Annotated in this window: 43 protein-coding genes, 1 tRNA gene, 1 rRNA gene and 1 riboswitch; of the genes, 36 read left to right on the top strand and 9 right to left on the bottom strand. The window is 71.7% G+C overall.

The genetic code is table 11. The features are described 5' to 3' along the window. The first annotated feature begins 8 nt into the window (after positions 1–8). Positions 9–125, top strand: a 5S ribosomal RNA gene (rrf, locus tag QM638_RS16735). Between the two features lie 114 nt (positions 126–239). On the opposite strand, the gene QM638_RS16740 is transcribed toward rrf, so the two are convergent. Further along, positions 240–1,373 carry a DUF1015 family protein gene (locus QM638_RS16740; protein WP_415143691.1) on the bottom strand — a complete coding sequence of 378 codons (1,134 nt, stop codon included), beginning with the start codon at positions 1,371–1,373 and terminating at the stop codon, positions 240–242. Positions 1,374–1,504: 131 nt separating this feature from the next. Between QM638_RS16740 and QM638_RS16745 the strand changes: the two genes are divergently transcribed. From QM638_RS16745 to QM638_RS16785, 9 genes are all read left to right on the top strand, one after another. Continuing rightward, positions 1,505–2,542 carry an HAD-IIA family hydrolase gene (locus QM638_RS16745; RefSeq protein WP_415143693.1) on the top strand — a complete coding sequence of 346 codons (1,038 nt, stop codon included), beginning with the start codon at positions 1,505–1,507 and terminating at the stop codon, positions 2,540–2,542. A 10-nt stretch (positions 2,543–2,552) separates the two neighbouring features. Further along, positions 2,553–2,744, top strand: a complete 192-nt coding sequence (locus tag QM638_RS16750) for a hypothetical protein (protein ID WP_415143695.1) — start codon at positions 2,553–2,555, stop codon at positions 2,742–2,744. 3 nt (positions 2,745–2,747) lie between these two features. After that, positions 2,748–3,599, top strand: a complete 852-nt coding sequence (locus QM638_RS16755) for a TlyA family RNA methyltransferase (RefSeq protein ID WP_415143697.1) — start codon at positions 2,748–2,750, stop codon at positions 3,597–3,599. Next, positions 3,596–4,558, top strand: a complete 963-nt coding sequence (locus QM638_RS16760; RefSeq protein WP_415143699.1) for an NAD kinase — start codon at positions 3,596–3,598, stop codon at positions 4,556–4,558. Before QM638_RS16755 ends, QM638_RS16760 begins: the two co-directional genes overlap by 4 nt. Next, positions 4,551–6,347: a DNA repair protein RecN gene (gene recN, locus QM638_RS16765; protein WP_415143701.1), complete on the top strand. Its 1,797-nt coding sequence runs from the start codon at positions 4,551–4,553 to the stop codon at positions 6,345–6,347. Before QM638_RS16760 ends, recN begins: the two co-directional genes overlap by 8 nt. 60 nt (positions 6,348–6,407) lie before the next feature. Continuing rightward, entirely contained in the window at positions 6,408–7,577 is a 1,170-nt protein-coding gene (gene steA, locus QM638_RS16770; protein WP_415143703.1) for a putative cytokinetic ring protein SteA, read from the top strand. Beyond that, positions 7,574–8,434, top strand: coding sequence for a copper transporter (locus tag QM638_RS16775; protein ID WP_415143705.1), 861 nt, complete (start codon positions 7,574–7,576; stop codon positions 8,432–8,434). Before steA ends, QM638_RS16775 begins: the two co-directional genes overlap by 4 nt. A gap of 6 nt (positions 8,435–8,440) precedes the next feature. Then, positions 8,441–10,168, top strand: a complete 1,728-nt coding sequence (locus QM638_RS16780; RefSeq protein ID WP_415143706.1) for a CTP synthase — start codon at positions 8,441–8,443, stop codon at positions 10,166–10,168. Between the two features lie 61 nt (positions 10,169–10,229). Then, positions 10,230–10,847, top strand: coding sequence for an NUDIX domain-containing protein (locus QM638_RS16785; RefSeq protein ID WP_415143708.1), 618 nt, complete (start codon positions 10,230–10,232; stop codon positions 10,845–10,847). A gap of 33 nt (positions 10,848–10,880) precedes the next feature. Here QM638_RS16785 and QM638_RS16790 read toward each other — a convergent pair whose 3' ends face one another. Further along, the gene (locus QM638_RS16790; protein ID WP_415143710.1) at positions 10,881–12,713 is read right to left on the bottom strand and encodes an alpha/beta fold hydrolase; all 1,833 of its coding nucleotides are present in this window, start codon (positions 12,711–12,713) and stop codon (positions 10,881–10,883) included. Positions 12,714–12,907: 194 nt separating this feature from the next. Here QM638_RS16790 and xerD point away from each other — a divergent pair, with 194 nt between their 5' ends. From xerD to der, 11 genes are all read left to right on the top strand, one after another. Next, the gene (gene xerD / locus QM638_RS16795; protein ID WP_415143712.1) at positions 12,908–13,849 is read left to right on the top strand and encodes a site-specific tyrosine recombinase XerD; all 942 of its coding nucleotides are present in this window, start codon (positions 12,908–12,910) and stop codon (positions 13,847–13,849) included. Beyond that, positions 13,846–16,512 carry a DEAD/DEAH box helicase gene (locus tag QM638_RS16800; protein WP_415143714.1) on the top strand — a complete coding sequence of 889 codons (2,667 nt, stop codon included), beginning with the start codon at positions 13,846–13,848 and terminating at the stop codon, positions 16,510–16,512. The genes xerD and QM638_RS16800 overlap by 4 nt, the downstream gene beginning before the upstream one ends. 345 nt (positions 16,513–16,857) lie before the next feature. Further along, positions 16,858–17,676, top strand: a complete 819-nt coding sequence (locus tag QM638_RS16805; RefSeq protein WP_415143765.1) for a ParA family protein — start codon at positions 16,858–16,860, stop codon at positions 17,674–17,676. Beyond that, positions 17,658–18,014, top strand: a complete 357-nt coding sequence (locus QM638_RS16810) for a hypothetical protein (RefSeq protein WP_415143716.1) — start codon at positions 17,658–17,660, stop codon at positions 18,012–18,014. The genes QM638_RS16805 and QM638_RS16810 overlap by 19 nt, the downstream gene beginning before the upstream one ends. 15 nt (positions 18,015–18,029) lie before the next feature. After that, positions 18,030–18,932 (top strand): segregation and condensation protein A, encoded by a 903-nt coding sequence (locus QM638_RS16815; protein WP_415143717.1) that lies wholly within the window; start codon positions 18,030–18,032, stop codon positions 18,930–18,932. Then, positions 18,913–19,626 carry an SMC-Scp complex subunit ScpB gene (gene scpB / locus QM638_RS16820; RefSeq protein ID WP_415143719.1) on the top strand — a complete coding sequence of 238 codons (714 nt, stop codon included), beginning with the start codon at positions 18,913–18,915 and terminating at the stop codon, positions 19,624–19,626. Before QM638_RS16815 ends, scpB begins: the two co-directional genes overlap by 20 nt. A 79-nt stretch (positions 19,627–19,705) precedes the next feature. Beyond that, positions 19,706–20,440: a pseudouridine synthase gene (locus tag QM638_RS16825; RefSeq protein WP_415143767.1), complete on the top strand. Its 735-nt coding sequence runs from the start codon at positions 19,706–19,708 to the stop codon at positions 20,438–20,440. Between the two features lie 27 nt (positions 20,441–20,467). Further along, positions 20,468–21,562, top strand: a complete 1,095-nt coding sequence (locus QM638_RS16830; RefSeq protein WP_415143721.1) for a prephenate dehydrogenase — start codon at positions 20,468–20,470, stop codon at positions 21,560–21,562. Between the two features lie 11 nt (positions 21,563–21,573). Then, complete coding sequence (gene cmk, locus QM638_RS16835; RefSeq protein WP_415143723.1) at positions 21,574–22,302, top strand: (d)CMP kinase; 729 nt, start codon at positions 21,574–21,576, stop codon at positions 22,300–22,302. After that, on the top strand, positions 22,299–23,039 hold the full coding sequence (locus QM638_RS16840) for a lysophospholipid acyltransferase family protein (RefSeq protein WP_415143725.1): 741 nt from the start codon (positions 22,299–22,301) through the stop codon (positions 23,037–23,039). Before cmk ends, QM638_RS16840 begins: the two co-directional genes overlap by 4 nt. Further along, the gene (gene der / locus QM638_RS16845) at positions 23,032–24,414 is read left to right on the top strand and encodes a ribosome biogenesis GTPase Der (protein WP_415143727.1); all 1,383 of its coding nucleotides are present in this window, start codon (positions 23,032–23,034) and stop codon (positions 24,412–24,414) included. The genes QM638_RS16840 and der overlap by 8 nt, the downstream gene beginning before the upstream one ends. Here the strand turns inward: der and QM638_RS16850 are convergent. The 3 genes from QM638_RS16850 to QM638_RS16860 all read right to left on the bottom strand — a co-directional run bounded on the left by QM638_RS16850 (position 24,315) and on the right by QM638_RS16860 (position 27,780). Then, positions 24,315–25,640 carry an MFS transporter gene (locus tag QM638_RS16850; RefSeq protein WP_415143728.1) on the bottom strand — a complete coding sequence of 442 codons (1,326 nt, stop codon included), beginning with the start codon at positions 25,638–25,640 and terminating at the stop codon, positions 24,315–24,317. The genes der and QM638_RS16850 overlap by 100 nt on opposite strands. Positions 25,641–25,792: 152 nt before the next feature. Continuing rightward, the gene (locus QM638_RS16855) at positions 25,793–27,193 is read right to left on the bottom strand and encodes a nitrilase-related carbon-nitrogen hydrolase (RefSeq protein WP_415143730.1); all 1,401 of its coding nucleotides are present in this window, start codon (positions 27,191–27,193) and stop codon (positions 25,793–25,795) included. Positions 27,194–27,519: 326 nt separating this feature from the next. Next, positions 27,520–27,780: a hypothetical protein gene (locus tag QM638_RS16860; RefSeq protein WP_415143732.1), complete on the bottom strand. Its 261-nt coding sequence runs from the start codon at positions 27,778–27,780 to the stop codon at positions 27,520–27,522. 312 nt (positions 27,781–28,092) lie between these two features. On the opposite strand from QM638_RS16860, the gene QM638_RS16865 reads away from it, so the two are divergent. Beyond that, positions 28,093–28,166, top strand: a tRNA-Pro gene (locus tag QM638_RS16865). Positions 28,167–28,359: 193 nt separating this feature from the next. On the opposite strand, the gene QM638_RS16870 is transcribed toward QM638_RS16865, so the two are convergent. From QM638_RS16870 to QM638_RS16880, 3 genes are all read right to left on the bottom strand, one after another. Beyond that, positions 28,360–28,767, bottom strand: a complete 408-nt coding sequence (locus QM638_RS16870) for a DUF6157 family protein (protein WP_415143734.1) — start codon at positions 28,765–28,767, stop codon at positions 28,360–28,362. A 200-nt stretch (positions 28,768–28,967) separates the two neighbouring features. Beyond that, entirely contained in the window at positions 28,968–30,005 is a 1,038-nt protein-coding gene (locus QM638_RS16875) for an NAD(P)H-dependent flavin oxidoreductase (protein WP_415143736.1), read from the bottom strand. Between the two features lie 50 nt (positions 30,006–30,055). Continuing rightward, positions 30,056–31,474: an FAD-binding oxidoreductase gene (locus QM638_RS16880; RefSeq protein ID WP_415143738.1), complete on the bottom strand. Its 1,419-nt coding sequence runs from the start codon at positions 31,472–31,474 to the stop codon at positions 30,056–30,058. 101 nt (positions 31,475–31,575) lie between these two features. Here QM638_RS16880 and QM638_RS16885 point away from each other — a divergent pair, with 101 nt between their 5' ends. The 14 genes from QM638_RS16885 (at position 31,576) to gcvP (ending at position 44,770) form a co-directional block, all read left to right on the top strand. Beyond that, positions 31,576–32,307 carry a hypothetical protein gene (locus QM638_RS16885; RefSeq protein ID WP_415143740.1) on the top strand — a complete coding sequence of 244 codons (732 nt, stop codon included), beginning with the start codon at positions 31,576–31,578 and terminating at the stop codon, positions 32,305–32,307. 3 nt (positions 32,308–32,310) lie between these two features. Continuing rightward, positions 32,311–33,144, top strand: coding sequence for a spermidine synthase (locus tag QM638_RS16890; protein WP_415143742.1), 834 nt, complete (start codon positions 32,311–32,313; stop codon positions 33,142–33,144). 102 nt (positions 33,145–33,246) lie between these two features. Further along, entirely contained in the window at positions 33,247–34,644 is a 1,398-nt protein-coding gene (locus QM638_RS16895; protein ID WP_415143744.1) for a hemolysin family protein, read from the top strand. A gap of 73 nt (positions 34,645–34,717) precedes the next feature. Then, positions 34,718–35,779, top strand: a complete 1,062-nt coding sequence (locus tag QM638_RS16900; RefSeq protein WP_415143746.1) for a hemolysin family protein — start codon at positions 34,718–34,720, stop codon at positions 35,777–35,779. Next, complete coding sequence (locus QM638_RS16905; protein ID WP_415143748.1) at positions 35,776–36,345, top strand: CDP-alcohol phosphatidyltransferase family protein; 570 nt, start codon at positions 35,776–35,778, stop codon at positions 36,343–36,345. The genes QM638_RS16900 and QM638_RS16905 overlap by 4 nt, the downstream gene beginning before the upstream one ends. Continuing rightward, positions 36,338–37,309, top strand: coding sequence for a DUF881 domain-containing protein (locus QM638_RS16910; RefSeq protein ID WP_415143750.1), 972 nt, complete (start codon positions 36,338–36,340; stop codon positions 37,307–37,309). The genes QM638_RS16905 and QM638_RS16910 overlap by 8 nt, the downstream gene beginning before the upstream one ends. Beyond that, the gene (locus QM638_RS16915; protein WP_415143752.1) at positions 37,306–37,638 is read left to right on the top strand and encodes a small basic family protein; all 333 of its coding nucleotides are present in this window, start codon (positions 37,306–37,308) and stop codon (positions 37,636–37,638) included. The genes QM638_RS16910 and QM638_RS16915 overlap by 4 nt, the downstream gene beginning before the upstream one ends. After that, positions 37,631–38,407, top strand: a complete 777-nt coding sequence (locus QM638_RS16920) for a DUF881 domain-containing protein (protein WP_415143754.1) — start codon at positions 37,631–37,633, stop codon at positions 38,405–38,407. The genes QM638_RS16915 and QM638_RS16920 overlap by 8 nt, the downstream gene beginning before the upstream one ends. A gap of 54 nt (positions 38,408–38,461) precedes the next feature. Continuing rightward, positions 38,462–38,848, top strand: coding sequence for a glycine cleavage system protein GcvH (gcvH, locus tag QM638_RS16925; protein WP_415143756.1), 387 nt, complete (start codon positions 38,462–38,464; stop codon positions 38,846–38,848). Between the two features lie 125 nt (positions 38,849–38,973). Then, positions 38,974–39,459: an FHA domain-containing protein gene (locus tag QM638_RS16930; RefSeq protein WP_415143758.1), complete on the top strand. Its 486-nt coding sequence runs from the start codon at positions 38,974–38,976 to the stop codon at positions 39,457–39,459. A gap of 11 nt (positions 39,460–39,470) precedes the next feature. After that, positions 39,471–40,208: a MerR family transcriptional regulator gene (locus QM638_RS16935; protein WP_415143760.1), complete on the top strand. Its 738-nt coding sequence runs from the start codon at positions 39,471–39,473 to the stop codon at positions 40,206–40,208. 70 nt (positions 40,209–40,278) lie between these two features. Next, positions 40,279–40,743: a bifunctional nuclease family protein gene (locus QM638_RS16940; RefSeq protein WP_415143762.1), complete on the top strand. Its 465-nt coding sequence runs from the start codon at positions 40,279–40,281 to the stop codon at positions 40,741–40,743. Positions 40,744–41,014: 271 nt separating this feature from the next. Then, positions 41,015–41,581: a MerR family transcriptional regulator gene (locus QM638_RS16945; RefSeq protein ID WP_415143769.1), complete on the top strand. Its 567-nt coding sequence runs from the start codon at positions 41,015–41,017 to the stop codon at positions 41,579–41,581. Positions 41,582–41,695: 114 nt separating this feature from the next. Continuing rightward, positions 41,696–41,802, top strand: a riboswitch (glycine riboswitch). A gap of 79 nt (positions 41,803–41,881) precedes the next feature. Then, on the top strand, positions 41,882–44,770 hold the full coding sequence (gcvP, locus tag QM638_RS16950) for an aminomethyl-transferring glycine dehydrogenase (RefSeq protein ID WP_415143763.1): 2,889 nt from the start codon (positions 41,882–41,884) through the stop codon (positions 44,768–44,770). A 23-nt stretch (positions 44,771–44,793) separates the two neighbouring features. Here the strand turns inward: gcvP and QM638_RS16955 are convergent, their stop codons facing one another. Continuing rightward, on the bottom strand, positions 44,794–45,126 hold the full coding sequence (locus tag QM638_RS16955; RefSeq protein ID WP_415143771.1) for an SbcC/MukB-like Walker B domain-containing protein: 333 nt from the start codon (positions 45,124–45,126) through the stop codon (positions 44,794–44,796). Positions 45,127–46,605: the final 1,479 nt, after the last annotated feature.

The raw sequence follows: 46,605 nt of genomic DNA on the forward strand, positions 1-46,605 counted from the left end.
ACCAGAGTTACGGCGGCCATAGCGAAAGGGAAACACCCGGTCCCATCCCGAACCCGGAAGTTAAGCCTTTCAGCGCCGATGGTACTGCACCCGCAAGAGTGTGGGAGAGTAGGACGCCGCCGGACCTACTATTGGATGAGGGCAGATCCGTCATGGATCTGCCCTCATCTGCATTTGACCCGAGATCGAGGTCGAGCCCACGACGGTCGAGAATCGCAGGGCCTTGGGTGGCAGGTCTCTCAGCCGACCTGTTGGCTCGAGCGCAGCGACCGGATGATGCCGCCCGGATGTGGCTTGGGCTGAAAGGACGTGGCCTTCTCCGGTAGGAGCCGGCCGTCCGCGGCGGCCCGCCAGACCTCGCTGATCGACGGCGCCGGCAGCAGTACGGCCACGTCGCCGCCGCGCACCTTCCCCAGCGCCTCGTCGACCGAGTGGGCGTAGCCGGTCGACCGCGGCGCGCGGGGGAGACGAGGCAGCAGTGCGGAGTGCAGATACTCCACGGCGCTCTGCTGGCGCTGTCCTGGCAGATCGAGGGTCGCCCAGCGTCGCTGACCGGTGAGCACGAGGGTCCCGGGGGAGAGTCGGCCGAGCGCGTCACGGCGATGAGAGAAGCGCCAGTCGAGCTTCAGTTCACGAGCCGCCCGCTCGAGATGGCCCATCTTGAGGCCGCCGAAGATCCGGTGGATCGCACCGAGGTGCATCGGCGTCGCGTCGTGGTCGATGAGCATCGCGAGGCCATGGTCGGTGGGGCCACCCGGCTCATCGGACTGGATCCGCAGATAGGCGGCGTAACGATGATGTCCGTCGGCGATCATGGCCTGCGTGGGCGCCCACTCGCGGTTGAGGCGTTCGATGAGCTCGGTGTCACGGATCGCCCAGATCCGATGATGCTGGCCGCCGCGATCGTCGAAGTTCTGCAGTGCCGGCTGTCTCATGACGCCCTCGAGGAGGTCGCGGGTCGCCGGCGGCGAGCTCTGGGTGAGCAGAATGGGCGCGGGATTGACCTGCATCTGGCCCATCCGCCGACCGAGCTCCCCGGCCTGGGCCAGTTTGACACCCTCATGCGGCAACACACAGCTCTCGGCAACGCTCGGTGCGCGGCGGGAGATGTCCAGGGAGCCGACGACACCTCGCACGGTCATCCCGCCCGAGGTGTACTCGTGCAGATAGAGCGCCGGGCCGACGTCCTCGACGATGTCGCCACGCTCGGTCCACTGCCGCATCCGCGCCGCGACGCCGCGATACGGACGGGCATAGAGCCGAGCCGACGCGGGATCGCCCAACCGGCGGGGATTGAGGAAGAGCGCGGAGAACGGGGCCAGATGCAACGGGCCGGCGACGTAGGGGGGTGTGACCACGTCGCCGGTGTCCATCAGACCATCGTAGGGTGCAGCCCGAACGTGGTGCCGAGATGGTCGCGCAACCGCCGGTGCCCTCGGCGCGAGCACCGGCGGGATCGACACCGGACGTGATCGCACCGGGGATCGGACGAGATGAGGGAGACGTGCTTCGTTCCTGTGACAAGTCGTTGACGGTGAGCTACGACCTGGCGATGCTCGACCTGGACGGGGTCGTCTACGTCGGCGGCTCCGCGGTTCCGCATGCACCCGACGCGCTGGCTTCGGCCCGGCGCGCCGGTATGCACGTCGCGTTCATCACCAACAACGCATCCCGGCCCCCGGCCGTGGTCGCCGATCAGCTCAACAGCCTCGGCATCGAGGCCGACGTGGGCGATGTGGTCACCTCGGCGCAGGCCGCGGCACACCTCGTGCTCGACCGGTCCGGTCCCGGGACCCGGGTGGCGGCGCTCGGCGCAGAGGGACTCCGGGACGCTCTCACGGAGGCCGGCCTGACCCCGGTCGGGGTGGAGGACGAGGCCGAGGCGATCGTCACCGGGTACGGCCCGGACGTGCCCTGGCGCCACATCATGCGTGCCGCCGTACGGATCCGGGACGGGCTGTGGTGGGTGGCCACCAACACCGACCGGACCATCCCGACGCCGTACGGGACGGCACCCGGCAACGGTGTCCTGGTCGAGACGATCGCCAGGTTCACCGGGGTCGATCCGGAGGTGGCCGGCAAACCCGAGCGACCCCTGCTCGAGGAGACCATCCGCCGCATCGGTGGCACCCGGCCGCTGATGATCGGGGATCGGCTCGACACCGACATCGCGGGTGCCACCGGGCTCGGGATCGACTCCATGCTCGTGCTCACCGGCGTCAGCGGGCTCGGCGACCTACTCGCGGCCCCACCGGATCAGCGGCCCACCTACCTCGCCGCCGACCTTCGTGGTCTGCACGAGCCGCATCCGGCGGTGGAGGTGACGACCGGGTCGGCCGAGGCCGACCGGACGGCCCGGGTCGGTGGCTGGACCGCCTCCGTGCGCGCGGGGGAGCTGGTGCTCACCGGCGCTGGCAGCCGGATCGACTGGTGGCGAGCAGCCGCATCCGCCGGCTGGCTGCAGTTGGATGCCGCCGGAGTTCCCGCCGGAGCCCCGTCCCCACCGGGCGAGGCGAACGGCGCCAGCCGGCTCGGCGGGTAGGCTCCCACCCATGACCGAGCAGCCGGTGGAGCAGGTGAACCAGAGCGTCGCCGAGGTCGAGCCGACGGGTGTGGCCGAGGTCGATGAGGTGCTCGACTCCGTCGACGTGCTCGCCGACCGACCGCTCGGCGAGCACGTCGCGGTGTTCGAGGAGGCGCACGATCGGCTGCGGCGAGCGCTCGACGCCACCGCCGAGGCGTAGCCCGTGCCGCCTCGTCGTCTGCGCCTCGACGCCGAGCTGGTCCGGCGCAAGCTGGCGCGATCTCGGGAGCACGCCAGTCAGTTGATCGCCGACGGTCGGGTCAAGGTGGCGGGCGTCGTCGCCGAGAAGCCGGCCACCGGTGTCACCACCGATGTCGCGATCGTGGTCGTCGACGACCCCGACCAGCCCGACTACGTCTCCCGAGGAGGGCACAAGCTCGCCGGTGCGCTGGCCGCCTTCGCTCCGCTCGGACTCAGCGTGACGGGACGCCGGTGCCTGGATGCGGGCGCGTCCACCGGCGGATTCACCGACGTGCTGCTGCGGGCGGGCGCGCGGGAGGTGGTCGCCGTGGACGTGGGCTACGGGCAGCTCGCCTGGCGACTGCGGTCCGATGACCGGGTCGTCGTGCACGACCGCACCAACGTCCGGGACCTGTCGCTCGAGGTGGTGGGCACCCCGGTCGACGTGGTGGTCGGCGACCTCTCCTTCATCTCCCTCGAGCTCGTGCTCGACGCGCTGCTCTCGGTGACCTCCGTCGACGGTGACCTGGCACTGATGGTCAAGCCGCAGTTCGAGGTCGGCCGGGACCGGGTCGGCAAGGGCGGAGTCGTCCGCGACCCCGGACTGCGCGCCGAGGCGGTGAACGCGGTCGCGGCCGCCGCCGCACGCCGCGGCTGGGGCACTCGCGCGGTGACCACCTCGCCGCTGCCCGGGCCGTCAGGCAACGTGGAGTTCTTCCTCTGGCTGCACCGGGGTCCCGCCAGCGTGGACGAGGCCGCCATCACCGCGGTCGTCCATGCACAGACCGGGCTGCCTCCGGAATCGTCGGCGAGGTCTGAGAAGGTGACGCAATGACCCAGGGCACCCCGCAGGCGGCACCGGGGTCCCGGCGCGTGCTGATGCTGGTCCACACCGGGCGGGAGGCCGCCCGGGAGGTGGCGCTGGCCTGCGCTCGGACGCTCGGCGGCTACGGGATCATCGTGCGGGTGCTCGCCGTCGAGGCCCGCGACCTGGGCATCGAGGACGGGGTCGCCGCCGGGCTGTACCCCCAGATGGAGCTGTGGCCCGACGAGCGGGACGCGAGCCTCGACTGCGAGCTCGCCCTGGTGATCGGCGGCGACGGCACCATCCTGCGCGCGGCCGAGATCGTCCGGGCGCACGCGACGCCGGTCCTGGGCGTCAACCTCGGCCACGTCGGCTTCCTCGCCGAGGCGGAGTACGACGACGTGGGATCGACCATCGACGCCATCGTGCATCGGCGCTACACCGCCGAGGACCGGCTGGCCCTCGACGTCCGGGTCTTCCAGGACGGACACGAGATGTTCCGCACCTTCGCGGTCAACGAGGCCAGCGTGGAGAAGGCCGCCCGCGAGCGGATGCTCGAGGTGGTCGTGGCGATCGACGACCGCCCGCTGTCCCGATGGGGCTGCGACGGGGTCGTCTGCGCGACCCCGACCGGCTCCACGGCGTACAACTTCTCCGCCGGCGGCCCGGTGGTCTGGCCCGAGGTGGAGGCGCTGCTGATGGTGCCGATCAGCGCACACGCGCTCTTCGCCCGGCCGTTGGTGGCGGCGCCGACCTCCGTGCTGGCCGTCGAGGTGATCGCGCGCCAGGACGGCGTCGGAGTGCTGTGGTGCGACGGTCGACGCTCCTTCGAGCTGCCACCCGGCGCCCGGATCGAGGTGACCCGAGGACGGGAGCCGTTCCGGCTGGTGCGTCTGCATCAGGCACCGTTCACCGACCGGCTGGTGCGCAAGTTCGATCTTCCGGTCGAGGGCTGGCGCGGCGCTGCGTCACGGAGTCGCGATGCTTGAGGAACTCCGGATCGACGGCTTGGGCGTCATCGACTCCTCCACCCTGGAGCTCGGCGCCGGGTTCACCGCCATCACCGGCGAGACGGGTGCCGGCAAGACCATGTTGGTCACCGCCCTCGGCCTGCTGCTGGGCGGTCGTGGTGACCCGGGGGTGGTGCGGACCGGAGCACGCGCGGCCCGGGTCGAGGGTGTGGTCGCGACCGCTGGTCTCCCCGAGTTCGCCGGTGCGGTCGACGAGGCGGGTGGCGCCGTCGAGGACGACCAGGTGCTGCTGGCCCGGACCGTGGCGAGTGAGGGCAGGTCTCGGGCCTACGTCGGCGGGGCGAGCGTCCCGATCGCCACCCTGAGCGTCCTGGCCGCGCCGTTGGTGGCGGTCCACGGCCAGTCCGACCAACACCGGCTGCTGCAGCCGCAGGCCCAACGAGAGGCGCTGGACCGGTTCGGTGGACCCGACCTGGAGCGGCTGCTGGCGGAGTACCGCGAGGTGTATCTGGCCCTGGGTGCGACCGAGCGCGAACTGGTGGAGGTCAGCTCGCACGCCCGCGAGCGGGCCCGCGAGGCGGATCTGCTCCGCTTCGGGCTCGGCGAGATCGAGGCGCTCGCCCCCGAACCGGGCGAGGAGGACGCGCTGGCCGCGGAGGAGTCCCGGTTGGGCTACTCCGACACGTTGCGCGCCGCCGCCGAGCAGGCGCGCGAGGCGCTCTCGGCCGACGACGATCGCCCGGACGCGCTCGGTGCCGTCAGCGCCGCCCGACGGCTGCTCGACGGTGTGCGGGAGCACGATCCGACGGCGGCCGACCTCGCCGACCGGCTCGCCGAGGTGAGCTATCTGCTCTCCGATCTGGCCGCCGACGTGGCCTCCTACGCGGCTGGGATCGAGACCGACCCGGCCCGACTCGCCGCGGTCTCCGAGCGCCGGGCCGCCTTGACCGCGCTCACCCGGAAGTACGGCGAGACCCTCGCCGACGTCATCGACTGGTCGGCGCAGTCCGCCCGGCGGCTGGTGGACCTCGACGGCACCGACGAGCGCATCGACGAGCTCGCCGACCGGCGTACGGAGCTGCGCATCCGACTGGCGGACGTCGCCGGCGCGCTCTCCACCGCGCGCCGGGACGCGGCCGCCCGTCTCGCGGAAGCGGTGACCGCCGAGCTCGCCGGCCTGGCGATGCCGCATGCTCGGCTGGTCATCACCGTCACCCGTCGCGGCGAGACGGCCACCTCGGCCACCTCAGTCGACCTGAGCGACTCGGGCGATACCGACGACCGGACGAGCACGCTGGTCGGCGCGCCGCTCGAGGTCGACGGCGAACCGGTCAGGTACGGCGCGCACGGCATCGACGAGATCGAGATCCTGCTCGCCGCCAACGCCGGCGCCGAGCCGCGACCGTTGGCCAAGAGCGCCTCGGGCGGAGAGCTGTCCCGGGTGATGCTGGCGATCGAGGTGGTGCTCGCCGCGACCAGCCCGGTGCCGACGTTCGTCTTCGACGAGGTCGACGCCGGGGTCGGCGGATCGGCGGCGGTCGAGATCGGGCGCCGCCTGGCCCGGCTGGCGCGCAACGCTCAGGTGCTGGTGGTCACCCATCTGCCGCAGGTGGCTGCCTTCGCCGACACCCACGTGGCGGTCCGCAAGAGCAGTGACGGCTCGGTGACCAGCTCCGGACTCGAGATCCTGGACGAGTCCGGCCGGGAGCGCGAGCTCTCCCGGATGCTCGCGGGCCTGACCGACTCCGACACCGCGCTGGCACATGCCCGCGAACTGCTCGACGTCGCCCGCGGCGAGACTCGCTGATCGCGACACACCGGCGGGCTGAGCGTCCTGACGGACGGCCGGTGTGAGTATGGACCCGTCATGAGACTCACCACCCGTGCCAGTGTGGCCGCCGAGCCCGGGACGCGCGGCGTCCTGCGTCTGGTCGCGACCGACCCGCGGTCGCTGCGCCGGCTCCGGAACGGTGACGTCGCCGTCATCGACACCCCGGACCTGGACGGCCGAGCTGCCGAGGCGATGGTCTCGGCGGGCGTCGTGGCGGTCCTCAACGGCCGGTCGATGGTCGACCCCCGATTCTGCAACCGCGGTCCCGAGGTCCTCCTCGGTGCCGGGCTCACCCTCGTCGACCGGCTCGGCGACGCCGGCCTCGGCAACCTCCGGGAGGGTGCGGCCGTTCGCATCCATCAGGGCGCCGTCTTCGACGGCGAGCAACGGTTGACCGCGGGACGAGCACTCAGCGGCGACCAGATCCGGCGTGAGCTGGAGGAATCGCGCTCCGGATTCGCCGCCCAGCTGGTCGCCTTCGCCCACCACAGCGCGCAGCTGGTCCAGCGGGAGGAGGACGCGCTGCTGCACAACGCCGGCGTGCCACGTCTGGACACCGCGATGGCCGGCCGGCCGGTCCTGGTGGCCACGGCCGCCACCACCGTCGCGGAGATCAAGGGACTGCGGGTCTTCCTCGCCGAGCAGCGTCCGGTGGTGGTCGCCGTGGGGGAGGCGGTGCGCACGGTGCGCGCCTGCCGGGTCGGCGCCGACGTGGTCGTGGTCGGACCGGAGCCCGACCGGCTACCCCCGACCGAGGCGCTGCGTGCGGCCTGCGACGTCGTGCTCGCTCCCGGCGCCGCGGCCCCCGGTCCGGCGGAGACCGCGCTGGAAGGCCGCGGCGTGGTGCCGATGCGGGTCTGCTCCGCGTTGGGACCGGACGAGGCGGCCCTGCTGCTCACCAAGGCGAACCACGCCGCTCTGGTGGTGGTCGCCGGCGCGGGGATCGACCTCGGCAGCCTGTTGGAGCAGCGACGCCCGGAGATGGCCGGCACCTACCTGACCTGGCTCAGCCTGGGGCCGCGTCTGATCGACGCGGGAGCCGTCCACACCCTGTACGCCGGCCGGCTCGCAGCCCGGCACGTGCTGCTCTGCCTGGTGGTGTGCGTGCTGGTGGTGGCGGCCGCGATCGCCACCACCGAGGCCGGGCAGGGCTGGGCGAGCGACGTGACCGGCTGGGTCGGCGGCCTGTTCGGCAGCGGCGGATGAGTCGGCGCCACCTGCTCTCCGCGGTGATCGCCGTCGCCGCCCTGGCCGCGGGGATCGCGCTGGGCGCGGGTCCGTTCGACGAGCACGACGACAGCCCGGCGCGCGGTCGGCTGACCGCCACGACGCAGAGCTCCGCCACGAGTCTCGATCGCCGGTTCGTGGCGGATGCCGGCGCCAACCTGACCCGGCGGACGCTTCGCGGCCAACGAATCGCGATCCTGCGCTTCCCCGGCGCGGACGAGTCCACCGCGAGCGCACTGGCCCGGCGGCTGCGGGCCGCCGGCGGCGAGCTGACCGGCACGGTGACGGTCTCCGCGAGCGCGCTGGATCCGGCCCGGTCGGCGTACGTGGACGCGTTGACCGACCGGCTGCAGGGGTCGCTGCGCGGCACGGTCAACCCCGAGCTCGACACCTATCCACGGTTCGGCCAGCTGCTCGGCGCGGCGTACGCCACCACCGGCGCGACCGGGTTCACCGACGGTCAGCGCACCGCCGCGAAGACGCTGCTGGCAGGCGGGCTGGTCACCGTGACCGGCGGCCGAAGGCCCGCGACACTCGTGGTGGCTCTGCTCGGTGGCCGGACCGACGGGACCGACGGGAACGCGTCGCTGGTCGGCGTGGTGCACGGGCTCGGCGGGGTCTCGCATGGGGTGGTGGCCGCGGCGCCCTCCGGATCGGTGTCTCTCGCCGCGGTGCGGGCCGAGCACTGGGGTGACTGGTTCGCCTCGGTCGACGGGGTGGAGACCTCGGTCGGACGGTTGGCGACCGTGCTCGCCACGGCGCGCCAGGTGGATCGTCAGGGTGGGAATTTCGGCGCGTCGGGATTCGGGCGGCTGCTCGGCCCTGAGATAGGCTAGAGGTCCATGAAGGCGGCCGCATACGGAACCACTCCCACCAAGCACATCTTCGTCACCGGGGGCGTCGCCTCCTCGCTCGGCAAGGGCCTGACCGCCTCGAGCCTCGGTCGTCTGCTGCGCTCTCGCGGCCTGCGGGTGACCATGCAGAAGCTGGATCCGTACCTCAATGTCGACCCCGGCACGATGAATCCGTTCCAGCACGGCGAGGTGTTCGTCACCAACGACGGCGCCGAAACCGATCTCGACATCGGGCACTACGAGCGGTTTCTGGACACCGACCTCTCCGGCCAGGCCAATGTCACCACCGGCCAGGTCTACTCCCATGTGATCGCCAAGGAGCGGCGCGGCGACTACCTGGGCGAGACCGTGCAGGTCATCCCGCACATCACCAACGAGATCCGGGACCGGATCCTGGCGATGGGCGGAACCGATGCGGACGGACGGGGCATCGACGTGGTGATCACCGAGATCGGTGGCACCGTGGGCGACATCGAGTCGCTGCCGTTCCTCGAGGCCGCCCGTCAGACCCGCCAGGTGATCGGCCGGGCGAACGTGTTCTTCGTCCACGTCTCGCTGGTGCCCTACATCGGCCCGTCCAAGGAGCTCAAGACCAAGCCGACCCAGCATTCCGTCGCCGCGCTGCGTCAGGTCGGCATCCAACCCGACGCGATCGTCTGCCGCGCGGACCGCGACCTGCCGGCCGGGATCAAGTCCAAGATCGCGCTGATGTGCGACGTCGACGACGAGGCGGTGGTGACCTGCGCGGACGCCCCCTCGATCTACGACATCCCCAAGGTCCTGCACCGAGAGGGCCTCGACGCCTACGTCGTACGCCGCCTCGACCTGCCGTTCCGCGACGTCGACTGGACGCTCTGGGACGACCTGCTGCGCCGGGTGCACCATCCCAAGGAGAGCGTCACCATCGGGCTGGTCGGCAAGTACGTCGATCTCCCCGACGCCTACCTGTCGGTGGCGGAGGCGCTGCGCGCGGGCGGGTTCGCCAACGAGGGAGCGGTCGAGATCCGCTGGATCGCCTCCGACGAGTGCCAGACCCCCGAGGGCGCCGCCCGGAACCTGCATGACCTCGATGCGGTCTGTGTGCCCGGCGGGTTCGGCATCCGCGGCCTCGAGGGCAAGCTCGGCGCGCTGACCTACACCCGCACGCACGGCATCCCGACCCTCGGGCTGTGCCTGGGCCTGCAGTGCATGGTCATCGAGTACGCCCGCAACGTGGTCGGTCTGGACAAGGCCGACTCCACCGAGTTCGACCCCGACACCCCCGAGCCGGTGATCGCCACCATGGCCGAGCAGCTCGCGTTCGTGGAGGGAGCCGGTGATCTGGGCGGCACCATGCGGCTGGGCCTCTACCCCGCCCAGCTGACCAAGGGCACGATCGCCGCCGAGGCGTACGGCGAGACGAGCATCTCCGAACGTCACCGGCACCGTTACGAGGTGAACAACTCCTATCGCGATCGGCTGGAGTCGGCCGGGATGGTCTTCTCCGGTCTCTCGCCGGACAACGAGCTGGTCGAGTTCGTCGAGCTTCCCCGCGAGACCCACCCCTACTACATCGCCACCCAGGCGCATCCGGAGCTGCGCTCCCGGCCGACCCGGCCGCACCCACTGTTCGTCGGTCTGGTCGCCGCGGCGATCCAGCGGCAGCGTGAGCAGCGCTTCCCGATCGACGAGTCCAGCCTGCATCGGGCGGTGGAGGAGCCGGCCGGCGCCGAATGAGGCGCCCGGCGCGGTCGACGGTGCTGCCGGTGGAGGCCGCCGGCCTGGCTACCCTCGCCTCATGGACATCAGCGTGTCGTCGGACTTCCCCGGCGGGTGGGAGCGGCCGGAGCGATGGCCGGTGGTCGAGTCCACCGACCTGCACCGTGACGACTGGGTGATGGCGCTCCGTCGCGACCGGATCCAGCAACCGGGCGCGCCGACGGAGACCCCGTTCGGTCGACTGGTGCTGGAGCATCCGGGCGCCGTGGTGGTGCTGGCGGTGGACGCGGAGGACCGGGTGCTGGTGCTCAGTCAGTACCGCCACCCGGCCGGCCGACGCTTCCTGGAGCTGCCGGCCGGCCTGATCGACGAGGCCGGCGAGGAACCACTGGACGTCGCCCGACGCGAGCTGCGCGAGGAGGCGGCCTACGCGGCGGCGCGGTGGAGGCCGCTGCTGACGGCGTACTCCTCACCGGGCATCTCCGCGGAGCGGATCCACTACTTCCTGGCCCGCGACCTCACCTCGGTGGATCGCGGCGACTTCGTGCTGGCGCACGAGGAGGCCGACATGAGCTCGGGATGGGTCCCGGTCGAGGACCTCATCGACGCCGCCCTGGACGGCCGCGCGCAGGACGCGCCGATGGCGGTCGCGGTACTGGCCTACGACGCGTTGCGGCGCCGGGGTCGGCTCGACTGACCCGACCGACCCTGTTACCCGACCGACCCGGGGTCAGCCGACCACCGGCAGGCCGAGCGTCTGTCCGGTCCCGGCTGCGATGGTCACGTCGCTCGGGGTCACGTTCCCGCGGTAGTTCGGCGAGCCGGTGGAGACCACCAGGCCGATCCTGTGACCCTTGGCGAAGCGATGCACGATCGCCGGAAGCCGGACCGTGAACCGCTTGCTCGCGTCCGGGATCCGGACCGGGGCGATGGTGCCGTCGATGGCGGATCGGGTGCCGTCGGGCGCGACGTCGACCACCTTGAGGTAGAGCACCAGGTCCCCGGCCGGGCCGAGGCCCTGGGTCAGATCGGCACCGTTCGCGGTCACCTTCAGCCGTGCCGTCGGAACGCCGACGACGTCGAGCCGCCTCGGCAACGTCCCGGAGGTCCACGCCGCCGAGGTGCCGGGCACGGACTGCCCGGTCAGCCCGTTCGCGCCGGAGAAGAACGAGCCGAGCACGTCGGTCTCATCGAAGGTGGTGGGCAGGCCCAACGGCGGCGTGAGGATCGTGGTGCTGCCGGAGGCCGGAGCACCGGTGGTGAGCCCATCCGTGCCCGAGAGCCGCCAGGTCCGCACCGTGCCCACCGGGAACCGGTTCGAGGTGCCGTACGCCGGGGTGGCGATGCCCCGGTAGGAGACCCAGTCGCGGAAGTAGGCGAACCGCGGCCCGGTGCTCACCGTCGCGCCACGCAGGTAGTGGTCGAGCCAGTTGAGCACGCGCCTCGATTCGTACTGCGACGCCGGGTCGGGGTCGCCCAGGTCCAGCTCGCCCGGCTGCGGCGTGCTGTCGGAGTGCCCCCAGGAGTGCCAGATCATCCTGGTCGGGGTGCCCTGAGCACGCAGAGCCCGGTAGGTGGCGATCGCCTCGTTGAGGTTGAACAGGGTGTCCTTCTCGCCCTGCATGAGGAGCACCGGGACCTTGATCCTGTGCAGGTAGGAGGCGACCGAGGCGTGCCGCAGGCTGGCGATCGAGGAGTCGTCGAAGTAGCCGGTGGTCGCGCCGGTGAGCAACGCGGCGCAGACGAAGGTCGCGAAGTTCGGACAGCCGAGCATGCGGGTCTGGTCGGCGTCGAGGTGCTCGATCCCGGTGGCCAGCCCGAGCGCGGTGAAGCTCAGTCCCCAGACCAGCTTGGTCGATCCCGGCGTGCTGGAGGTGACGCCGCTGCTGATCGCGGTGTTGTTCGGATCGAGGGAGTACGACAGGTCGTTCCAGGTGATCATCGGGATCAGGGTGTCCACCCGCTTGTCGACGGCGGCCGCGGCGAACTGGATGCCGCCGCCGTACGAACCGCCGATCATGGCGACCCGCGGGTCGTGCGCCTGGTGCTGTCCGACGTGGTTGCGGTGGTCCCGGGCCACCACCCGGAGGAGCGGCGCAGCCGTGGTGTGGGCGGCATCGGTGTAGGCGATCCCGCCGGCACCGCCCAGATAGCTGACCAGTTGGCTGGCGGCCACGCCGTCGTAGTCGGGGTCGTCGAGGGTCACCTTGCAGCCCGATCCGCCGAACCCGAGCCCGGAGTAGGAGAGGACCAGATAGCCGCGCTTGGCGAGGGCCTTGCCCAGCCCGGCCTGGTCGTCCTTGCTGCCGCCGAAGCCGTTGGTGGTGATGACGGCGGGTACCCGGTGACGGGTGGTCGCCGCGCGAGGCCGGTACACGTCGCCGACGATGTCGCATGTCTGGCCCCGATCCGGACCGACCTCGACCTTGAAGTGCAGGGTCGTCACGGTGTACGCCGCCGCAGCGGCCTCGGCGGGGGAGACCGCGAGCGGGACCACCGAGACCGCCGCAGCGACGGCGGTGAGAGCGCCGGCGAGGGCGAACCGTCCGGCCGCCGAGGTCACCAGAGGCAGGCGAGTCCGAATCTGTGCGCGCATGCCTCACTCAACGACGTGACGAGCGTCACGTTACGCGCCGGTAAGGTTACGGAGGAGTAATGGCTTTCACCGGACTCGCGGGGAGGCCGCATCGAGTGCCGCGAGGACGCGACCTCGTGGCACTCTCGTCGCCGCCGGTGAGTGACTAGACTGCGGGCACCATGAACGGGACCGCCAGCGACGAGATCGGGGCAGCGGTCCGTACCTACCTCGACCATCTCTCGGTGGAGCGCGGGCTGGCCAGCAACACCCTGGCCTCCTACCGCCGGGATCTGCGCCGCTACCGGGAGTTCCTCGCCCGCCGGGGCCTCACCGGCCTGGCGGAGATCGGCGAGCAGACGGTGGCGGACTTCCTGGTCCAGCTTCGCGAGGGAGAGCCGGACGGCGCACATCCGCCGTTGAGCGCCACCTCGGCGGCGCGCACGCTGGCCGCGGTGCGTGGATTCCACAAGTTCGCCGTCGCGGACGGGCTCACTCCGCTCGACCCGGCCGGTGGGGTCAAGCCCCCACGTCCAGCGAAGCGGCTGCCCAAGGCGCTGTCGCTCGGGGACGTGGAGGCGATCCTGAACGCGGCGGGAGCCGCCGGGACCGTGCTCGCGATGCGGGACCGGGCCCTGCTGGAGGTGCTCTACGGCACCGGGGCGCGGATCTCGGAGGCGGTCGGCTTGGACCTGGACGACCTCGACCCGGTGGAGGGCACCGTGCTGTTGCGCGGCAAGGGCGGCAAGCAGCGACTGGTGCCGTTCGGCTCCTATGCCCGGGCCGCCGTGGAGAGCTATCTGACCCGGGCTCGTCCCGGCCTGGTCGCCGCCGGCACCGGCGTACCGGCGCTCTTCCTCAACGCCCGCGGCGGGCGGCTGTCGCGGCAGTCGGCGTGGACGGTGCTGGTGCGGGCCACCGAGCGTGCGGGCGTGCAGCGTGACGTCTCGCCGCACACGCTGCGGCACTCGTTCGCCACCCATCTGCTCGACGGGGGTGCCGATGTCCGGGTGGTGCAGGAGCTGCTCGGGCACGCCTCGGTCACCACCACCCAGATCTATACCCTGGTCACGGTCGACAATCTGCGCGAGGTCTTCGCCACCGCGCACCCGAGGGCACGATGACCGCGGGCGTCACCGCCTCAGCGGCCGGTGAGGTGGCGTGGGTGCCCCCGGTCGGGGCCAGCGCGGACGAGGTCTATCAGGCGATCATCGACTGGGCCGCTGGGCGCGGGCTGGAGCTCTATCCGCATCAGGACGAGTCGCTGATCGCCCTGCTGGAGGACGCCAACGTCATCCTGGCGACTCCGACCGGATCCGGGAAGTCGCTGGTCGCCACCGGCGCGCACGCCCTCGCCCTGGCCGGCGACCGGGTCAGCTTCTACACCGCGCCGATCAAGGCGCTGGTCAGCGAGAAGTTCTTCGACCTGTGTCAGACGTTCGGCGCCGACAACGTCGGCATGCTCACCGGTGACGCCTCGGTCAATCCCGAGGCGCCGATCATCTGCTGCACCGCGGAGGTGCTCGCCAACATCGCGCTGCGGGAGGGCTCCGCCGCCGACGTCGGCCTGGTGATCATGGACGAGTTCCACTACTACGGCGAGCCGGAACGTGGCTGGGCCTGGCAGGTGCCGTTGCTGGCGTTGCCGCAGGCGCAGTTCCTCTTGATGTCGGCCACCCTGGGTGACACCGAGGCGATCGCGAAGGACCTGACGCGCCGCAACGGTCGCGAGACCGTCCTGGTCGATCAGGCCGAGCGACCGGTGCCGCTCTCGTTCAGCTGGGCGATGACGCCGCTCGCCGAGACGCTCGAGGAGCTGCTCACGACCGGCCAGGCACCGGTCTACGTGGTGCACTTCACCCAGAAGGAGGCCGTCGAGCACGCCACCGCGCTCGGCAGGATCGCGCGCGGACCGGCAGGCGGCCAGACGGCCGAGACGAAGGCGAGGATCGCCGAGCGGCTGGTCCACGTGCGGTTCGCCGCCGGCTTCGGCAAGACGCTCTCGGGTCTCCTGCGCAAGGGGATCGGCGTCCATCACGCCGGCATGCTGCCGCGCTACCGGCGCCTGGTGGAGCAGCTGGCGCAGGCCGGCCTGCTGACGGTGATCTGCGGCACCGACACCCTGGGTGTGGGCATTAACGTGCCGATCCGCACCGTGCTGTTCACCGGGCTGGCCAAGTTCGACGGCCGCAAGCAGCGGGTGCTGCGCAGCCGGGAGTTCCTGCAGATCGCCGGCCGTGCCGGCCGGGCCGGCTTCGACACGGCCGGGTACGTCGTCGTCCAGGCGCCGGAGCACGTGATCGAGAACGAACGCGCCAAGCAGAAGGCGGCCCAGCGGGTCGCGGCGGGCAAGAAGCGGTCCAAGGCACAGCTGCGCAAGCCGCCGGAGGGCACCGTGGTGTGGACCGAGGCCACCTTCGCCAAGCTGGTCGAGGGGCGCCCCGAGCCGCTGGTCTCGCGGATGAAGGTCGACGACGCGATGATCCTCAACGTCGTCGCCCGGGCGGAGGACGCCTTCACCGTGCTGCGGTCCCTGCTGCTCGACAACCACGAGGAGCCGCGGCAGCGGCTCCGGCTCGCCCGGCGGGCGCTCCGACTCTCGCGCTCGCTGGTCGCCTCCGGCGTACTGGTGCGGTTGGCGGAGCCGGACCAGTACGGTCGCCGCTACGTCTTGACCGAGGAACTGCCTCCCGACTTCGCGCTCAACCAGCCGTTGGCCCGCTTCGCACTGGCCGCTCTCGACACCCTCGACCCCGACTCGCCGGAGCACACGGTGGAGACGATCTCCACCGTCGAGTCGGTGCTCGAGGCGCCGCGACAGATCCTCTTCGCCCAACAGCACGAGGCCCGCGGGCGCGCCATCGAGGAGCTCAAGGCCGAGGGCGTGGAGTACGACGAGCGAATGGCGCTGATCGAGGACGTCACCTGGCCGCGGCCGCTCGCCGACCGGCTCGAGGCGCTCTACGACGTCTACCGCCGCTCCCACCCGTGGCTGCCCTCGGTCGAGTCCGGGGCCGGCCTGGACCCCAAGTCGATCGTGCGAGAGATGTTCGAGCAGTCGCTGACCTTCACCGACCTGGTGCGCCGCTACCAGCTCGCCCGCTCGGAGGGTCTGGTGCTGCGCTACCTCACCGACGCCTACCGCACCTTCGTGCACACCGTGCCGGAGCGGTTCCGCACCCCCGAGCTCGACGACGTCGTCGCCTGGCTCGGCGAGACGGTGCGACAGACCGACTCGTCCCTGATCGACGAGTGGGAGGCGTTGGTCGACCCCGAACACGTGCGTGCCGCGCTGGCGGAGGGTGTCGGCCACGAGCCGCCGCCGCTGCCGCGACCCCTCTCCCAGCAGCACGCCTTCGAGGTGATGGTGCGCAACGCGATGTGGGCCCGGGTGGAAGCGGTCGCGCGCGACGACCTCGACGCCCTGATGGCGCTGGAGCGGGCCGCGGCCGACCGGACCGAGTCGGCACGAGCGGTCGTGCTGACGCGGTCGGGATGGGACGACGCGATCGAGGAGTACTACGCCGAGCACGACTCGGTCGGGACCGCCGCCGACGCCCGCTCGCCGAAGCTGGTCACCTGGACGGCCACCACCGGCGTCCCGGCCGGGGTGGGACTCGACGATGCGGCCGCCGAGTCCCCCCTCGCTCGGCTGTGGGAGATCACCCAGACGATCGACGACCCGGCCGGCGACCACGACTGGGTCATCGAGGCGATCGCGGATCTGGACGCCTCCGACGCGGCCGGCGAGCTGGTGCTGGCCACCGTCGCCATGCGCCGTCTCTGAGCCGGTGCGCCGAGAGGCTCCGCCGAGCTCGATTCGCGTCGACCGGAGAGTCCACAGAACAGTCCACAGCGGTGGTCTCGGCTGTGCACTGGGCGGGGGCGGCGTACACAGCGTGTCAACAGATTCGAGGCCGGGGTGGGGGATAACCGATCCCGGGTTGTGAGCGTGAACGAGGCCGACCTAGAGTCGCACGGAACCGGCCCACATGTCGCCGAGTCGACATATCCCCGGCGATCCGTCCCGGCGATCCAGCATCCGGAAAGCGAGCCATCTGTGACCCTGTCCTTCGAGCCGCCACGTCGCCATCAGGTCACCGAGTCGGAGGTGGGGCCGACCGGTCGGCCGATGCCGGTGATCGACGACCCGGCGCCGCTCAGCACCCATGGTCCGGCACGGGTGGTGGCGATGTGCAACCAGAAGGGTGGCGTCGGCAAGACCACGACCACCATCAATCTGGGCGCGGCGCTCGCGGAGTACGGCCGCAAGGTGCTGCTCGTCGACTTCGACCCGCAGGGCTCGCTCTCGGTCGGCCTGGGGCTCAACCCGCACGAGATGGATCTGACGATCTACAACCTGTTGATGGAGCGCGACGTGAGCCTCGCCGAGGCGGTGGTCGCCTCCGGCATCGACAACGTGGACCTGCTCCCGGCCAACATCGATCTCTCCGCCGCCGAGGTCCAGCTCGTGCACGAGGTCGCCCGCGAACAGACCCTGCAGCGCGTGCTCGCGCCGGCCGTGGCCGACTACGACGTCATCCTCATCGACTGCCAGCCGTCGCTCGGCCTGCTCACCGTCAACGCCCTGACCGCGGCCAACGGGGTCATCATCCCGCTGGAGTGCGAGTACTTCGCACTGCGCGGGGTGGCGTTGCTCAAGACCACCATCGACAAGGTCACCGAGCGACTCAACCCGAACCTGACGGTGGACGGCGTGCTGGGCACGATGTACGACGGCCGGACGCTGCACAGCCGCGAGGTGATGGAGCGGCTGGTGCAGGCCTGGGGCGACACCGTCTTCCACACCGTCATCCGCCGGACGGTCAAGTTCTCCGACTCCACCGTGGCCGGCGAGCCGATCACCAGCTACGCCGGCACCAGCGCCGGCGCGGAGGCCTACCGTCAGCTGGCCCGGGAGGTGATCGCCCGATGGCGGCGCGACGGGTGAGGTTGCCCGAGGCCGACGATCTCTTCCGTCTCACCGCACCCGCCACGCCCGCGGCGCCGGCCGCGGACCGGGAGGCGACCACCGGCTCGAGCGGGACATCGGGGAAGCGGACCGGGCGGCGTCCCAGCGGCCGGGTACGGCACGACGAGAAGATGACCGTCTACATCACCTCCGACGAGCTGCTCGACCTCGAGCACGCCCGGCTCGCGCTGCGCCGCAACCACGGGGTGGCGGTCGACCGCGGTCGGCTGGTGCGCGAGGCGGTGGCGATCGTGCTGGCCGACCTGGAGGCGAACGGCGAGCAGAGTGCGATCATCCGGCGACTCGCCGCCGAGTGAGCGCGGAGTGAGAACGTGAGCCGGCCAGCCGGCCAGCAGGCGCCGGCGGGCGTCGGGCGGACGACCAGCGAGTCGGCGGTCGCGTCGGACGACCGTCCCTCGGAGGGCGGATTCGAGGTCCGGCTGGACAACTTCGAGGGCCCTTTCGACCTGCTGCTCAGCCTCATCGCCAAGCACAAGCTGGACATCACCGAGATCTCGCTCGCCACCGTCACCGACGAGTTCATCGCCCACGTCAAGGCGGCGGGCGAGGTCTGGGACCTGGAGCAGACCTCGTCGTTCCTGCTGGTGGCGGCCACCCTGCTCGACCTCAAGGCCGCCCGGCTGCTGCCGCAGGGCGACGTCGAGGACGAGGAGGACCTGGCGCTGCTGGAGGCACGCGACCTGCTCTTCGCGCGACTGCTCCAGTACAAGGCGTTCAAGCAGGTGGCCGGCGTGCTGGCGGACCGGCTGGCCGCGGAGTCCCTGCGGCACCCCCGGGTGGTCGGCCTGGAGCCGCGGTTCGCCACCCTGTTGCCGGAGGTGCTGATCGGGATCGGGCTGGATCAGTTCGCCGCGCTGGCGGCCAAGGCCCTCGCCCCGAAGCCGGGGCCGCCGGAGCTCTCCTTGCAGCACATCCACGCACCGTCGGTCAGCGTGCGGGAGCAGGCCGCCCTGGTGGTCGACCGGCTGCGCCGGCACGGCACCAGCACCTTCCGGGCCCTGTGCGGCGACTCACCGGACACGTTGACCACGGTGGCGCGCTTCCTGTCGCTGCTGGAGCTCTTCCGCGAGGGGGTGGTCGCCTTCGACCAGGTCAGCGCGTTGGGCGAGCTGACCATCCGGTGGACCGGGGCCGACGACACCGACGTCGACGAGCTGATCCAGGACGAGTTCGAGGGGCAGGCGGAGGAGAGCGATGAGCGAGCAGCAGACTGATCCGGGGCCCGTGACACCGGCGAGACCGGCACCGGCGGGAGACGAGACGCTCGGCGTACCGCTGACTCCGTCGACCGAGCTGCGGCCGGCGCTGGAGGCGGTGCTGATGGTCGCCGACGAGCCGCTGGACCCGGGCACCCTCGCGGCCGCGGTCGGCCACCCGCGCGACGAGGTGGAGGGTGCGCTGGCCGGGCTCGCGGCCGAGTACGCCGAACAGCGGCGCGGCTTCGACCTGCGCAACGTCGCGGGCGGCTGGCGTTACTACACCCGGGAGGACTTCGCCCCGGTGGTGGAGGCGTTCGTGCTCGACGGTCAGCGCGCGCGGTTGACCCAGGCCGCGCTGGAGACGCTCGCCGTGGTCGCCTACAAGCAGCCCATCTCGCGGGCTCGGGTGAGCGCGATCCGCGGGGTCAACGTGGACGGCGTGATGCGGACCCTGCTCACCCGCGGGCTGGTCGAGGAGGCCGGTCAGGACGGCGAGACCGGGGCCAACCTGTACCGCACCACCGGCTACTTCCTGGAGCGCATCGGCATCACCGGCCTCGACGACCTGCCGGAGCTGGCGCCCTACCTGCCGGAGATGGACGAGCTCGGGGACGAGCTGGCCGAGTTGGCGGCCGACGGGTCGGCGAGTTCCGAGGACCGGACCGGCGCCGAGCACACCGGTGACCGAGCGGAGACCGACGGTGAGTGAGTCGGACCACGCGGACGTCGGACCGGAGGGTGGGCCGACGGGTGGAGCGGGTGGAGCGGCCGCGCGCCCCGACCTGCCGGTGGACGACGAGGGCCGGATCAGGCTGCAGAAGCTGCTGGCGCTGGCCGGCGTGGCCTCCCGTCGGCACAGCGAGGAGCTCATGCTGGCCGGCCTGGTCGAGGTCAACGGCGAGGTGGTCACCCGGCTCGGCACCAAGGTCGACCCGGTCGTCGACGTCATCCGGGTCGAGGGTCGGCGGCTGCCACCGGTCTCCGGGAAGGTCTACCTGGCGCTGCACAAGCCCCGCGGAGTGGTCTCCACGATGAGCGACCCGGAGGGCCGGCGTACGCTCGCCGATCTCGTCGCCGACCGGCCCGAGCGCCTCTTCCACATCGGTCGACTCGACACCGACACCTCCGGTCTGTTGTTGCTGACCAACGACGGCGACTTCGCGCACCGGCTCGCCCATCCCTCCTACGAGGTGGACAAGACCTACGTCGCGGAGGTCACCGGCCAGCTCTATCCCCGCATCCTCAAGCGGCTGCTGGCCGGTGTGCGGCTGGAGGACGGGCCGGTGACCGTGACCAGGGCCCGGATCATCCAGGCGAGTCCGGAGAAGTCGATCCTCGAGCTGGTGATCCACGAGGGCCGCAACCGGATCGTCCGGCGGCTCCTGGACGAGGTCGGTCACCCGGTACGCCGGCTGAGCCGGACCCAGCTCGGGCCGGTGCGGCTCGGCAACCTCGGTCCCGGCCGGCTGCGCGAGCTCAGCGACGAGGAGCTCGGCACGCTGTTGGACCAGGTCGGTCTGTGAACCACGCCAGACGTTAGCCTTGCCCGCATGCCCGACCCGTCCGACGCCGCGCCACTGACCGGACCGGTCGAGGTGATCGGTGCCGGCCTGCTCGGCACCTCGGTGGCGCTGGCGTGCCGGCGCGCCGGTCTCGAGGTGCTGCTCTCCGACACCGCCCCCGACCACGTGCGCACCGCCCGCGCCCTGGGGGCCGGCCGAGCGCGCACCGCCGCCGACCAGCCACGGCTGGTGGTGGTCGCGGTGCCGCCGGCCCAGCTCGGCACCGTGATCGCCGAGGCGCTCGTCGCCACCGCGCCGTACGGTGCCGTCGTCACCGACGTGGGCAGCGTCAAGTCGAGCCCACTGGCCGAGGTCGCTGCGCTGGCCCCGGCCGAGATCGAGCGCTATGTCGGATCCCATCCGATGGCCGGCAGCGAGCGCTCCGGTCCGCTCGCGGCCAGCGCCGCCCTCTTCGACGGTCGTCCCTGGGCGGTGACCGCCCATCCGAGCGCGCGGGCCGACGCGGTGGCGGCGGTGACGGCGCTGGCCGAGCTGTGCGGCGGGGTCCCGGTCGAGCTGGACCCGGCCGCACACGATCGCGCGGTGGCCCGGACCTCGCACGTGCCGCACCTGATGTCCGCGCTGGTCGCCGCTCGGCTGGCGGATGCCCCGGCGGCAGATCTGGCGTTGAGCGGACAGGGGGTGCGCGACGTGACCCGGGTGGCGGCCGGCGATCCGCGGCTCTACGGCCAGATCGTGGCGGGCAACGCCGACGCGGTGGTCGAGCTGCTGGGCGAGGTCCGTGCCCAGCTCGAGGTGCTCATCCGAGCGATCGGCGGCGGTGACCGTACGGCGCTGCAGGGGGTGCTCGCCGAGGCCGTCGCCGGGACCCGGGCGATCCCGGGCAAGCACGGCGCCCCGGACGCGCCGAGCTCGACGGTGTACGTCGCGGTTCCCGATCACCCCGGCGAGCTCGCCCGGCTGTTCGCCGACGTCGGCGAGATCGGCGTCAACATCGAGGACGTCCGGATGGATCACGACCCCGGTCGTCAGGTCGGTCTGGCCGAGCTGGTGGTGACCCAGGACGCCGCGGATCGATTGGAGACCTCGCTGGAGTCACGCGGCTGGGTGACACACAGGTAGGCTGCCACCCTGTGAACCTCGCCGACTCCGCCGACTCCCGGGCCGAACCGATCGCCGCCGACGCCGCGGTGCCGCGCGTGGTGGTGGCCATCGACGGGACGTCCGGTTCCGGCAAGTCGAGTACGGCGCGCGGCGTCGCCGCCCGGCTGGGCATGCGCTACCTGGACACCGGGGCGATGTACCGCGCGATGACCTGGTGGATGCTGCAGCACGGCATCGACACGACCGACCCGGAGGCGGTGGCGGCACACGCGCCGGAGCCGGTGATCGAGGCCGGCACCGATCCGCTCGCACCCACCATCACCCTCGACGGCGTCGAGGTGTCCACCGAGATCCGCAGCGCGCGGGTCAACGCGCACGTCTCGCCGGTGGCGACGGTGCCCGCGGTGCGCGCCAGGCTGGTCGCCGACCAGCAGGAGATCATCCGGCGGACGCTGGGAGACGCCGGGATCGTGGTGGAGGGCCGCGACATCGCCTCGGTCGTCTGGCCCGACGCCGAGGTACGACTCTTCCTCAGCGCCGACCCGGCGGCCCGGGCACGACGGCGGGCCGCCGAGGAGGGCGGCACCGACGAGCTCGGCGTGCGGCGGTCGCTGGAGCATCGGGACCGGATCGACTCCACCCGGGGCGGCCTGGAGCTGGTGGACGGGGCGACCACGATCGACACCACCGATGACACCCTGGAGCAGGTGATCGACCGGGTGACCGCGCTGGTGCGCAGCGTGGGGGCGACCGCGTGAGCTCGTCCCTCTCCGCTGCCGCCCGGGCGGCGCTGCCCCGCACCGACGACGTCCGGCATCCCACGGCGTGGCCGCTGTACCGGCTCGCGCCCGGAGCCCGCTGGGTGATCCGGCGCTGGTACGACGTCCGGCTGCATGCCACCGAGAACATCCCCACCACCGGCCCGGTCATCATGGCCTCCAACCACGTCGGCATCGCCGACGGCCCACTGCTGGCGATCTTCTCCCCGCGCGGGGTCCATGCGCTGACCAAGTCGGAGATGTTCGAGCAGCCCTTCCTGCGTCGGTTCCTGAACTTCGCCGGGCAGATCCCACTGCATCGCTCCTTCACCGACCCGGGCGCGGTCAGGATCGCGTTGCGGGTGCTCCGCGCCGGACACGTGATGGCCATCTATCCCGAAGGGGCGCGGGGGAGTGGCGAGCTGGAGCGCTTCCACCTCGGCGCGGCCTACTTCGGTCTGGTCTCGGGGGCGCCGATCGTGCCGGCGTACATGTTCGGGACGCGGCTGCCCGGCGGGACCGCGTCCTCGCTGCCACCGCGACGGAGCCGGATCGACATCGTCTACGGCGCGCCGTTCCACCTGGACCCGGCCCCCTGGCCGCGCCGACGGGAACAACTGACGGCGGCCTCGAAGTTGCTTCAGGAGCACATGCTGGTCCAGCTGGACCGCGCCAAGGCGTTGACCGGACGCTCACTGCCCGGTCCGCTACCGAGCCTCGAGGAGAACGATGACTGACGACGACGCTTCCGCGCCGGGTGCCGCAGAGGTGCCCAGCGGCGGGGAGGCCATCGGCCCGCTGCCGGTGCTGGCGGTGGTCGGCCGGCCCAACGTCGGCAAGTCGACGCTGGTCAACCGGATCCTGGGCCGGCGCGAGGCGGTGGTCCAAGACGTCCCGGGCGTCACCCGGGACCGGGTCTCCTACGACGCCGAGTGGAGCGGCCGGGCCTTCACCCTGGTCGACACCGGGGGCTGGGATCCCGACGCACGCGGGCTGGCGGAGCGGATCGCCGCTCAGGCGGAGATCGCCGTCTCGCTGGCGGACGCGGTGATGTTCGTGGTCGACGCCAAGGTCGGCATCACCGACGCCGACGAGGCCGTGGTCCGGATCCTGCGCCGGGCCGGCAAGCCGGTCGTGTTGGCCGCCAACAAGGTGGACGACGCGCGCGCCGAAGCCGAGGCCTACGGCCTGTGGAACCTCGGTCTGGGGGAGCCGCATGTGGTCTCGGCGCTGCACGGTCGCGGCTCCGGCGATCTGCTGGACGCCGTACTGGCCGCGTTGCCGGAGCAGGCGCCCGCACCCGAGGAGGCCGAGGTCGGCGGGCCGCGGCGGGTGGCCCTGGTCGGCAAGCCGAACGTCGGCAAGTCCTCGCTGCTCAACAAGCTCGCCCGCGAGGACCGGGTGGTGGTCGACAACGTGGCCGGCACCACCGTCGACCCGGTCGACGAGCTGATCGAGCTCGGCGGGCGCACCTGGCGCTTCATCGACACCGCCGGCATCCGCAAGCGGGTCAAGGAGGCCTCCGGGCACGAGTACTACGCCTCGCTGCGCACCTCGACCGCCATCGACCGCGCCGAGGTCGTGGTGCTGGTCGTCGACGCCGGGGAGAAGCTCTCCGAACAGGACATCCGGATCCTGCAGTCGGTCCGCGAGGCGGGTCGCGCGCTGGTGATCGCGTTCAACAAGTGGGACCTGGTCGACGAGGACCGTCGCTGGCAGCTCGACCGGGAGATCGAGCGCGAACTGGTACAGGTGCAGTGGGCGCCACGGATCAACGTCACCGCCCGCACCGGGTGGCACATCGACCGGCTCGTGCCGGCGCTGGACAAGGCGCTGGCCGGCTGGGAGACCCGCGTCGGCACCGGGGCGCTGAACAGCTTCCTCGGTCGATTGGTGGCCGAGCACCCGCACCCCGTCCGTGGTGGCAAGCAGCCGAAGATCCTGTTCGGCACCCAGCCGTCGACGGCACCGCCGACGTTCATCCTGTTCACCTCCGGTCGTCTCGACGCCGCCTATGAGCGTTTCATCGAGCGCCGGCTGCGCGAGGAGTTCGGGTTCGTCGGCACGCCGATCGTGCTCCAGCAGCGCGTCCGCGAGAGGCGGCGGCGCTGAGCGTCGAGCCGCAGGTTCGCGATCGCGGCCAGCACGACGAACGCCGCAGCCGCCGGTGGCAGCCACATCGCGGCGCCGGTGCCGACTCGGTCGGCGAGGATGCCGGTGAGCGCCGAGGCCAGCGACTGGCCGACGATGATGGCGGAGCCGAGCATCGTCATCACGGTCGCCGAGCGGCCGCGTGGACTGCGGTCCGCAGCCAGGCTGTACTGGGTGACCAGCGTCGGTCCGATGCCGACCCCGGCGAGCACCAGTGCCGGCACCAGCGTCCACAGGTCGGGCGCGGCGGCGTACCCGAGCCCGCCGAGGAGGATCACCGCCGCGAACGTCGCCCATCGCGCGCGCATGCTGAACCGGACCGGGAAGAGTGCCACCGAGAGCGCCAGCACCGTGGACCCGACGCCCATCGCGCCGTACACGAGCCCGGCGCTGCTCTCGTGACCGAGATCGGTGACGAAGGCGGTCAGCGAGGTCAGGGTGGCGCCGAAGAACATCCCGACGCCGAGCGCACCCAGCACCGGGACGAGCACCCGGGCACGGAGCAGCTCGTGGGCGGGCGCCTGGACCACCCGCCCGCCGTACGTCTCGTGGCGCGTCCTGGCGGTGGGGTGCAGCGCGAACGAGGTGACGAAGAGCAGCGTCAGCACCGCCGCGCCGATGACGGGTGCCACCGGGCTGGCGGTGGTGGCGAGCAGGCCCACCACGACCGGCCCGACGATGAAGATGGTCTCGTCGGCCGCCGACTCGTAGGCCATGGTGCCGTTCAACACGCGAGCCTGGCGCTGCTCGGGCAGCCGGGTGGTGATCAGTCCGACCAGGCGGCTGCGTGACATCGGGGAGACCTGCGGCGCGGTGGCGCCGACCAGGAAGGCGACCGTGAGCAGCACGACGTCCGGCAGCGAGCTGAACGCCACCGCCGACATGGCGAGCAGGGCGAGGCTGTTGCCGATGCCGCCGACCAGCAGGGCACGGCGTTGGCCGAACCGGTCGGCCGCCGCGCCCACCAGCGGACCGAAGACCGCAGCGCCCAGGCCCACGGCGGCCGAGTTGACGCCGCCCAGCGCGATCGAGTCGCGGGCGGCGACCACGAGGGTGAGTACGCCGACGACCATCATCGCGTAGGGCAGCCGTGCGACCAGCGCGATCGGGAAGTACGACCGGCCGGCGGCCTCGATCAGGCTCGGGGTGGGGTCACCGACCACCGCCGTGCTCGTAGGTGTGCTCATCGGGGGCCTCCGCCGGTCTCAGGTGCCGCCTTGGACCGCCTGAGCACAGGCGCGAGGTGATGCACGCGTGTCATTGGGTGCGCCGGGCGCGCCCACACATGTTTCCAGCATGTTAACCGGCGGGGTTGTTCCCCGTCGATCCGTGAGCCGGATCAGCCGACTTCGGCGTGGTGCAGGTCGGAGGGAAGCGGGCAGTCGAGGACGTCGACCGCGTCCTGCAGCGCTTCGGTGACCTCGATCGCCGGCGACACGTAGAGGTGCGGATAGTCGCGTTCGCCCTTGCTCTCGTCGGTGAGGTAGGCGACGCGTTCGGTGCCCAATGAGAACTGGGCGTCGACGCCGGGCTTGTTGCCGCGCGGGTCTTGACGATGCCAGGCGCCGTCGAGGTAGACGGAGACGAGGCCATGGACGATGTGACCTTCCCGAGGATCTCCGAGGCGCTGATAACACAGCCCCGCAGGTATGCCCTGGCTGCGCAGCACGGCAGCGAGGAGGTTCGACTTGGCATAGCAGAGCCCGACGCGCGCGCTGAGCACCTCGGAGGCAGTCAGCGTGACTCGGTGATCCTGGGCGTCGTAGGCGTGGGCGACGTGGTCGCGCACCCATTCGAAGGCGGCGCGGGCGAAGCGGATGTCGTCGGGATGGTCGTGGCGCAGCTGCTGACCGAGGGCGATCACCGCGGGGTGGTCGGTCTCGACGACGGCGTCCGTGCCCAGATAGTGGCTCGGCGGTCCAGCCTGAAGCCGAACCGCCGGCCGGCCGAGTACGACGCGGTGACCGGTTCCGAGCGTCGTACGCCGATCGGCCCACCCGCGCTGAGAATCGCGGGCCCGGCGTACCGCGGCAGGATCGATGTCGGCGATCGCGAGCCCCGCCTGGCCTCCGAGACGCGAGAGGGGCTGCCCCATCGGGTCATAGATCGCCGAGCCGCCGACGAACTCGCCGGCCAGACCGCTGAATACGACGTACATGCCGTTGTCCAGGGCACGGGCAGCAAGACGTAGGTCGCGCCGCTGCTCACTGCCGGGGAAGTACGCACCCGAGTTGACGTAGATGGTCGCTCCGTCCGCCGCCGCGGCCGCGGCGTGTTCGGGGAAGTCGGCGTCGTAGCAGACCGACAGGCCGATCTCGTGGCCACCGAGGACGATGCTCGCCCCGGCATCGCCCGCGGTGAAGGTCCCGACCTCCAGCGGATAGAGGCGCTGCTTGTCGTAGACCGGCTGCGGAGCAACCCCGGGGACGACGAGGATCGTCGTCAGGGACTTGCGACCGCCCGAGGCGCTGACCGTGGAGTTGAGGAGGACCACCATCGCCGTGCGATCGACGGCTTCCTGGAGTGGAGCGAGCCAGCTCGGGTCGTCGACCCTCGGAAGCTCGGACTCGAACACCGTGGTGTCGTAGCCGGTCGCCCAAGCCTCGGGGAAGACCAACAGCTCAGCCCGAGCCGAGGCAGCCTCCTCACACCACCGGGCAGCGGCGCGGAGATTGGTGGTCACATCGCCGGTGACCGGTGCGGCGTTGAGGGCGGCAACTCGAAGCGGTCGGATCTCCACAGCCGCAGCCTATGGCGCCCCGGTCTGTCTTCTGGGCTCGATCACCTCATGTGCCTTCGATCCGGATGCCCGTTCGTTGCGGGTGGGTCATTGGCGTGCGGAGAAGCCGCCGTCAGCCGTTGAGGAGCTGACCTGAGATCCAGCGTCCTTCCCGGGAAACGAGGAGGGAGATGACTGCAGCAACGTCTGTTGGAGTCCCCAGTCTTCCCCGAGGTGGGCCGGTCAGCGCCGCGCGAGTCCCGTCGTCCATCCAGTAGGTATCGATGGGGCCGGGATTGAGCACGTTCGCAGAATTCCCTGCGGCCCGAGCTCGCGCGCCGCAGAGATCACGATTCGATCGAGTGCGCCCTCTGACGCGCCGTACGGCACGTTCCCGGTGGGGTGGTTGCTGTGGTGTGGTTGCTGGTGAGTGCGACGATCACGCCGCCCTTAGGCGGCACCTGTCTCGCGAACGCGGCGATGCCATCGGCGCGCGCAGCGCCGGTGATCAGGGTGACAGGCACAGCTCCGCCATATTCCGAGACGCCGACATGGACGACAGCTGAACTGTTCCGGCACCGGATGAGAGCCTGCTCCGACACGCTCATCCTGCCCTCCAGGCCGGGAAACCGTCGGCATGGGGCCATCGGACCGACTTGGGCTGAGTTGGACTCGGATCTCTTCGGCGGGCTCCGCGAGCAATTCGAGTGTCGGTCGACGCCCGCGAGAGGCTTCCTGCCAGTCGTCGCGCATCTCGGACGGCCGGGCCGCCCCGGACCGCACCTGAACGACGATCGTCTCGTCATCGCATCCGGCACCGACGCAGGCGAACAGTCCCGAACGGACCCCGACCGATTCGGGTGCGCCGCATCGGCTGCGATAGTGTTCACTCGCCTCGGCGGAGCGATCTGCGGGGGCATCGGGCTGTGGCGCAGTTTGGTAGCGCACGTGACTGGGGGTCACGGGGTCGCAGGTTCAAATCCTGTCAGCCCGACCGTGTGATGTCTCGTGACATCGGCACAGCCCGAACCCACGGACGTGGGTTCGGGCTCATTGCTTTTTCGGGGCTGGGCCGGGTGGTTTGCCGGCGCCGTGGTCGTCGCGGCGGGCGCGCTGAGACTGGACGATGATGTTGATGATCCCCGACTGGATCGACGACGAGCTGACGAATGCGGCGATCAGGTGCCTCAGGCGCGGCGTGACCGCATCGCCCGCAGCTGCCGCAGGGAGCGGTCGGCAGCGAGCGCGTCGTACTGCTCCGACCCGAGCGGGACGAGGGCGACCCGCCCGCCGGCGTCGTGGTGGATGCCCCACCCGTACCGCTTGCCGAGCGGGGAGGTCCGCAGACAAGCCTGTGGCTTGGCGAAGAACTCCGCCCTTGCCCGATCACGGTCCTCGGGGGCGATCTCGTGTCGGATCGCATGCACCTCGAACAGCACATCGTCGGACGTGAACTCGTACGGGTGCTTCGAGACCAGCCGGTACTGCACGAAGGCGACGGTCGGTCGCTTCGTCTCGGCCGGCACCTCTGCGACCGCCACCGGGCAGTCCTCGGCCACCCGGATGAACGCTCCGACGTAGTTCGTCGTGCCCATACCACGATCCTGACAGGCTCATCCCGCTGTGGCCACAGCGGGATGAGAGGAACGCGATGGCCCGCTCGGCGGTCGGGGCGGCGACCCTCATCGCCGGCGGAGGAGGCTTCCGGCGCGCCCACCACTCCCGGTCCACCGGACGGAGCGTCGGATGGAGCGCTGGATGGAGCGCTGGATCGAGCACGCCATCGCGCTCCGTCTCAGCGGAAGCCAGCCAGGTCGCGCACGATCTGCGCCGCGGGCGCGGGTACGGCGCCCCGGTGGCCCGTTCCCGCCCACAGATGCACCAGCTCCGGGTCACCGGCGCGGGCCGCGGCCTGACGCAGCGCCCGGGTCAGGTGATGGACCGCCGGATACCCGACCGGTGCGGCCGCCTCATGGCGATCGATGAAGCCGTTGCGCAGCGCGCGAGCCGGGCGGCCGGTGAAGGCGCGGGTGATGGTCGTCTCGGTGAATCGAGGGTCGGCGAGAGCGGCTCGGTGGACGGCCGACGTACCCGCCTCGTCGGCGGCAAGCAGCAGGGTGCCGACCACGACCCCCTCCGCGCCGGCCGCGAGCAGCTCGGTGACCGCCTCGGGCCCGTCGACGCCGCCCGCGGCCAGAAACGGCAACGAGGTGACCGCACGGACCGCGGCCACGATCTCCTCGGTGGGTTCGGAACCAGGAGCCCGGGACGGGTCGAAGGTGGCGCTGTGCCCACCGGCGCGGGGCCCTTGGACCACCAGGCCGTCGACACCGGCGTCGACGGCGGCCCGGGCCTCATCGCGCCCGGTGACGGTGGCCAGGACCATGGTGCCGGCGCGCCGGAGCCGCGCGATCTCGGCGGCGGCAGGCAGTCCGAAGGTCAACGAGACCACCGGGACCGGGTCCTCGATCAGCGACGCGAGCTTCTCCGGCCAGGCATCGTCGTCGCCGACCGGAGTCGGATCCAGCTCGACTCCGACCGCCGCGGCCTCGGGCGCCAGCTCCTCGGCGTACGCCGCGAACAGCGCCGGGTCGACCCCACCGTCGGAGCCGTCGCGCGCCGGGGAGAAGAGATTGACCCCGAATCGGTCCCGCCCGTCCGCCGCCCGCACCGCGTCGACCTCCGCTCGCATCGCGGCCACGGACTGGTAGCCGCCGGGGAGGAAGGCGAAGCCGCCCGCCGCGATCACCGCGGAGGCCAGCGCGGGCGTGGTGGGGCCGCCGGCCATCGGAGCCGCGACAATGGGAAGTGCGGTGTTCAGAGGTGTGCTCATGCTGCGATTCTCGCCGCCCGGTCCCACGACTCGAGCAGCGACTCATCCGGTCAGACGATCGCCTTGCCGGGGTTGAAGATGCCGTGCGGGTCGAGGGCCCCCTTGACCGCACGCTGCATCGCCACCACCTCGCCGGCGAGCTCTCGGCCGAGACCGGGGCGCTTGAGCAGCCCGACGCCGTGCTCGCCGGTCACCGTCCCACCGAGGGCGAGCGCGTCGGCCAGGATGATCTCGAACGCCTGCTGGGCGCGCTCGCGCTGGGCGTCGTCGCCCGGACGGGTGATGATGAGCGGGTGCAGGTTGCCGTCGCCGGCGTGGGCGATGTTGGCGATGTGGACGTCGTAGGCGGTGGCGGTCGTCTGGATCCGCTCCAGCATCGTCGGGACGTGCCCCACGGGGACACAGACGTCCTCGGTGAGCACCGGGCCGAGTCGCTCGAGAGCGGGGTAGGCGAGCCGGCGGGCCGCGAACAGCGCCTCGGACTCCTGCGAATCGCCGGAGACCGCGACGAACCCGGCGCCGGCCCCCTCGAACGCGGCGCGAATGGCGTCCGCGTCGGCCTCGCCATCGGCACCGGGGGTGTCGGTGCGGCCGAGCAGGACGACGTTCGCCTCCAGGCTCAGCCCCATCTTCTTCCAGTCGTCGACGGCCTCCAGACAGGCACGGTCGACCAGCTCCAGCGCGGACGGTACGACGCCGGAGGCCAGCGTGGCGGCGACCGCCGCCCCGGCCTCGACGACCGAGTCGAAGTAGCCGGCCACGGTGCGCTCCGGCGGCCGGGCGGGGCGCAGCCGCACCGTCACCTCGGTGACCACGCCGAGGGTTCCCTCCGAGCCGACGAAGAGCGACTTCAGGTCGTAGCCGGCCACCCCCTTCGCCGTACGGTGCCCGAGCCGGACCACCTCACCGGTTCCGGTGACGACCTCCAGCTCGCGCACGTAGTCGCCGGTCACGCCGTACTTCACGCAGCACAGCCCGCCCGCGTTGGTGGCGACGTTCCCACCGATGGTGGACCACGGGGCGCTCGCCGGATCCGGTGGGTACCACAGCCCGTGCTCGGCGACGACGGCGCGGAGGTGGTCGTTGACCACACCCGGCTGGGCGACCGCGAGCTTCTCCTGGGTGTCGACCTCGAGCACCCGGTCCATCCGCTCCAGGCTGAGCACCACCGTGTCGGCGCCGGCGTTGGCGCCGCCGGAGAGCCCGGTGCCGGCCCCGCGCGGGACCACCGCGACACCGTGCTCCAGGCACAGCCGCACCGCCTCGACCACGTCGTCGGTCGAGGCGGCTCGCACCACCGCGAGCGGCGGAACGTAGGGCGCCCACTCGGCCTCGTCGTGGGCGTACCGCGCGGTCGAGGACCGTTCGGTCAGGACGGCGGAACCGAGCCGCGCGGTGAGCAACTGGAGGAAATCGCGACGGTCGCCGGTCTCGCCGGTCCCACGGGTGGTGTCAGGCTGATCGCTCACCCGCGAGACGCTACCCGCCTCGACGCGGACATTCGCACCGATGTCGACACCTGCCTCGATGTCGATGACAGTCGGACCACGGGCGCGTAGGTTGAACCCCCGTGGACAGACGCGGAGGGACGATCGGCGCAGCGGTCTCGCTGGGGACGGCCGCCCTCCTGCTGATCGGTGGGCTCTCTCCGGCCCTCGCGGCCGCGGACAGCGGCGACGCGCCGTTCGGTCGCGCGACGACCGGCGCGTCCACCGACGGCACGCAGTTCGTCGGCAAGTACTCGGCGTTGCGGATCGACTTCGGCCAGCGATGGCGCGCGGCCGGCGGGGTCGAGAGTGCCGACGGCACCCCGGTCAGCGGCGGGACCGTGCTGCTGGGCGCGAAGGCGTGGCACGGGAGCTGGAAGCAGATCCGCACCGATCGGACCCCGGCCTCGTTCGACTTCGTCGTCACGCCGAAGAAGCGGACCGCGTACCAGCTGTGCTACGTCGCGCCCGGCGCCGGCACCAGCACCGCAGCCAGCACCGACACCGCGCAATGCACCACCGTGATGACCGTCATGGTCCGGCGAGTCCTGACCCTGCCGGTCGTGCACTCGGCCAAGCGCACCCTGACCGGGCGGGTGGCGCCGAGCTACCGGCATCGTCGGGTGGTGATCCAGCGCAGCAGGTGCCGCGGCTGCGAGTGGCATCGGGCGAGGACCACGGTGACCACCAAGGACAGCCGGTGGCAGGTCCGGATCCCGGTGAGGAAGATGCGCTACCGCGCGGTGGTCAGGGCGAGCCGCGGATACCTGCGCGGCGTCTCGCCGGTCCAGATCGTCGTCGTGCGTCGCGGCTGAGTCGTGCCCGACGCCGCGGTGAGCTCGACCGGACCGACCACGGCCCGCACCGTCGAGATCCGCGCCGGCGACCGACCCGGCGCCTACCTGATCCGCTTCGACGGTCGGGACCAGTCCTACGTCGACCTCGGCGACCCGACGCGGCTCGTCTTCGACTACGTCCGTTGGCTCGGCGACCTGATCGACGTACACGGCCCCGCCGGCGAACCACGCCGGGTGGTGCACGTCGGTGGCGCCGGCCTCACCCTGCCCCGCTACGTCGCCGCCACCCGGCCGAGATCGACGCAGACCGTCTTCGAGCCCGATGCCGCCCTCACCGACCTGGTCCGGCGTGAGCTGCCGCTGCCGCGGGCCAGCGGCATCCGGGTGCGGCCGACCGACGGGCGAACGGGCCTGGCGACGCTTCGGGACGAGAGCGTCGACCTGCTGATCGTGGATGCGTTCGCCGAGGCACGGGTGCCGTCCTCGCTGGTCTCGATCGAGGCGTTCGCCGAGATGGCCCGGGTGCTGCGTCCCGGCGGCATCCTGGCGGCGAACCTCACCGACCACGCCCCGTTCCGGCACACCCGGCACACCCTCGCCGGGCTCCGCGCCGCGCTGCCCGAGCTGGCCCTGCTGGCCGAGCCGGCCACGCTGCGCGGTCGGCGGCCCGGCAATCTGGTCGCGCTGGCGGCGGACGCCGGACTGCCCCTGGCGGCGCTGCGCACCCGGACGACGCGGAGCGCCGCGCCGTACCGACTGCTGGACGGCCGCGCGGTGAGCGACTCCTTCGGCGGCGGACGAGCCTTCGCCGACGCCGATGCCGAGCCGGGGCCGGTCGACCGGCTCAGCGGCTAGAATGTCGGTCACTGCCCAACGCCCGAGAAGGACGATCGAGCACCTGATGGACGGCTCTCAAAGTAGCCACCGACCGACCCTCCCCGCTGTGCCCACGTTCGGGTGGAGCCCGCGACCGTCGCGGTGGTGGCGCCGATGAGCTCGGTGCTGCTGCTCCTGCTCGCCCTGGCGCTGGTGATCGCCTGCGGCTTCTTCGTGGCCGCCGAGTTCGCGCTGGTCACTGTGGACCACGCCGGCGTGCAGCGCGCCGCCGAGGCCGGCGAGCCCGGCGCCAGCGGCGTACGCCGGGCGCTGCATGCCCTGTCCACCAACCTCTCCGGCGCCCAGATCGGCATCACGGTGACCAACCTGGCGATCGGCTGGCTCGCCGAGCCGGCGATCGCCGACCTGATCCGCCCACTGTTGTCGGACCTGGGCCTCGCCGAGGGGGCCGTCCAGCCGACCGCCGTCGGCATCGCGCTGGTGGTGTCCACGGTGGTGACGATGCTCTTCGGCGAGCTGGTGCCCAAGAACATCGCGCTCGCGCTGCCGATGGGCACCGCGCGCGCCACCCAGGGTGGGCTGCGGGCGTTCACCAGCCTCACCCGGGTGCCGATCCGGTGGCTCAACGGCTCGGCGAACGCGCTGGTGCGCCGGCTCGGCGTCGAGCCGCAGGAGGAGCTCCGCTCGGCACGCAGCTCCAGCGAGCTCGCCTCGCTGATCCAGCGCAGCGCGGACGAAGGCACCCTGGACGCCGACACGGCCGAACTGATGGAGCGGGCCGTCGAGTTCGGCAGCCGCACCGCCGGGGAGATCATGACCCCGCGGGTCCGCGTGACGGGCCTGGAGCTCAACGCCCGCGCGGAGACACTGGTCGCGCTCACCCGCCGGACCGGCCACTCCCGCTTCCCGGTGCTCGACGAGCGGGAGAACGTGGTCGGCACGGTGCACATCAAGAACGCGGTCGCCCTGCCGGTGCACGAGCGCGCCACCGTCAAGGTCAAGCATCTGATGGCCAAGCCGGTCTTCGTCCCGGAGTCACTGCGGCTGGATCCGCTGATGGCGCTGTTGCGCGAGGAGGGCTTCCAGCTCGCCGTCGTGCTCGATGAGTACGGCGACCTGGCCGGGATCGTCACCCTGGAGGACGTGATCGAGGAGATCGTCGGCGACATCTCCGACGAGCACGACCCGCTCGGCGCCCGGGCCCGGCAACGCCGGGACGGGTCGTGGATGTTGTCCGGGCTGTTGCGGCCCGACGAGGTCGAGGACATCACCGGCATCGCCCTGCCGGAGGGTGAGGACTACGACACCATCGCCGGCCTGGTGCTCAGCCTGACCGGCCGGATCCCGGCGCGCGGAGACGTCGCCGAGCTCGCGCTGGCCGATCCCAGCGACCCCGACGCGCCCGCTCGCGCGGTCCATCTCACCGTCGAGCACATGGACGGACTGCGCGTGGACCGGATCAGCATGCGGGTCTTCCCGAGCTCGACGCACGACCCGGCCGCGGGGGAGGAGCGATGAGTCATCCCACCCGATTGTCCTTCTCCGCCTCCTCCGCCGCGCTCCGCCGCCGGAGAATCGACCGGGGGCCCCGATGAGCACCCCGTTCGCGCTGGTGGTCGGCCTCGTGCTGCTGCTGCTCAACGCCCTCTTCGTCGGGGCCGAGTTCGCCCTGGTGGCCTCCCGCCGCAGCCAGATCGAGCCGGCCGCGCAGGCCGGGTCCCGCCTGGCCCGGATCACGCTGGCGGCGATGGAGAACGTCTCGCTGATGATGGCCGGCGCCCAGCTCGGCATCACCGTCTGCTCGGTGCTGCTCGGCGCGGTCGCCGAGCCGGCGCTGGCGCATCTGCTCTCTCCGGCGTTCCACGCCGTCGGCGTACCGTCCTCGTTGGAGCATCCGATCGCCTTCGCGATCGCGCTGTTGATCGTGGTGTTCCTGCACGTCGTCCTCGGTGAGATGGTGCCCAAGAACATCGCCCTGGCCGGACCGGACCGCGCCGCGCTGGTGCTCGGACCGGCGATCTACGGCGTGGTCACGGTGCTGCGGCCGGTGATCGTGGCGCTCAACGCCATCGCCAACCGCAGCGTTCGACTGCTGCGGATCGAGCCCAAGGAGGAGGTCGTCTCGACCTACACCCGTGCCGAGGTCGCCGCTCTCGTCGAGGAGTCCCACGGCGAGGGGCTGCTGCAGGAGGACGAGTACGACCGGCTCGCCGGCGCCCTCGGTTTCACCGAGAAGCGGGTCGAGGCGGTCCTCATCCCGCTGAGCCGGTGGCAGAGCGTACCGCGGGGCGCGTCCGGGGCCGACGTCGAGGCACTGTGCGCCGCCACCGGCTACAGCCGGTTCCCGGTCGAGGGCGACGACGGGCCCATCGGTTACCTTCATATCAAGGATGTGCTCGAACCCGACGAGGCCCGCCGCCAGCGGCCCGTGGAGGACAAGTGGATCCGACCGTTCGCGCCGGTGGCGCTCGACGACGCGCTGCACGAGGCGCTGGAAACGCTTCAGCGGCGCGGCGCACACCTGGCGCGAGTGGTCGACGGCGAGGGCAGCACGGTCGGCCTCGCCACCTTGGAGGATGTGATCGAGGAGTTGGTCGGTGAGATCCGGGACGCCGCGCACGCGGACGAGCCGCGAGAGGTGAGCGGATCGTGACGATCCCGAACCTGTTGACCCTGTTCCGGCTGGGTCTGATCGCCGTCTTCGGCTGGCTGATGCTCGGGCCGCAGGCCGATCTGTGGGCGGCCGGCGTGCTCGTGCTCGCCGGGATCACCGACTTCCTGGACGGCGAGCTCGCTCGGCGACTGGGTCAGTTCTCCCGGCTCGGCAGCCTGCTCGACCCCGCCGCGGACCGTCTGTTCGTCCTGGTCGTGGTGGCGGTGACCGCCGTCCGCGGGATCGTGCCGTGGTGGCTGGTGGTCGCCCTCGTGCTGCGCGACCTGGTGCTGCTCGCGCTGGTCCCGCTGCTGCGCACCCGGGGTCATTCCAGTCTGCCGGTCCACTTCCTGGGCAAGGCCGCCACCTTCACCCTGCTGTGCGCCTTCCCGCTGCTCGTCCTCGGCGACGGCTCGGGTCACTGGCACACCCTGGCGCGGGTCTTCGGCTGGGCGTTCGCCGGCTGGGGGCTCGGTCTGTACTGGTGGTCGGCGGTGATGTACGTCGGCCAGGTGCGCCGCCTGGTGCGCGAGCATCCGCCGATCGGTGGTGCGCTGGATGCCTGAGCCGGGAGCCGAGCCCCACGTCGAGCCCCATGCTGAGCCTGGGGGGCTGCCGGCAGCGGTGACCATGCCGCTGCTGACCAAGATCATCCGGCAGTCGCTGGACGAGGACTATCGGCACGTCGCCGAGCGCCGGCGCGCGCACTCGCATTCCGCCGGCCAGGCGGCCGGGTCGGCCGCCGGGCCGCCGCGGAAACGATTGCTGACCGTGGCCACGGTGCTCGTCTTCGGGCTGCTGGTGACCATCGCGGGGATCCAGACCGCTCGTACCGCGGGCACCCGGCAGGCCAGCCGGGAGGTGCTGATCAGCCGGATCACCGACCGCAAGGAGGAGATCACCGCACTGCACCGCCGCATCGGCCGGCTCACCGACCAGAACACGGCGAGCGAATCACTGGCCGCATCCCTCGCCGACCAGTTGCGTCGGGCGGAGAACAGCGTCGGCCAGCTGGGCCGGAGCACCGGCTTCGCCGCGGTCAGCGGCCCCGGGGTGCGGATCACCGTCAACGACGCGACCAGCGGCGCCGAGGGCACCCAGGTCCGTGACAGCGACCTCAACACCCTGGTCAACGGGCTGTGGGCGGCCGGGGCCACCGCCATCTCGGTCGACGGAGAGCGGATCACCCCGAAGAGCGCGTTCCGCAACTCCGGCTCGGTGATCCGGATCAACAGCGTCTCGCTGTCCCCGCCGTACGTCGTACAGGCGCTCGGAGACACCAAGACGCTGCAGGCGCGCCTTGCCCAGACCACCTCCGGCGCGGAGTTCCACACCCTCACCACCGAGCTGGGGATCGGCGTGGTGATGGAGAATGTGGACGATCTGACCCTGCCCGCCGCTCCGGCGGACATGATGGATCTCTCCTACGCCAGCAGCGCCACCACCGACAAGTCCCACAAGTCAAACAAGTCGGGCAGGACCGGAAAGACCGATGAGTCCGGCACGACCCAGCAGAAGGAGACACCGTGATCGCAGCACTCGGGCTCGTGGTCGGCATCGTCCTCGGCGTGATCTTCCGGCCGGAGGTGCCGGTCGGACTCGAGCCGTACCTGCCGATCGCGGTGGTCGCGGCGCTGGACGCCGTCTTCGGTGCGCTGCGTGCGTTCCTGGACGGGATCTTCGACGACAAGGTCTTCGTCGTCTCGTTCGTCAGCAACGTCCTGATCGCCGCCGGCATCGTCTACCTCGGCGACAAGCTCGGCGTCGGCTCGCAGCTGTCCACCGGCGTGATCGTGGTGCTCGGCATCCGGATCTTCTCCAACGTGGCCGCCATCCGAAGGCACATCTTCCATGCCTGAAGATCAGCTCAGCCCCGAACCGGACAGCCCCGAGCCCGACGACCCCGAGCCCGACGGCCCCGAACCGGACCCGCGCCACGCCGATCCGTCCGCACGGTCGCGGCTGGTGCAGAGCCTGCTCCACCCGCGTCGCGGCCAGGCGCTGGCGGCGGTGCTCCTCGCCCTGGTCGGCTTCGCCGCGGTCACCCAGGTGCGCAGCAATGTCGACGACACCACCTACGCCGGCTCGCGGGAGGAGGATCTGGTCACCATCCTCAACGGCCTGGCCGGCGCCACCCAACGGGCCCAGCAGCAGCTCTCCGACCTGCGGCAGACCAAGTCCGAGCTCCAGTCCTCGACCGACAAGCGTGAGGCCGCGCTCGACCAGGCGCAGGACCAGGTGGGCTCGTTGAGCATCCTGGCGGGGCTGGTGCCGGTCAAGGGCCCCGGCATCACCATCGAGATCACCGAGAAGACCGGCGAGGTCAAGGTCGACGCGCTGCTCGACCTGATCGAGGAGCTCCGCTCCAACGGCGCCGAGGCGATCGAGATCAACGGCAAGGTCCGCCTGGTCGCGCAGTCCTACGTCGAGGAGAGCGTCGGCGGGATCTCGGTAGACGGCACCGAGCTCTCCTCGCCGTACACCATCACCGCGATCGGTGAGCCGGCCACGCTGAAGGGAGCGGTCACCTTCACCCGCGGGCCGGAGTCGGAGCTGGAGGACGACGGCGCCAGCGTCCAGGTCGAGCAGCACCAGTCGGTGGAGATCCGGAGCGTGCACTCCGGGTAGGGTTCACGCTGCCGGCGTCCCGCCGGCTCGACCAGCATCTGGCAAGGAGAGCTCGTGTACCCCGAGGACCTGAAGTACACCGCCGAGCACGAGTGGCTGCGCAGCCCCGGCGAGCATGAGGGCTCGGTGCGCATCGGCATCACCCAGTACGCGCAGGAGGCCCTCGGCGACATCGTCTACGTGTCGCTGCCTGCGGTGGGCGCCACCGTCAGCGGCGGTGAGACCTGCGGTGAGCTGGAGTCGACCAAGTCGGTCAGCGACATCTACGCACCGGTCAGCGGTGAGGTGGTGGCGGTCAACGCGTCGCTGGACGCCAGCCCCGAGCTGGTCAACGACGATCCGTACGGCGGCGGGTGGCTCTTCGAGGTCGTGCCGAGTGACCCCGGTCAGCTCGCGGAGCTGCTCGACGTCACCGCCTACCAAGCATCGCTGCAGGGCTGATTTCGGCACGAGTTACCTGATAGGTTCGGAGCTACTCTCACCATCCGGTTGAGGGTCACAGGTCCGGTCGAGGGCACGGACCGGTTCCGAACAGTGCACGACCATCCCCACCAGGAGAGACTCCGATGTCCCAGTGCCCCGCATGCGGGAGCCAGAACCCCGAAAGCGCCAGGTTCTGCTCGCAGTGCGGCAGCGCACTGCCGCCGCCGTCCGATTCGACCGCCACCATCCAGCTCGGCGGTGAGGCGGACACCTCCGAGCGGGTGCTGAACCCGGTCGACGCCGCCGCCATCGATGGCCTGCCTCAGGGCAGTGCGATGCTGGTGGTGCAGCGCGGTCCGGGCTCCGGCAGTCGATTCCTGCTCGATCGCGACCAGGTGCATGTCGGTCGGCACCCGGACAGCGACATCTTCCTCGACGACGTCACCGTGTCGCGCCGGCACGCCGACTTCGCCCGGACCGGGGACACCTTCACCGTCACCGACGCGGGCAGCCTCAACGGCACCTACGTCAACCGTGACCGGATCGACGAGGTCGCGCTCAAGGACGGCGACGAGGTCCAGATCGGCAAGTTCCGCCTGGTCTTCTACACCAGCCACCAGGACGCCTGAGGGGTGGCACGGTGAGCTCGGGAGCGGCAGCCTCGCGGCCCGGCGGCGAACGGCTCAACATCGGCCAGGTCCTCGACGTGCTGCGCGAGGACTACCCGAACGTGACCATCCCCAAGATCCGCTTCCTGGAGGACAAGGGATTGATCAAGCCCGAGCGCACCGCCGCGGGCTACCGGAAGTTCTCTCACGCCGACGTCGAACGGCTGCGCTACGTGCTGCGCATGCAGCGCGACCACTACCTGCCGCTGAAGGTGATCGGGGAGCACCTCGACGCGATCGACCGCGGCCTGGAGCCGCCCGAGATCGAGCCCACCGTGCCCACCGTGCCGACCGTCGAGCTCTCTCCGGACGGCACCCCGAGTCCGGAGTCGTTCCGCAAGCACGGCCAGACCCGGCTCTCCCGCCGCGAGCTGCTGAAGATCGCGGAGATCGACGACGCGTTGCTCGCCGAGCTGGAGCGGATGGGCCTGGTCACGCCGACCCGGTCCCGGCACTACGATCTGGACGCTCTGGGGGTCGCACGCACCGCCCAGGAGCTCGCCGAGTTCGGCATCGAGCCTCGACACCTGCGCGGGATGAAGGCCGCCGCCGATCGCGAGGTCGGCCTGATCGAGCAGATCACCGCGCCGTACCGCCGGGCGGGCGACGCCGCCGCGCAAGGCCGGGCCGAGGAGATCGGCAGCGAGATCGCGGCGCTCGCCGTACGGTTGCACGCCACCTTGGTCAAGGCCGGACTGAGGCGTTCCTGACCGATTCCGTCGCCGTCATCGAGTCGACCTTCCCTGACGATGGGGTCGGGTCGGCGGGTAGTGTGAAGGTGTGCGTGAAGTCGAGGTTCTGGGTGTGCGCGTGGAGATGCCCTCCAACCAGCCGATCGTGCTGTTGCGGGAGCTGAGCGGGGAGCGATACCTGCCGATCTGGATCGGTGCGGTGGAGGCGACCGCCATCGCCTTCGCGCAGCAGGGCGTGGTGCCCCCGCGACCGCTGACGCACGACCTGATGAAGGACATCCTGGACGCGACCGACACCCCGCTGAACGAGGTCCAGATCACCTCGGTCAACGACCGGGTCTTCTACGCGAACCTGGTCTTCGCCTCCGGAGTGGAGGTGAGCGCCAGGCCCTCGGACTCGATCGCGCTGGCGTTGCGCACCGGCACCAGGATCGTGTGTGCCGAGGACGTGCTCGCCGAGGCGGGGCTGGCCGTCCCGGCCGAGCAGGAGGACGAGGTCGAGCGGTTCCGGGAGTTCCTCGACCAGGTCACCCCGGACGACTTCGACTCCTGAGGCCGACCGGGCTCCGCGTCCGGCCCGGAGATTCCGCGGGAATCCCTGAGCCTCAAGTAGAGGTTGAGGGTTGCGACACGCCGACGTCCTCTTTGACGCCTGCCCCCAGCGGGCCTACGGTGAAGTGTCTCTGTTGTAACTCCACCGCTGTGGTCCGACTCGTTCGGAGGCGGCGGCTTCCCTGTTCGGAGTTACGTGGAAACGGAGTAGACCCCGGAGGACGAACGTGTTCGAGCACGACCCACATGCTGGCGCGACCGACGATGCGTTCGTGATCGAGCGGGCGAGCGAGGAGGCCGACGAGCAGGGCCTGCTGTTCACCGACGACGTCTCGCCGCTGCCCAGCGACGTGGGCTATCGCGGTCCGACCGCGTGCAACGCCGCCGGCATCACCTACCGGCAGCTCGACTACTGGGCCCGCACCGGCCTGGTCGAGCCCAGCGTGCGCGGCGCGACCGGCTCCGGCACCCAGCGGTTGTACTCCTTCCGCGACATTCTCATCCTCAAGGTGATCAAGCGACTGCTCGACGCCGGCATCTCGCTGCAGCAGATCCGTACCGCGGTGCAGCATCTGCGCGAGCGTGGCACCGACGACCTGACCCGGGTGACGTTGATGAGCGACGGCGCGTCGGTCTACGAGTGCACCAGCAACGACGAGGTGATCGACCTGCTCCAGGGCGGTCAGGGCGTCTTCGGCATCGCCATCGGTGGCGTCTGGCGCGAGATCGAGGGCACCCTCTCCGAGCTGCCCAGCGAGCGGACCGCCGAGGACGGGGACGAGATCGCCGTCACCGGCGACGAGCTCGCCGTACGGCGCGCGGCCCGCAACGCCGGCTGAGCCCGACCCACGTCGACTCGGACCCAGGTCGAGCGCCGGTCGCGTCCGATCGGATGGACGCGACCGCCGGAATCCACGATCGACGGAACTCACGAGGTAGGCTGGCCGAGCCGACCATCCCGCACGGGAGAGCTTCACCCACACGCGTGAACGTGTGAGCGGAGCGCCGAAGGGGCAATTCCTCCCCGGAACCTCTCAGGCACCAGGACCGCGCGGGCCAGGCGACTCTGAAGTGGCGACGAGGCTGTGACAGAGGGGGAGGGCGTACTCGCCCCATCCACCTGTGTGAGGAACCCGTCCGTGTCAGACACCCCCTCCCTGGCCGCCCTCGACGACGCCGCCCCCTTCGCCGGCCGGCACATCGGCCTCACCGACGCCGATGCCGCCCTGATGCTCGCCCGGCTCGGTTACTCCTCGCTGAGCGAGCTGATGGATGCCGCCGTGCCCGGTGGCATCCGGGCCGCCGCCGAGCTCGATCTCCCGGCCGCCCTCAGCGAGGTCCAGGTCGCCGACCTGGCCCGCGAGCTGGCCGACGCCAACGCCCCGGGCGAGGCGATGATCGGCCTCGGCTACCACGGCACCGTGACGCCCGCGGTCATCCGGCGCAACGTGCTCGAGGATCCGAGCTGGTACACCGCCTACACGCCGTACCAACCCGAGATCTCGCAGGGACGGCTGGAGGCGCTGCTGAACTTCCAGACCATGGTCGCCGACCTCACCGGACTGCCGGTCGCCGGTGCCTCCCTGCTCGACGAGGGCACCGCCGTCGCGGAGGCGATGACGCTGGTACGGCGAGCGGCCGGTCGGTCGGGGCAGGGACAGGCACCCGGGCCGTTCGTGATCGATGCCGATGCCCTGCCACAGTCCATCGAGGTGGTGCGCACCCGCGCCGCCGCCCTCGGCGTCGAGGTGGTCGTCGCCGACCTCGAGTCGGCCCTGCCCGACGGGCCGGTGTGCGGCGTGTTGGTCTCCTATCCCGGCGCCTCCGGCCGGATCCGTGACCCGCGTCCGGTGATCGAGGCGACCCATCGGCGCGGCGGCCTGGCGGTGGTCGCCGCGGACCTGCTCGCCCTCACCCTGCTGGAGGCGCCGGGCACCCTCGGTGCCGACGTCGTCGTCGGCTCGAGCCAGCGGTTCGGCGTACCGCTGTTCTACGGCGGTCCGCACGCCGGCTACATGGCGGTGCACGAGGGCCTGGAGCGCCACCTGCCCGGTCGGCTGGTCGGGGTCTCGGTGGATGCCGAGGGCCGTCCGGCGTACCGGCTGGCGCTGCAGACCAGGGAGCAGCACATCCGCCGGGACCGGGCCACCTCCAACATCTGCACCGCACAGGTGCTGCTCGCGGTCGTCGCCGCGATGTACGCCGTCTACCACGGTCCGGACGGGCTGCGCAGTATCGCGAGGCGGACCCATCGCTACGCGGCGGTGCTGGCGGCGGCTCTCGAGCGGGCCGGATACGAGCTCGGCTCGGCGGAGTTCTTCGACACGCTGAGCGTACGGGCGCCGGGTCGTGCCGCCGACCTGGTCGCCGCCGCACGCACCGCCGGGATCCAGCTGAGGCTGACCGACGCCGACACGGTCGGCATCTCCACCTCGGAGACGACCACCCGCTCCACCATCAGCGCCCTGCTCGCGGTCTTCGGGGCGGGCACCGACCTCGACGAGGTCGACCGCACCACCGGTGACGCGCTGCCCGCCGACCTGCTGCGCGGCACCGACTTCCTCACCCACGAGGTCTTCACCAGCCACCACAGCGAGACCCAGATGCTGCGCTACCTGCATCGGCTCGCCGGCCGCGACTACGCGCTGGACCGCGGCATGATCCCGCTCGGCTCGTGCACCATGAAGCTGAACGCCTGCGCGGAGATGGAGCCCATCTCGTTGCCCGGGTTCGCCGACCTGCATCCGTTCGTGCCGGCGGCCGACGCGAGCGGCTACGCCCGGCTGGTGAGTGAGCTGGAGTCGCTGCTCGCCGAGGTGACCGGCTACGACTCGGTCAGCATCCAGCCCAACGCCGGCTCTCAGGGGGAGCTCGCCGGGCTGCTCGCCATCCACGCCTACCATCGGGCGCAGGGCGAGCCGCAGCGCGACGTGTGCCTGCTGCCCGCGTCCGCCCACGGCACCAACGCGGCCTCGGCGGTGATGGCCGGGATGCGGGTCGTGATGGTGGCCAGCCACCAGGACGGCACGGTGGACCTCGACGACCTGCGGGCCAAGTGCGCCCGGCACGCCGAGACCCTGGCCGCGATCATGGTCACCTATCCCTCCACCCACGGGGTCTACGAGGAGGGCATCACCGAGCTGTGCGAGATCGTGCACGCGCACGGCGGCCAGGTCTACGTCGACGGCGCGAACCTCAACGCGCTGCTCGGCTATGCCCGACCGGGGGAGTTCGGTGGCGACGTGTCGCACCTCAACCTGCACAAGACGTTCTGCATCCCCCATGGCGGCGGCGGCCCGGGAGTGGGTCCGGTGGCGGTGCGGTCGCATCTGGCGCCGTACCTGCCCTCGCATCCGATGCACCCCGAGGTCGACAAGCGCACCGGGATCGGGCCGATCTCGGCGGCGCCGTACGGCTCGGCCGGGATCCTGCCGATCTCGTGGGCCTACATCCGGCTGATGGGTGCGGCCGGACTGACCCAGGCGACCGCACACGCGGTGCTGGCGGCGAACTACGTCGCGGCCCGTCTCGGCGAGCACTACCCGGTGCTCTACCGCGGCGAGTCCGGGCTGGTCGCGCACGAGTGCATCCTGGACCTGCGCGGGTTGACCAAGCAGACCGGCGTGAGTGTGGACGACGTGGCCAAGCGCCTCATCGACTACGGCTTCCACGCCCCGACCATGTCCTTCCCGGTGGCCGGCACGCTGATGGTCGAGCCGACCGAGTCGGAGGACCTCGCCGAGCTCGACCGCTTCATCGAGGCGATGATCGCCATCCGTGGCGAGATCGACCGCGTCGCGTCGGGGGAGTGGACCGTGGAGAGCTCGGTGCTGCGCGGTGCGCCGCACACCGCTCGAGCCCTGGTCGGCGAGTGGGATCGGCCCTACGGCCGCGAGCTGGCGGTCTTCCCGGCCGGCCTCGCCGAGGCGGCCGACAAGTACTGGCCACCGGTGGCGCGGATCGACAACGCCTACGGCGACCGGAACCTGGTCTGCGCCTGTCCGCCGCCGGAGGAGTTCGCCGAGTAGGGCCGCCGTCCGCGAGGGACGGCTCACGCCTCCACGGCGAGGCGTGAGCCCGCGCGGTGCTTGGTGATGACCAGCCGCGTCGGGATGCGGTCGCGCATCTCGGCGACGTGACTGACCACGCCGACCACCCGGCCGCCGTCGCGCAGCCCGTCCAGCACGTCGAGGACGTCCTCGAGGGTGTCCGCGTCCAGCGACCCGAAACCCTCGTCCACGAAGAGGGTCTCGAGCATGGCGCCGCCGGCCTCGGCGGTGATCACGTCGGCGAGCCCCAGGGCGAGGGCGAGGGAGACCACGAAGCTCTCCCCGCCCGAGAGGGTGGAGGGGTCGCGGGCCTCGCCGGACCAGTCGTCGCGCACCGGCAACGCCAACCCGCCGCGCCGGTCCCCGGCCGCCCGGCCGGCGGAGTGCTCGAGCGCATACCTGCTCTCGCTCATCACCGCCAGCCGCTCGTTCGCGGCCGCCACCACCTGCGTCAGTCGATAGGCCACCACGTAGGCCGACAGCGACATCTGCAGCGCGTTGTCGGCACTCTTGCCCTCGACGAACGAGGTCATCCGGTCGGCCACCGCGAACCGGTCGCGCACCGGGGCCCAGGTGCGCAGCGCCGTGCCGAGCTCCTCGCCGAGCGCACCGAGCCTGGCCAGCCGGTCCACCGCCGTTCGCACCGCCGCCTGAGCCTGGCTCAACTCCTCCTGCGCGACCGACTCGGCGGCGAGCGCCGCCTCCAGGCCCGGTGGCTCGCTCGCCAGCACCCGGTCGGCTCCGGGCTCACCCAGCACGTCACGTACGACGGCCAGCCGACGGTCGTGGTGCTTGACCGTCGCGGTGAGCTCCTCGACCACGTCCGGGGCCAGCGCCGCGGCCGCGGCCTGCTCCACGGTGGCGAAGCCGGACTCGCCCAGCGCTGCCGCCAGGGCCCGATCCGCCTCGGCCAGCGCGGTCCGGGTGCGCTGCACCGCCTCCAGTCGGGCGCGGTCGGCGCGCAACTGCTCGGCCTGGGCGCCGAGGCCGAGGATCAGGGCGCCCAGATCGCTCGCGCCGCTACCGGCCAGGACCGCGTCGACGGCGGCGCGCAGCTGGGAGATCTCCGCCTCCAGCCGGCTGAGCTCGGCCTCGACGCCGGTGCGTCGGCTGCTCGCGGCGAGTCGTTCCTCGGCGAGCGCGGCGGACTCGCGCCGGCATCTCTCGAGCGTCTCGGCCAGGGCGTCGGCACCGGCGGCGAGGGCCTCCTGCTCGGCGAGGCGAGCGGTGAGGACCGGCACCGGGTCGGCGTCGCCGAGCTGGTCGCCGGTGAGCTGGAGGCGCGTCTCCAGGTCGCGCACATGGCTCTGCCGGGCATGCTCCTCGGCGCTGGCGTCGTCGGCGCGGCGCTGCGCCGCCCGCTCGGCCTCGGCATCCGGGGCGTCGCTGGCGGCGGTCGCCTTGTGCGGATGCTCGACCGAGCCGCAGACCGGGCAGTCGGCGCCGACGGCCAGGGCACCGGCGAGCTCGGCGGCCATGCCCTCCAGGCGAGCCTGCCGGAGGTCGAGGGCCTCGCCGCGGCGCTGCAGGGCGATCTCGCGAGCCTCGGCGTGGAGCTTGCGGGCCTCGGTGAGCTCGGTGCGCAGCTCGGCGATCCGGGCGTGCAACGCCAGGTCGGCCCGCAGCGCCGACACCTGCTCGACGGCTGTCCGTGCCTCGCCGAGCAGACCCTCGGTCTCCTCGATCCGACCGGGCAGCCGCTCCAGCTGGCTGGACAGCTCGTCGAGCCTGGCCGCGAGCTCGGCCCGCTCGTCGCGCAGCGCGGCCCGTTCGTCGATCGCCGCCGTCCAGCGCGCCCGGGCCGGCTCCGCGGC

It is taken from the genome of Nocardioides sp., from assembly GCF_047606145.1.
GTDB lineage: Bacteria > Actinomycetota > Actinomycetes > Propionibacteriales > Nocardioidaceae > Nocardioides.

Excerpts from the sequence above, each read along its gene's own strand:
- QM638_RS16830 (WP_415143721.1), top strand. The coding sequence starts at position 20,468 with ATGCCCGACCCGTCCGACGCCGCGCCACTGACCGGACCGGTCGAGGTG.
- QM638_RS16910 (WP_415143750.1), top strand. The coding sequence starts at position 36,338 with ATGCCTGAGCCGGGAGCCGAGCCCCACGTCGAGCCCCATGCTGAGCCT.
- QM638_RS16805 (WP_415143765.1), top strand. The coding sequence starts at position 16,858 with ATGCCGGTGATCGACGACCCGGCGCCGCTCAGCACCCATGGTCCGGCA.
- QM638_RS16800 (WP_415143714.1), top strand. The coding sequence starts at position 13,846 with ATGACCGCGGGCGTCACCGCCTCAGCGGCCGGTGAGGTGGCGTGGGTG.
- QM638_RS16760 (WP_415143699.1), top strand. The coding sequence starts at position 3,596 with ATGACCCAGGGCACCCCGCAGGCGGCACCGGGGTCCCGGCGCGTGCTG.
- QM638_RS16860 (WP_415143732.1), bottom strand. The coding sequence starts at position 27,780 with ATGAGCGTGTCGGAGCAGGCTCTCATCCGGTGCCGGAACAGTTCAGCT.
- scpB (WP_415143719.1), top strand. The coding sequence starts at position 18,913 with ATGAGCGAGCAGCAGACTGATCCGGGGCCCGTGACACCGGCGAGACCG.
- QM638_RS16900 (WP_415143746.1), top strand. The coding sequence starts at position 34,718 with ATGAGCACCCCGTTCGCGCTGGTGGTCGGCCTCGTGCTGCTGCTGCTC.
- QM638_RS16870 (WP_415143734.1), bottom strand. The coding sequence starts at position 28,767 with ATGGGCACGACGAACTACGTCGGAGCGTTCATCCGGGTGGCCGAGGAC.
- QM638_RS16810 (WP_415143716.1), top strand. The coding sequence starts at position 17,658 with ATGGCGGCGCGACGGGTGAGGTTGCCCGAGGCCGACGATCTCTTCCGT.
- recN (WP_415143701.1), top strand. The coding sequence starts at position 4,551 with ATGCTTGAGGAACTCCGGATCGACGGCTTGGGCGTCATCGACTCCTCC.
- QM638_RS16740 (WP_415143691.1), bottom strand. The coding sequence starts at position 1,373 with ATGGACACCGGCGACGTGGTCACACCCCCCTACGTCGCCGGCCCGTTG.
- steA (WP_415143703.1), top strand. The coding sequence starts at position 6,408 with ATGAGACTCACCACCCGTGCCAGTGTGGCCGCCGAGCCCGGGACGCGC.
- QM638_RS16920 (WP_415143754.1), top strand. The coding sequence starts at position 37,631 with ATGCCTGAAGATCAGCTCAGCCCCGAACCGGACAGCCCCGAGCCCGAC.
- xerD (WP_415143712.1), top strand. The coding sequence starts at position 12,908 with ATGAACGGGACCGCCAGCGACGAGATCGGGGCAGCGGTCCGTACCTAC.
- QM638_RS16750 (WP_415143695.1), top strand. The coding sequence starts at position 2,553 with ATGACCGAGCAGCCGGTGGAGCAGGTGAACCAGAGCGTCGCCGAGGTC.
- QM638_RS16850 (WP_415143728.1), bottom strand. The coding sequence starts at position 25,640 with ATGAGCACACCTACGAGCACGGCGGTGGTCGGTGACCCCACCCCGAGC.
- QM638_RS16875 (WP_415143736.1), bottom strand. The coding sequence starts at position 30,005 with ATGAGCACACCTCTGAACACCGCACTTCCCATTGTCGCGGCTCCGATG.
- QM638_RS16775 (WP_415143705.1), top strand. The coding sequence starts at position 7,574 with ATGAGTCGGCGCCACCTGCTCTCCGCGGTGATCGCCGTCGCCGCCCTG.
- QM638_RS16930 (WP_415143758.1), top strand. The coding sequence starts at position 38,974 with ATGTCCCAGTGCCCCGCATGCGGGAGCCAGAACCCCGAAAGCGCCAGG.
- der (WP_415143727.1), top strand. The coding sequence starts at position 23,032 with ATGACTGACGACGACGCTTCCGCGCCGGGTGCCGCAGAGGTGCCCAGC.
- QM638_RS16780 (WP_415143706.1), top strand. The coding sequence starts at position 8,441 with ATGAAGGCGGCCGCATACGGAACCACTCCCACCAAGCACATCTTCGTC.
- QM638_RS16785 (WP_415143708.1), top strand. The coding sequence starts at position 10,230 with ATGGACATCAGCGTGTCGTCGGACTTCCCCGGCGGGTGGGAGCGGCCG.